We start from the raw sequence: 57,671 nt of genomic DNA, 5'->3' as shown, positions 1-57,671 counted from the left end.
GTATTTGCGATTGTTGCTGATGGCGAGGTGCATCAAAGTCAGTTTTGCCCATCACCACCATAATTTTGCAATTCTCGTTCATTGCGCCACTGGTGTACCATTTTTTACCATTGATAACATACTCATCGCCATCGCGCGTAATTGACGTTTCAATATTTGTTGCATCGCTCGACGCCACCGCAGGCTCAGTCATCGCAAACGCAGAGCGAATCTCTCCGTTTAACAAAGGCACTAACCATTCTTCTTTTTGCGCTTCGTTGCCGTATTTGGCTAATACTTCCATATTGCCTGTGTCTGGCGCGCTACAGTTGAATATTTCAGAACTGAACAACACGCGCCCCATTTCTTCACAAAGTGGTGCATATTCGGCGTTAGTCAGCCCGGCTCCGTAAGGCTTGTACTCTTCGGGTAGAAATAAATTCCACAACCCTGCCTCGCGCGCTTTTTGCTTTAATGCCTGCATCATCGCTGGGGTTTTCCAACGGTCTTTTCCATTCTCTACGGCATGAATGTACTCTTGCTCAATTGGATACACTTCTTCTTTCATGAACGCTCTTAGTTTTTCTAAAAGCGCCTGTGTTTTTTCGTTATATTCAAAATTCATCGCTGTCCCGTTTAGCTATAGGTAATGGCGTGTAACCTGTCAGTCACATCCAGGTGAGGTACGCTATTGAAGTTGTTTAAGTGAACGCCTCGCTTATTAGCAAAGCATTGTGAAAAGCTGGCATTGCGTATTTGCAAATTCATGTTGATAACCGTTGCAGAGTTGTAGCCTAAAATATGTTTCAGCATCATCGCGATAGCGCCGCCAGAACTGACCACAAGTACGCGTTTTGCATCGCTATTTTGCAAACGTGTGAGCATTGAACCTACACGCCCTTCAAATTGCGCCCATGTTTCATCGAGCAACCCGTGCTCTAATTCATCTTGTGACCACGCAAGCATGGCTTTTTTCAATAAGCGATAGAATTCAGCGGGTGATGCTCCCTCAGGTACTTTATCTTCAGGGAAACGACTAAGATACGCAGCAGCTACCGCCTGAAAGTTAAACTCGTTAAGTGCACAGTCTCGTGTAGCCTCTGGCAAATACTTCCCTCCAGCGGATAACCCTTGTGCAATACCCTCGTGAGTTTCACGGTGTCTTACCATGTCTCCCATAAAGACGCTGTCGAACTGAATGTCGCGATGGTGGAAATAGTCACCTAACCACACGGCTTGCTGTGCGCCTAGTTCGCTTAGCTTGTCGTAATTCGCCTTACCGAAAGACGCCTGTCCGTGACGAACTAAATAGATATCTGTCATTACACGCTCTTATGTTACCAATATGTTAACCATACTAAGAAAACTAGTTGCATAAGTTTAATTGATATTTTGAATGGGAGTTCATCATGTGAAGCTATTCAGACATAACTGAAATTGGCTTTAGCGGTTTACTGAAATAAATAATAAAAAACAATTTTTTAAACTATGGCAATTCTGCGGTTATCTTACCGATGAGGTTATGCTGCAACAGACGCCGATTATTTAGCTTTCTTTGTTTCTCTACTATGCTTACTAAACTTTACATTATAAAATTTGAGCAGGTATTCACGTCAGTAAGGATGGGCTTAGAAATGGGGACACATAAATGTTAAATAAGCAGTTTTTCGTTTTTGCGTTTCTAATGAGTTTACTGGCGACTCGCAGCGTTTTAGCAGAGCAAGGAAAACTTGAAGTTAGCGGGTTTGGTGCGCTGGCCACAGCAACGGCTGACACTCGCACTTATCAATTTCGCAACGACCGTTCTCAAGCAGAGATTGCTAAAAAGGATGGTTTAGCTTTCAAACCACTAAGTTTGATTGGCGTACAGCTTGACTACAGTGTTTCAAATAACCTCGATTTTGTTGGGCAATTTGTTTATCGAGCGCAAGATGAACAGAATTTAGACTCAGTGACACAAATGGCCTTTCTTAGATACGATATCACGCCGTCGTGGCAATTAAGGGCCGGAAGACTTGCAGCTGATATATTTCACTTCAGCGACACCAGAGACGTTTCAATTGCCTACCCTTGGGTAAAAGTACCTACCGAGGTTTATGGGATCGTACCTGCCAGAAGTTTTGATGGCGCTGACATTAGCTATTCAAGGCCTTACACAGATTTCAACCTATTGGTAAAAGCGTTTTGGGGCCAAGGTGAGAGTGACTTCACTAGCGACGAATACGACCCAATTACGTTTAATGACTTGCGCTCTATTGGTGTTGAGTTCGTGGCTTTTGATTGGAGCGTCGCATTAAAACACACGTTAACTGAGGCGAAAAATGATAATTCAGACTCGGCGTTTATTGCGACAACGGTTGCCCAATTACAACCTTTTTGGAGTGGCGCCACCGATTTTGCTAACTCATTAAGTTTGCGCGGTGCAACCATCCAATACACATCGTTATATATGAATAGGTACCTGGGTGATTGGGAATTATCAGGCGAGCTCTCCCATATCGATTCTGATTCACTTGCATTGAGACATTCCTTAAACGGCTTTTTAAATGTTAGCTATTTCTATGGTGCGCACACGTTTTATGGTTTGTATTCATTCGCACAGTCAGACACTTATTTTTTAAATGAGGCGCAGCCAGATTTTCCTATTAACCCCAATACTGCTGAGTTAGCCGTTTTCATTGAAGAAGTGGGAAGTACGCTGGCACACAATCAGCAATCATTTTCCATAGGGTGGCGCTGGGATTTAAAAGAAAACCTCGCCTTTAAAGTACAAGTCGAGCGAACCGATATCGAAGCAAGAGGTGGCGGTCTTAGGGCAAGAGAGGGTTTAGTTGTAAATAGTGAAGATGGCGTTGCTCATACCCTGCTACTCGCGTTAAGTTTTAGTTATTAGGGGGCAAACAGATGAATCTATATCGCCTCCGCTTTATTGCGATTGCAACGATTCTCGCACTTAAGAGTGTTCATTGTTTTGCTTATGTCGCTGAGAATGTGCCAAGTAAGATAGTGGTTGTCACAAATCACAATAATGATATTCACGTGTTGGATAAAAAAGGTCTAATTAATTTGTTTATGGGTAAATATTCTGCGTTTCCAAATGGTGAACAAGCAACGCCTATCGATGTTGAATTAGATGAAAAACTTAAATCGCAATTTTATCAAGCATTAGTGGGTTTGCCCCTTGCGCGGGTAAACGCCTACTGGTCTAGGTTAAAGTTTTCAGGACGTGTGAAGCCACCGGCAATAGAACAAACCGTTAATGATGTTAAAAGACGTTTAGAAGACGATGAGTCTGCCTTAGCTTATATTTATGAGTCGAATGTGACTGACAAAATGAAGGTTGTGTATCGCTTTGATTAATATTCATGGATTGGGCTTTCGACTGTCATTAATTTTAATTGCTGCGGCTATGGTGGTAGTGTTAACCACGGCCGAGTTTTTTTATCGCGTGACTTACGAGAATGAAATAAGTGAGGCGAACCATGACATCGAAGAGCTCTACCGTACCGTAAGTGCAACCGCTTCCATAGCCGCTTTTTTGGAAGATGAAGACCTCGCCAAAGAAGCGATTAATGGTTTGGTAAAAAGTGAAAAGATTCTTGCTGCCTCTATTAAAAGCGACGCTTTGTATTATCAGCAAAACGTAAATGAAGCCATAAACCGAGACACAGAGCCCCGTGTGTTTGCAGTGCGAAACCCCTTTATTTCGGAAGAATCCGTTGCTGAAGTCAATGTATACCCAAACTTTGACCACATTATCCAACAAGCCAAAAAAATAAGTACCGATAATAGCTATGCGCTTTACGCTGAAGCTTTGGTGGTCTGTATTGTTGCCTTGTTTATCGCTTACTACATAATTATTGCTCCCATGCTTCGCGTGGGGCGTTCGCTTCATGAGATTACACCTGGCACCGCACAGCGCATTGATGTACCTGACTACCACTCTCGCAGTGAAATTGGTACGTTGGTGAACGACACCAACCAATTGTTAAGAAAGGTTGAAGAGCAGTTTTCACAAGAAAGGCAATTAAGAGAAGAAATTGAGTTTTTAGAAAAGCGTTTTAGGATGCTGTTTGAAAATGCAAAATCGGCAACGGTGCTAATGACTGAAACTGGCACCATTGAACTTAACAATAAGGCGTTTACCGATTTAGTTGAGAGAATAGGTATAGAGGCAAAGTCGGATTACGGCGAGTTGTTGGGCGAGCTGTTTGAAAATCCTTCCGCCATGAAAGGAACGCTACTGGAGTCATTTTCTCGCAATGAGTTTGCAACGGGCGAATTCAAACTGAAGTCGGCGAATAAGAATGTCATTTGGGTTCAATTAATTGCCAGCCCATTGATCACTGAAGATGGCGAGCGTTTTTATCAATTGACCTTGAACGATATATCAAGCCGAAAACATGAATTACAGATGCTGGCTCTGCAAGCCGACTTTGACTCACTGACCGGAATTTACAATCGTAATGGCGGTGAAAAGCTGATTTCAAAGCTGATCAATAAGGACCATCACTTTGCACTTGCGTTAATAGATTTGAACGGATTTAAAGCGGTGAACGATATTTATGGGCACGACGCAGGCGATAAAGTGCTTATTTTTGTATCTGAGCAACTTAGGGATAAGATCCGCAAAAATGACATGGCAATTCGCTGGGGGGGGGATGAGTTTGTTTTGCTGTTGCAAGCCGAAGACGAAGAGTCTGTGAGAACGGCCATATCAAAAGTGAATGATGCCATTAAGAAGCCGTTTTACTTTAATAGCGAAATTACACCTACCGTTATAACTATGAGCGTTGGCGTTGCGTTTTACCCCCGTATGAGCCGAGATATCAATACACTAATAAAGCTTGCGGATATCGCGATGTACAACGCTAAGCAAAATAAAATAGCGGCGCCAGATGACTATCTTATTTTTGCTCAGCCACACTCTCAGGAAAAGGGTGATAAGGCTTAAACCCTCATTCGCTATTGACTCGCGCCGGCCGCCTCTTTGATGAAAGCGGCTAGGGTTTCGGGGTCTTGTGCGCCTGCTACGCCCTGATTGCCAATGACAAACGTCGGAACGCTTTGAATTCCGCGTTGCATCCATGCCGTTTCTAGTTGCCTCACCGAATCGCTGTAACGCTCGTCGGCAAGTACGTCTTTAATGGTTTGAACATCAAGACCAATGCTGCTGCCCTCCTGAATAAGAATATCTGTATTATTGATATCTTTTCCTTCCGTAAAATAGGCTTCAAACAAACGCATTTTCATGGGAACCGCTAAGCCCATCTCGTCGGCATAATGAATAATCTGATGGGCCTTGAAGGTATTTTGCATGGTAGCGTCATCGGCAAGATTAAACTCAAAACCAATTGTTTTACCAACATCGATGAGGCGCTGCCTGTTTTCACTGCTTTGTGCTGGAGTAATACCGTACTTTTCTATAACGTGCTCACGCAAGTTCTGCCCTTCTTCAGGCATCGCGGGATTAAGCTCGAAGGGATGAAACTTCACCTCTACATTGATGTTATCGAGTTGTTTTATTGCCTGTTGCAACCGCTTGTAGCCCACAATACACCAAGGGCACACAACGTCAGACACCATATCAATTGTAATTGTTTGCATTTTTCCTCCCTTAAAATTCACGACACTTCAATAATTCAAGGTACGGCATGTGATAACCCTCCTGCAAGTGCACAGCGCTATTTACACGTCATAGATGTGTAAATAGAATAATTATTGCTATGTAGACCAAGACGTGTAGATCACTTTACTCATTCGGCCTTTTAGTGAGCTCGCCTGTTTTCGCCCTCAACAACCCTGTTTTGCTCTTTTTTAACAAGCGTAACAATCTGGTCAGCCCACAATGCATACCCATCACTCGAAGGATGGAAACCGTCTTCAGCCATCAGTTCAGCTATCGCTTCGCCCTTCACATTAAATACATTAAGCTGAAGTAGCCTACTAAAGGGCAATATGCCTATGGAACTTGCTAATACGCGATTGAGCAATGACGCTCTTTGTCCCAGCATAAAGCGCAATGGTTGAGGGATGGCGGGAAACGCATGCATGGGTGGAACCGCAGAATAAATAACTAGGGCTTGTTGAGATTGCTTACATAAAAATTTGTGCAGCAAAAAACGATGAATTTGTCGAAGATTATTGCGCCATGTTGTTAAATTTGTGAATCTTGTTACATCATTCACCCCAATGGAAACGACAACCACCTGATACCGGCAGCTTTGCTCATGCTTAAGCAATGTAATGAGATCGCTACTCGCTAGCCCCGTGCGGGCATGAAGGGTGATAGACACTGCGAAAGACTCGCCGAGTGATTGCGATAGCGCATGGTACAGCTTACCAGTTAGCGCATCAGATTGCGTACTTACGCCAACGCCAGCTGCTGCTGAGTCACCTATCACCAGTACGTTAAAGGGTATTTGCTTACCTTTGGGCTTGTGGTCTGAAGGTTCGCTTTTAAGCTCTCGCGCACCCGATGGCTCTGGTAAGCGAAGGGTTTTCTTACGAACCCATATAGCCTGAAATATGATAATTGGCAAAATGACTAGCAAGCCAATATTAAGCGCCAAAACATTGAACCAGATCAACTCACCGCCTTCCTTGTATTGATAACATACTGTTAGTTTTCTCTCATCGGTAAAAGAAGAAATGTCATGGCCGCAAATGATGTAAGCCAAGTTGTAAGCCCGCAAGCCCTAAGCCCGAATAAAAACCAAAATATAAATCAAATTATAGGGCCAGCAAGCGAGGTAGACCTAACTACAATAGCAAAATACGCAAAACATGCACCGCGCTATACGTCTTACCCCACTGCGCTTAACTTCGCTCCAGTAAACAATGACATACTTCATATTGCAAATAAAAACACACAGGCTGAAGCTTTAAGTATTTATGTGCACATCCCATTTTGTCAGACACTTTGCTACTACTGCGGATGCAATAAAATTGTGACTAGGCACAACAGCAAAGCAGACGAATATCTCGACTACATCGAAAAAGAGCTATTAAGCAAGTCACATCTGTTAGCAGAACGACAGGCTGTGTCGCTTCACCTAGGCGGCGGCTCTCCTAGTTTTTTAAGTGAGCAACAGCAAGCCACTTTAATGACAATGTTAAAAAAGTACATTACCTTTGATGCTCAAGCAGAAATAGCCATTGAACTAGACCCGCGAAACGTGGACGTTCCCTACTTAAAGAATTTGAGAGAGCTCGGCTATAACCGCTTAAGCTTTGGATTACAGGATACCGATTACCAAGTTCAGCAAACAATAAATCGAGTTCAAAGCACGCTTCACATCGCCAACTTAGTATTTGAGGCAAGAAATTTAGGTTTTAGCTCTATTAACTTAGACCTTATCTATGGCCTACCTCATCAAAGCGAAGACACGTTTAGAACCACAATAGCAGCCACGAAAGCCATGTCACCCGACAGAATCTCGCTGTTTAGCTATGCGCATCTGCCAGAACGGTTTGCCGCGCAGCGTAAATTCGGTGAAAACAGTTTGCCAAATGCAGAACAAAAAGCAGTGCTTTACAATATTGCGGTAACTGAATTTGAAAAAATTGGCTATGAAATGATTGGCCTTGATCATTTCGCTAAAAAAGCAGACCCACTCGCTAAGGCAAAAAACGCAGGCCAACTGCATCGCAACTTTCAAGGCTACACCACAAAAGGAGATGCAGATTTAGTAGGCTTTGGCGTGTCTGCTATTAGCACTGTAGGGAACGCCTTTGCACAAAACCCAAAGCAATTAAAAGACTATTACGAGCAACTTAATAACCACAGGCCCGCTGCCGTTATCGGGTTGTCACTTTCTAACGATGACCTTATTCGAAGAGATGTAATATCAAGCCTTATGTGCAATCTATCGCTGACGAAAGACGCTATTGAGGGTAAATACGGCATTACTTTTGACGACTATTTTGCCATCGAGCTCGACGCGCTGCGACCGCTGCAAAAAGATGGCCTTGTGCTGCATATGAATAAAGGAATAGTGGTGCCAGAAAGTGCAAGAATCTTTATTCGTGCCATTTGTGCAACCTTCGATGCTTATGTAGACTCGACTAAAAATATGACCCGCTTTTCTAAAGCAATTTGAAGCGCGCAATTACGGGCATATTTTTAGCGAGTTGAAGGCGACTTGCTGATAGCGTACTGATAACCGCATACAGTACTGTTTGCTCGTTCTCGCTCATGTCATTCTGGTTGATAATACGAAGATTAAGCAACACTCGACCGCTCTTATAATTGTCGAAATGGGTAATATCTTCTATCACACAGTTAAGCGAATTCAATATGCTTGATGTGGAATTTTCAGTCATTGCTGCCGTATTTGTATCGATACTGACTTCACTTGCTTTTACCGCTAATCGCACCTGGCCGCCAGCGGATAGCGAATTATCAATCTCGTTTTTATCTGCTTGATTAGGTTCACACTCACTGAAGCTTGCGACATAAGCCCTTGCGACATTAGCCCTTGCTACACTGCATCTTGCTGCAATGAGCGATTTTTGGGAGACGTACAGCCGCTGCCCGCTAACAATGACTTGATACACCGTATTCTGATCTTTTTCTTCAACATCAGCGGCGTTTTCATTAAGCATCTCTTGCTCAGGACGGGTAGTCTTTCCAGCGTTTGTGTGAGTACTCTCTTCAGAGTGGCTGTCTAACGCTGCTTCAGCCTTACATTCAACAACGCCATTGAGTATGGACGAAGGGGCATGTATAGCCCCGCCTTGGTGCATATAGGGAACAACGCTATCTACATTGCCTACGGCTTTTATTTTCCCATCAGAAATGTAAATTATCTCGTCACTCAATAACAAAAGCTCATCAATGTCATGGGAAACAACAAAGCATATAAGTTTCGATACCGCGCACAATTGGCGTAAAAAAACGTAAATGTGCCGTCTGGTTACAGCATCTATCGCGCTGAGTGATTCGTCGAGCAGCAGAATCTGAGGCCCGTTGACTAATGCCCTTGCAATAGCCACCCGCTGGGCTTCACCGCCAGACAAGGTCGCAATGGGTTTTGACAGTAGGTGCTCGCAGTGACACCCTTTTATCGCCTCATTAATGGAAATAGCATGCTCACTGGCATGACGGGTTGCAAGCTGTAAATTGCCCTCCACATTCACATGAGGGAACAATAAGGGCTGTTGGAATACAATACCAATTTTTGGCGAAACATTGCTCCATTTAGCCTGGGTTAACGCGCCTTTTTCAAAACCTGCTATGCAGCGCAACAAGCTGCTTTTACCCGCACCGGATGGACCAGTGATGCCGATAAATGACGAGGAAGCACGCAGTTCAACCCGGCCTTCTATTCTGCTTGGAAGCAATACCTCAAACGCCACACTCATCGTTTACGCTCCAGGTCTATATTTCTAGTACCACTTGAGGGGTCTACGCCACTATTGAAGCGATAGAGTATCGCTAACACAATAAAGGAAAACACAAGTAGTACAAAGGACATCACATGGGCACGCTCATACTCTAGTGCTTCAACGTGCTCATAAAGTGCAATGGAAAGTACCTGGGTTTCACCCGGTATGTTGCCACCAATCATGAGTACCACCCCAAATTCACCTACGGTATGAGCAAAGCTAAGCCCAAATGCCACCATGATTGGTGCTTTGCAAAGAGGCAGCACGATACGATAAAAACTTTCTAGCCGTGAAAAACCAAGAGAGCTCGCTACCTCAAGATACCGTTTATCTAGCTGCACGAACCCACTGTATAAAGGCTGAAGGGCAAAGGGCAGTGAATATATTAACGAGCCAAGCACAAGCCCCTGAAAGCTAAATACCAATGTACTGCCTGTTAATGCCAACCACCACTGCCCCAGCGCACTTTGGGGTGAGAACGCGATGAGCAAATAGAAGCCAAGCACGGTGGGTGGCAGTACCAGCGGCAATGCCAACACAGACAGAACCAATGATTTTGCCTTGTGTTGCCAGTTCGCCAAAAACCAGGCAAGGGGCATAACTATAATCAACAATAAGACACTGGTGACTAACGCTAGCTTAAACGTGAGTATGACAGTATTTAACATTTCAGCATTCACCATATCGGCATCTACATACCCCATGAATTAGCAACCATTTTGCCAATGTGATGTGTAGCGCGAGCATGAGTGTGATGATGACTCATTACACCTTCATACCCCCAATCACTCAGTGATGATTGCACTGACGAAGACAGTAAATACTGCACAAAAAGACTCGCCGGTTTGATGTGGGCTAACGATTCAGTATTTATTACCTCATCCACGCCATTTATCGAATCAAAAATATTTGGGCTTAAGGCAGCGGCATCGTTGTCGTTAATGGCTAACGATTGCACTATGGGAGCGTGTAGGCTTTCATCAATAAGAGACCAGTACATTGTTTGATGCGAGCCAGTTGATCTATAAGAGCTACCTGTTCTATCGAAGTCAGCTGTTTTTTTGAAAATTGTACCTGATGTTGGCGCTGATACACTCTCAAGGCTCTCATTCTCACTGTGACTGCCACTATTACCCTCACCTTCGGCAAGCACTGTAGAGTATGCGACTAACGCACCTTTTACATTGCCTGTAATCACGTACTGATACGCTTGCAGCACATTCTTCCCTTTTACTAGCCTATCTTTAAAGGCATTCCACAATGACGTGTTGCGTAAAACTTGCTGTGCAGCCAGCCCATAAGGCGCTAATTTAGGGTTGGCAATAGCAAACTTACCGCTGGTTTCTGCGATAAAACGTTCAAGCGCTATTTTCGTCTCTGTACTGGCATTGGGTGTAATTAGGGCCAGTCGGCCCCGGGCAAAGGCTGTCACGTTATCGGGATGAATAAGGTTGTTCTTCGCTAGCATGGCGGGTCTTGCTGTGTCTGCAGAGAGAAAAACGTCAAAGCTCGCGCCGTGAAAAATTTGCGCGTAAAGGGTTCCGCTTGATGACGTTGTTATGGATACTTCGATGCCGGTAGTAGCAGTGAAATCAGATGCAATTGCCGCTAAAGGCTTCGCGAAATTTGCCGCAACCGCAATGTTAAGCCGTGGTGACTTTGCATAATGATCGTGAAAAACATTTGAAAAATTTTGCGCACTTTTCATGGTGGCCATTACGGAGCTTGAAAGTAACAAAAGTGCTGTTATCAATAATGTGAGTAAACGCGTTACTGCCCTCAACGCTCAGACATCCACTTTAGCGCAGCAGCGTCATCCGAACCCTTTGCTTCAACCCACGTGGAATTGTCGCCTTTAAACTCTTTTTTCCACAAGGGAACCGATTGTTTGAGCATGTCCATTAAAAAGCATGCGCCATCAAATGCTGCCTGCCTGTGCGCAGCGGCGCAGCCCACCCAAACAATTTGCTCGTTATTATAAATACGGCCTACTCGATGCACCGCACCGGCATTGGTAAGTGAAAAGCGCTCTATCGCTTTACCTATCAAAGTAGACAGCGCTTTTTCAGTCATGCCTGGATAATGCTCTAGCTCAATACCGTCAATATCACCACCGTTGTTAAAGTCTCTCACTAAGCCGGTAAATGTGACGATAGCGCCCGTATTACCTATCGTTTTAGCAGAAGCCTGTGATTGCAACTGAGCATATAATTCGCCCTGGTCGAAGTCTTGCTCTTGAATGTAGGCAAACATCTTCAGCCCCCGGTAACAGGAGGAAAAAAAGCAACTTCATCGCCCGGGCTCAACACGGTACTGATGTCACACAACTGCTGGTTTTTAGCCGTTAAAATGCTGCCTTCCAATGCAAGAGCCCAGTTTCTGTCTAACTCTCTTAACTGCGCTATAACGTGGGCAATTGTCGCCTCCGTATCGCTATCGACAACAACATCGATACTCAAGGTGGGCGTTTTAGAAATTTCACGGGTTTGTGCGAATGTTTTCACCGTTATCTGCATGCTGTTCCTATGCTAAATGAATGTATGCGCGCTTTACTGACGCCTATTGTGACGTTATCGGCATGTGTCACTGTTGACTTACTTCACTGCTCAATTCACTGCTCACTTCGCTGTTAGTCCAGTGGCCCGTTTTTCCGCCTTTCTTTTCAAGCACACGCACTCCTTCCATATGCATTGAAGGGTCGATGGCCTTGCACATATCAAATAAGGTGAGTAGCGCCACATTCACGCCGGTCAACGCTTCCATTTCCACACCTGTTTTACCGCTTAGCTTGCAGTAACAGGTAGCTCGTATACGCTTTTCTTCGGGCTGAACCTCAAAATTCACGTCTACTTTAGATAACGCCAGTGGATGGCAAAGGGGGATCAAATCGCTGCACCGTTTCGCGCCTTGAATACCGGCAATTCTTGCCACTGCAAATACATCACCTTTCGCTATTTTGGCTTCGCTTATTTGCTGGATAACACTGTCGCTAACATAGAGAAAGCCCTCTGCAGTTGCTTCTCTTTTTGTTACGCTTTTATCACTTACATCAACCATGTTTGCCTGACCACCGGCATCGATGTGGCTGAATTTACCCGAAAATTCGCTCATGCTGTTTTCCCGCTCAGGGCTGTTTTCCCGCCCAAGCCTGTTCCCGTATTCACAGGTTCACCAAGTGTTTAACGAAGTTACATGGTTTAAAATCCACATCTAACTGGCTAGCAATAATTCGCTCCCACCCAGTTCTACATGCACCTGTAGAGCCTGGCAAACAAAAAATCACCGTGTTGTTAGCAAAGCCAGCGACAGCTCTAGATTGAATAGTCGATGTGCCAATTTCTTCATAGCTTAGCTGGCGGAATAACTCTCCAAAACCATCAACCTCTTTGTCGAACAATACGCTAATCGCCTCTGGCGTGGAGTCTCTGTGGGTAAAGCCGGTACCGCCAGTTATGAGTATGCTATGAATGTTACTATTTGCAATCCAAGAGGACACTACGGCTCTTTGCTGGTAAATATCGTCTTTTACTAGCTCTCTAGCAGCAAGGTTGTGCCCTGCATCAGTCAATGCCTGAGTTAAATAATCTCCAGACTTGTCGTTATCAAGAGATCGGGTATCTGAAATAGTGAGTACGGCAATATTGAGCGGCTGGCTGACAGCAGACATATAAATTCCTAATTTGCTATGCGACATCGTGTCTGGCTTTGATAAAGTATAAACTTCCGTGAAACCAGCACAAATTTTTGTGAGTAGACACTGTATAAGGGTGTACCCCATGAATTCAATACTTAAGTTGACTTAACCTATGCGTAAAACACGACTCAGAGACCTGACTGACCAACAAGCGATGCGCTACAACCGCCATATTGTACTGCCAAGTGTGGATTTAGACGGGCAAGAGGCGCTGTTAAATGCAAAAGTGCTTATTGTGGGTATGGGCGGCCTTGGTAACGCCGCAGCCATGAATCTCTGTGCAAGTGGTGTTGGCACCCTCACCCTTATTGATTTCGACAGCGTAGAATTAACCAACCTTCATCGCCAAACGCTCTTTTCTGAAGTTGATGTCTCAAAAAGTAAGGTACACGCCGCGCAACAGCAACTTATGCAAATGAATACCGACTGTGAAATTCATGCCATTAATGAAGCGTTTGGCGAAGATCATAAAAGCCTAGTGACCTCCTGTGATGTGGTACTTGATTGTACCGACAACGCCACAGCTAGAGACCTAATTAACAAGCTTTGCTATTCCGAAGGTACGCCCTTAGTATCAGGCGCTGCTATTCGCTTTGAAGGACAGCTATTTGTTGCCATTCCCGGCAAGAGCCGCTGCTATGGATGTTTACGCCAGCTATTTACGGCGCCAGATTTGAGCTGTGTAGAGTCGGGAATATTTTCACCCGTCGCGAATATTGTGGGCACCTACCAGTCTTTACTTGCTATGCAGGTACTCATGCAATTTGACACAATACCATTTAACACTTTAATGACGTTTGACGCCCTAGAGCACGAGTGGCAACGCTGGCAGCTACCCGATACGACAGAATGTGACGTTTGCGGACCCGCTCACGCCAAGTAGAGCATAGAAATTGCATTAGCTGCTCATCGAAACACACTTATAAAAGGATGTTAAATGACAGCAGAATATTTTTTAGTGCTTGGCTTAATTGGTGTGGCATTTTTTGCAGTAGCAGGCGCATTGCTTGGCTACGAAAAAAATATCAGTGGCTTTGGCGTTGTAGTGGTTGCCACTGTTACCGCACTGGGTGGCGGCACACTACGAGATATTTTGCTGAGCAAGCCTATATTTTGGATTGAAACGCCGGATTATTTATACTCAACCTACGCTGCCATTATTGCTACGGTTTTGCTTATCCGCTACCTCCCCTCCGTCAACAATTACTATTTTTTGGTGGTAGATGCTATCGGCATGGCCATCTTTAATATTATGGGTATCGAAAAAGCACTCATTAGCGGTTCGGGGCTGGTGGTTGCCATTACAATGGGTATTACTACCGGAATATTTGGCAGCCTGATCCGTGATGTTATATGTCGGGAAGTGCCATCGGTAATGCGAAACGAACCTTACGCGTCAGCGTGTTTGGCGGGCGGTCTAGTCTATGCCGCCTTATTTAGCCAAGACATAAGCTACATATGGTGTATTTTAGGTTCTCTTATTACAACCATTTCTCTTAGGTTGGGCTCGCTACATTGGGGCTGGCACATCACTATCTTCAGAAAAAAAGATCGCGAAGTTTCACAAAAAGTGAAGTACAAATCAGCTAAACCACATCATTAACTAACATGTGTAGAAGATTGCTGTATCCCAAGATACTAAAAAGCCGGCACTAACAAATGATAGTGACGGCTTTGGTTAGCTTGTAAAAAACTATTTTAAAAGCGTCGGTAACCTTAAGTAAGGCTACGATCTACTCTTATGAAATGCTCTTTCAATGCGATCGGTAAGGTAGAATTTATGAACCTTACTCGCTCTATCACCCCGTGAGTTATCGACTAAATCACTAATCCTATTTAGCTCGTAGAGCGCAGCTGCTTTGGCTAAATGATCGTAGTTGCTGGCTTTTTCTAAACCACTAATTTTAATCAATTGCTCTACATATTCCGTTTGCAGGTTTCGGCGGTAGCTATTTACGTCACGCTTAATATCAGCCTCAAAAATTCCTTTTGTGAGCTCTCCCATCATTTGCTCAAGACTGTACTCGTTGCCATAAAGCGCAGTATCACTCATACGCATTTGAACAGCAGGGTGAAGTAAATGGGTAAGCACATTCTTTTGTGCCCCTAACAGCATTTTGTGTGGCTTAGGATCTTCGTTTTTCCCCATATTGTCGAAACCGCGACGCTGACGCTGGATGTAAGCAAATAGCGGCTCCATGGTTTCGATAGCATTAGGCGCAAACACAAACTCGTTTAGCGTTTGCATAGCGCGCTGCTGTAACGCCTTAGGGACTGGCGTAAAGGGCTGTTCATACCCTTCTTGCCCCACAAACGTGCGGTCTACATAGACACCGCCTACATAACGAGAAACAACACTAGCCTGGCGTGCAAACTCACCAAATACGGCGTTAACACCCACCGCGAGGTCGTTGTGCGAACGGTTGTCAGCGAGGGTTTTGTCTTTAATTTCTGTGGCGGTTGATTTAATAAGACCAAATCGGTCTCGCGCGTATTCAACTGCATCGCCCGACATATCAAAGATATTGATTCGTGGGTCGAGATGACGTCCTGGTGCTCGCATGTCATCAGCATCGTTACCGAACGCCAGCTCTGGTTCTGCGCTGCGTGACAAAATAGCCTGCAGTCGCTTCTCTTCGGCTTCTGGGTCTGCTAGCGCAGTAGAATAACCGTATTCAATTGCCCAATCATCATAAGGCCCGGGCTTTTCTGTGTAAAAGTCGCCTTGCGTAACGCCATCAGGCGCAAAGTTAACAGAAGGGTAATCCATCACTGAGCCTGCCAAAATACCTTGTGTAACCGACGCGTCATGGGCTTCATCATGCCCATGTAGCTGAGACGCTTTCATGTTGTGATTAAGCCCTAGGGTATGACCCACTTCATGCAAAATTAGGTAGTGCATGGCTTGCCTAAGAAGCTTGTCTTTTTCAATATCGCCCATCCCTTTTGCCAGTGACGCATATTCACCGAAAAGCAGTCCAGCATTGAGTTCGTGACCTAATGAACAGTATTGCGCGGCATCATCACCTAACGACGAGGGCATTTGCGATGAAAGAGAGCTAGCGCCGTCGGTAAACATTTCTCCTGCAATCCAGCGACCTTTCATAAAGCTGTATTCCAGCATGATATCCGAGGCAATAATTTGTCCCGTTAACGGGTTTGCAACGCTTGGACCGTAACCGCCAAATGGGGGTCTTGGCGATGAGGTCCAGCGCAGCACGTTGTAACGAACATCTTCTGCTTTCCAATCCGCATCATCAGGTTGAATACGCACTTCGATAGCATTACTTATACCGGCTTTCTCAAACGCCGAATTCCAACTTAATGTTGCATTACGGATAGTGTCTCGCCACTCTACTGGGGTTGTATTTTCAATCCACCATACTATGGGCTCAACGGGGTCTGATACAGCTGCGCTCGGGTCTTTCTTTTCTAAATGCCAGCGGTTTATTACATCGCGACCGATAAAGGTTTGATCGGTAGTTAAATCGTCAAATTGCTTACCAAAATAACCAATTCTTGGGTCGTCTCTACGGGATGCAAAATTGTTATCAGGCAGTTCAATAAAAGCATGTTGCAAACTAATTGTGGTGTAGCGAGGGTCGGTAATATAATTGCCGCCACGTACCTTTGGGGTGTCATTTTCAAAAACGTAATCCACTACGATGTGGGTGTTTGCGGGGAAATTATCGATGGCAGCAATTTTAGTTTTGTCATCGCTAAGCTTACCTAACTTAAAGCGTTTTTTCTCTGCTTCTGGTCTTGATGACGGCATTGGCGCTACGCGGTGAAGCTTTTGATTTTTCACCACGTCTTCTAGCTTTATGGCTATGCGACCGTCTTCCTCATTCACAATTTTAGTGGATACCAGCACGGCCTCGCTGGTATTAGCATTGGCGGCTTTGCTTATGGCGTTGTCAGGGTCGAAATAATAGCGAGGTGTCATTGCCACAATTTCAATACGGTCGAACACGCGACGCATTTCAATGAGGCGATGTTGGCGAAAGCCGCCGCGAAAATGCCCTGCATCCACCACACCTTCAACAGTATTGGCAAAGTATAAAAATGGCTTATTCAGTTTAGCTTCATCGATAATCATCAGCGCAGTGCCGTCTTCGCTGTCTTGATACACAGGCAGATAGCCATCGTAAGCAATTTTATCTTCTAGGCTTTGAGCAAGGGTTTGTTCTTCAGCGCTCTCGTCTTTAATTTCTTCCTTAATTTCTTTTTTGATTTCTTCTTTGGCCTCTGAAATCGACTCTTTATTTTCGTCTTGAGCATAGACATTATGGTTTATTGCAGACGTGCTCAATAAAGCGATTATCAGCGCTTGGTTTATTTTATTGAATTTCATAGAGTTTCCTGTCTAACTATTTTTTATCGTTACGATGTAGGCTTTGCGCACTACTTTATTAGAATTCATTTTTTTACTAACTGAAGCGTTAAGACCTAGTATGGAACATATCAAAAAGGTTGTTTTGTAAACTATCGCGTTTTGCTGCCAATAGACCGTTGAAAATGTTGCAAAATGTGTCAACGCTGACAATTTTGTCGCTTTTTCGCACTAAACTTTTATGTAACTTACTTACCGCAAAAGCCAAGGAATAGTGTGTTCTTATGGGGTTCATAAACAAAGGCGCCCTGAGCGAAGTATCTACTCAAGGCGCTTGAAGTTGGCATTGCTCTATTAGAAATTATCTATCGAAAAGCCTGTTTAAAAGCCAAGTCAAAAAGACTAATCAAAAAGACACGCATTTATCAAAGGGGCTTGCCCGCATGGCTAATTTCAGTACTCAATTGCTCTGCATCGCTTAGTTCACTGTAAAGACTGTCAATTGGCTCTCCATCGATAAGCCCTACGATACTGCCTAGCACAAAGCCTCTGTGCACATTGTCTCCGCCCACATTAGTATTAGCGAGCAGTGCTTTTTTGCTGTCATCACTATAGCGATAAGCGAAGTAAAGAATACTCGGCCACGCACCTGAGATATAGCACGCTGGTGAATAGGTATGCCCCACCACTTCCATGTCACTTTTCTTTTTCGCAACTAATTTAGGCAAAGATAACCCCATTGAGCGTGTAGCAATATCTTCGAGTATCTCCTGCGCCGATTCGCCTTCTTGGTGCAATAGTCGAAATATCAGTTCAACATAGAAATCGCACACCATGGCTAAATCATCACTAGGGTGAGTTAGCATTAAGTGTTCTCTGCATACTCTTTGTGTCGCGTTCAGTTCGTCACCACGCACAGCCGCGCTGAGCGCAAGTGGCGCAATGGTAACAAACCCACCTATTGAGGCAGTATCATGGGTTACTGCACCGCATTGATGTGCAGGCTTTCCAGCCTCTAAATTGGCAAAAAAACCGCGATGATAAGACTCAGCGTAGGTGTCAGGGTGTTGCGGCTGGCTAGCGGTTAGCATTTTTATATATTCGTCTAGAAATTCGTCGCGCTGATAGCCCTTTGATAAACACCTCAACATTACTCTGGCGCAATGGGCATTTAACGTATTCTCACCGGCCTTCATACCTTGATGGTAATGTTGATTCGCGCCAGTCCAATATTGCCGTTTACCTTTCAAAATCACATCACCAACAATCTCTTTTTTAGCCTGACGCGACGCCCTTGCCCTGCCCCCTTCACTGGTAGAGTGCAGAGACATTATTGACGAGGGATGATATGAAGGTGCATCTTCAAACTTTACAATGCCGCCGTTAAACGCTTTGAAGATATCACCCGGGTTGTAATACCAGTGAACCGGCATAGCCAAGGCATCACCAATAAACGCATTTTTTAATGCTGCCTCAAAACGCCTCTCAAGAACGCTTTGAATTGCTGAAGAAGTATTTTCCTCTTGTTGTGGTATTGAGCTTTCTGACGATGTAGTCAATGCTTTATCTCCTAATCTAAACAAACTGTTTCTACTGCCCTAGTGGCAGAACAAACTAAAAATTTGAATGCGTTGTTCTTTTCGCTCTTTTTGCAAACAGACGAGGTGCAGTGCTGCTTGCAATAAAGATATTTGGAAAAGGTGTTCATAAAAACGTTATACGCAGTGTTAGATAAGAATGATCGCATCGCCGAATCTCAAGACAATAAGAACATATACTCGATAACGCTATTCTTTTTAAAATGAGGGTCAGGCCAAGCTGACTTACAGTTGTTCTTGATTAAGCAACTGAGGGGTACCGTGAACCGGAACTTCACAGTACTCCCAAATACTGTCGATTTTTTTTACAATGTTAGTATTTTCTAAACTAGAAATTAAATACTATTAGATAAATAAACGGCGGTACTTGAACGGCTTGAAATTTGCTTTACTTTTTGAGTAAGAGAAATTTTTTATTATGGAATGACTAAAATGAAGTCCTTTTTGATTGCTTTGAGTTTAATTCTGCCTTGCGGTCTCGCTAATGCAACTCTAATAACCCATAACGGTTACACTTTAGATACAAATAAAAAAATTGTATCCAATGGCGCCCTAGAGTGGCTTCAATGGGACCAAACAACGGGAATGTCTATCTCTGAAGCTTTAACTGCATTTAAAGGTCAAAATTGGGTATTGGCAACAAACAGTCAAATTGCTGAATTATTTAATGCCTTTGAACTTTCCTACGGTCAATTTATTTGGACTTCTGAGGAGAATGCACCACAAACCTACGACGGTTCAACTGATGGTATTGCAATAGAAGACTGGGAAAATGATCCTGAACTAAAATTTGTGAGCCTATTTTCTGACACAGCCCAAGCATGGCCTTTCGAAGGGACTTGTGGTGCTGCTGATTGCTTGCAAATGTCGGCAGCTTATTTTGGTAGCGATAACGATAATGATGGTCAATACAAACTAGCTCGGGTTTACGATGATGTCCAATTTATCGGTGAAGGAAATTTCCAAGACTGGGGAAGCCTCGCAGAAATGTCAGAAGATATAATCGATATAAATACTGACAGGGCTTATTCTCGAGGTGTAGCTCTTGTTCGCACAGTGAATGTACCTGAGCCTCAACCTTTGGCAATTATTATATTAGGAATTATGGTGTTAAATTTCGGGCGAGCAACCAAGTTTAGCCCTTTATAAACTACCTGAATAGCGGCATTTGAGTTGCTCTGATGCCTTTTTTACTGACAGTTAACGTCATTCGATCTGATATCACAACTTCACCAAGCCCAACATCCGCAGTTTGTCTTGGACCGTCGTTCAAAAGCAAGGTAGTCTCCGACAAATCACTCATTGCGGCATCAACTATACAACAGACCACAATCGATTGTTTTCATCAGTTAGCCTAGCCAATATATGTCAAATGAACGACAACCGAGTTTTTTCTAGATGACAAAGCTTGTCATCACGCATTCATATAAAGTTTATATGAAACAGCCTAAGTTTCTAAAAACCAAGCCGTTAACACTCATTAAAATGCGAGCTTATTACAACTAAATAAATCCTCCTCGTCTTGTTTGAGAGCGATTTATCTTTTAGAGAACAGGGATACAAATCAATGATGTGCTACAACGCTTTTTAAGAGTATATTATTGCGTTAAACGCGTGTTTAGCTCAACAACGTGAGCATCATCAAACTTATTCCAGGCGGTGGGAATAAAATAGTGTTCGTGTAAAAACTGTAGAAAACCATTTTTAATTTCAGGCTCGCCACGGCAAGCATCAAGTTGATTTAACTTTTAAAGTAGTGCTGCTTCAGATTCGATTGATTCAAACACACCACGAATGCCGTAGCACGCTTCTAGCATTGTCATTACAGATTTTCCTAATATTAATGATTCAATGCCCACGATTAAGTTTATTGTTAGCACGGCTTGAGAATGTTCGATTAACTGCCGCGTCTAGCACTGATTGGCAAACACAATTCGAGGGTGGCGACTATGTAGTTCATTATGTCGCTTTACCTCGGACGGATACTCTCTAATAACAACATACAAATAAGGGTTGTCTGTTTTATCAATAACGTTATTCTAGGATTATTGAAGTAGATAAACGCAGTCGCCCGCTGTGATACAGTCGGCGACTTATAATAAACAGCATTTACCAACTCTCGCTCGTTGCCAGACACTCTAAAAGCATCTAGTCGCTTTACAAGCTTTACAGGCCCAATGTCTTGATTGACCATGAGCATTGACAAGCAATGCTGCCTAAATGGCCCAATGCATAGAGGTTTCGTGCTCAGACAGCATCCAAAGCTTAGTCATTACATGTTTATCTAGAACAAATGGCTCCAGCTTACCCTCGCCCACCGGCCCACCAAAATTCATAAAACCTGTAGGGCCATAATATGCTCGCTCTTTAAGGTTTTCTTCCGTTGCGCACATTACCTCGGGGTATGCGCCTTTTTCTGCGCTTTGTGCTAAACCTAGCTTCACAATGATGGCCCAAGACATTCGGGTTATCTTAGTTGCACTTTCTCGTATTAACGAGGTGTTTGAAGCACCGGGGTGACACACATACACCTTTACATTTTTCCCCGCAGCTTGAACTTTGTTTTGTAGTTGGTAAGCAAACATCATTTGCGCAAGTTTACTTTGACTGTATACCTTATTGGGGTGATAGTTTTTATCCCAATTCATATCGTCAAACTGAATAGTTCGTAAACCCATCTTATGGCCTTCGCTCGATACCACAACTATCCGTCCGTGCGAGGCATCAATCCTATTGAACAGTAAACCGCACAGTAAAAAATGGCCGTAATGGTTTACTCCTAGCTGACTTTCAAAACCATCAGCAGTCAATTGCTGTGTAGCTACCTGCGCAATAGCACCATTACAAATTAGCGCATCTATCTTCGTAACTAATTTAAGTACGTCTTCAGATGCCCGCCTTATGGACGCCATATCGGCCAAATCCATGCACACAAAATCAACATCTGCACTGTTACCAAATTCACTTTTTAATTTTGCGACTGCAGCACTAGATTTTTGTGCATTTCGGTTTAGCATCACCACCCTAGCGCCTTTTGAGAGCAGTATACGAGTAGCCTGAAACCCAGCCCCTGTATTAGCACCCGTAATGAGAAAGGTTTTACCTTCAAGTGAGCTCAAGCGCTCTGGGGTCCACCCTTGTTTACCAAACTGTGTATCTGAAGTCATCGCTTACCTTTGTTTAAAAAAGTTTTATCACATTAATTCTTTGGTGTGCCTTAACGATAAAGAAACGCCATAGACACCAAACCGAGCAAGTGACACTATAGTGACTATACACATTACTAAATAGGCCAAATTCTCTTTAAAAATTGTCTATTTGTATCAACAGAAATAAACTCAGCCTACTCTTTACAGATTGGCCAGTATTTCTATAAAAAAAGTAACATTAAGTTTTTAAGTATGAGCAAAGTCTTAATTAAACAAATCATAAATAGCAAAGCGAATGAAAACGGCCTGATAGATACGGGTATTCACGGCGTGAAATTGTTTAAGATAACAGAGTCTGTTCGCTGTGCGCCTGCGGTTTATGAACCGTCGATAACAGCAATTGTGAGTGGAGATAAAGAAGCTATATTAGATGGCAAAAAGCATTTTTATGATAGCAATGCCTACATAAGTTGCACCGTACCGCTTCCTGTTGAGGCAGGAACCCCAAGCGCGTCACCCGACAATCCGCTCATTGGTGTCTATATCACGTTAGATACTCGAATGATGACAGAGCTTGCCATTGAAATGGAAAGTACATCTACAGCTCGATATAAAACAAACGAAAATAGCCATGCCCGAGGGCTTTCCATCGCAGCGTGGGATGAAGACTTTACCGACGCACTCATCCGATTATTAGCGTTAGACGATAAACCGGAAGATATACCCATATTGGGCAAGAGCCGTTTAAGAGAGCTGTATTACGCCATATTAAAAGGTGAAGCGGGTGAGTCGGCTAGACGGGCATTTGGAGTTGGAAACGCCATACCTCGTGCCATCGACTTTTTGTCATCAAATATACAGCATAACGTTACTATCGACGACCTTGCCTGTCATGTGGGCATGAGCAGAGCGGTGTTTCATCGCAAATTTAAGCAGGCAACTAACCTATCTCCAATTCAGTTTATAAAATCGATGAGATTGAACAATGCGGCAATGAGAATAGCCGAGGGCACAAACGTAAGCGTCGCGGCTGAGGACGTAGGGTATGTTAGCTCGTCACAATTTAGCAGAGACTTCAAACGTCTTTACGGCGTAACGCCAAAGCAGTGGGGGCTAAATCAAATACGCAACCGTGTTAATGAGCAAGCAAAACCACCAATATGAATTGGTGGTGTGTTACAAACCGCGCAGCTCCTATAGATTGAGCTATCAGCATGAACTTACAGTAGTGGTTGCTAACAAGAGCTTACAACTCAAAGTAGTTAGTGAAACATTTGAACAGCTGGGTACCGCTTAATACTGAGGCTGAAGGAAAATTCAACATAGGGATAAGATCGCACGGAGCGTGCAACATCCTGCTGCCTTGGCTATTGTCCAATTCATCAATGTCGAGTATTTGTGCTAACGGCTCACCTTTTTGCACTTTTTGCCCAGGCTTGGCAATGTACTCCACCATGCCGCCAAAATCAGAATATAAGGTTTTGTAATCTTGCAGATACACACCTAATCTCGTCATTTCAGCGGGTGTAAAATCACTATCCACCAATACGCCTTTGCCATTGAGATAACTCAATATACTGTGGGCATCCACACTGCCCTCGCCAAAGTTAATCACTTCTTGGCTTCCCATCTCAAGAGTAAATGCTTCTACGTTACACTGTATGTTTCGCCCTAGATTTTGCCTAACAGAGTCTTGTAATGTCCACCAAGGGCAAAATGTCGCTTCATCAAGTGCACCGGCAAACACATTTGGTATAAAAATATTGTGAGGAATATTGAAGAGCAACGCACTGTCTTTTGCGTATTCAGGAATATAGATATGCCGCGTTGATACCGGACCGTTATGTAAATCGAGTACGAAGTCTGCATTTACCGCAAGTTGCTGCAGCTTTAAGTTTAGTTGTTGAGCCAGCCCAAGTCCCCAAGGCGCTGCAAGCTTCTTCCCAATTGATGCTAACAAGTGAGCGCGAAAACGCTGTTTAATTACATCAACAGGCTCTTCAGGTGTCACGGTTTTCGCAAACTGCTCTACCGCGGCTTGGTCGTAAAAATAGCCACGATTCCAATTAGTACCGTTGACAGGGTCAAAACGACCCAATGTGTATTCGCCCGACTTGATATTAGTGCCTACAGGGTTGCAGTTGGGTACTAAAATGATCTTTCCTCTGATATCGGTATTTTTTAGTTCCTTGATCAGATGATAAATCACCACATTACCTTGCACTTCAGCGCCGTGAATAGAAGACTGAATGTAAACAGTGGGCCCAGGTTTGCTGCCTGAAAAGGTATACACAGGCACGTTTAAGTTACGGCCTGATGCGTTTTGAGCAACAACTAAATATTCTTTTTTTAACTGCGTATTATTAGCGGACATATTCACTCTGACATCTTTAAGTTTTTGGAGCGCTGCTGGCCCTTTTTCTTCGCTTTGCAACTTAACACAAATAGAACGGCGCTATTAGAGTAAGAGCGGCTGAGAGAGGCAAAGACCGACCATGCCTGTTTTTGCAAACCATCTCTGCGAAAGCACGCAGAGTAGCACCAAGGTGGAGATTTTCAACCATTAGCGTGGCTGAACGTAGTATTTTAAAGCTCGTATCGCCTAATTAATACTGCCATGCCGCTACTGGTTTTAAGAGGTAATTACTGGCATCAAAATTTGGTTGCGGGTGATTTTTTAAGCTATGCTGAAAAAGTTCTCAACAAGGAGTTTATTATGCAGGAATTGTGGTTTTTACTACCAATGTTGATATTGGTCGCAGGTTCTCTATTTATAATTAGTAGAGCGAATCACGATGATTGATTCGCGGTTGGTAGCCTAAAAAGGGTTTTATCAGTTCTGTCATTATTCTACGTTTCAACTTGTCCAAAAAGTACGTAAACCGGTCGTTGGTTATCTATTAGTTAAAGGACCCAATGAGCTAGTTTCTGCCCAAAATATTGTCATTGTTGAGAGTTAGATGCCTGTCTCCGTATACGGTTGTAGCTGCCTTTCCCCTATATTCAGGAAAACGACCCAATCGCGCGTTTTTGTCCTTTACGTAATTAGCCCTCGTTAAGCGTAACCTCTGTACTCTTTGACTTTCAGTAAACTCTGAATGATGGCACTATGGATAAAAACGAGCACATGCTCGGAAGAAAAACGCGCAATTTGCGCACTACTAAATTGTTAGGCGTCAAGTTGCACCGCGTTGCGCAATGCGCTACACTCGTATCATGATTAAGTCATTTAAACATAAAGGCCTGAAGCTCTTTTTCGAAAAAGGGAAAACCTCAGGCATACAAACTAAGCATGCGAAAAAACTTCGTATGCAGTTAGCAGCAATTCATACCGCACAAAATATTGATGACATTAATCTACCTGGCTTTTCTCTCCATCAACTCAAGGGAGAAAGATCTAACATTTGGTCAATATCAGTTAACGGTAATTGGAGAGTAACTTTTGAGTTCACGGATGGTAATGCTTACATCTTAAATTACGAGGATTATCACTAATGAATATGCATAACCCACCACATCCAGGTGAATTTATTGAGTCTATTTACATGGAGCCACATGGTATAAGCTGCAGAACACTCGCTACCCATCTTGGTGTTGCAGCTTCAACATTAAATCGTGTCGTAAAGGGTAAAAGTGCAGTAACGCCAGAAATGGCCTTAAGGCTATCAAAAGTATTGGGACGTAGCCCAGAAAGTTGGCTTAGCATGCAAGACAATTATGAACTTTGGCAAGCGAAACAAAACATTAATTTGGATAATGTGCAGCCAATAGATCTGCATGCCGCCTAACAAAAAATAAAGTCACTCGCTGTCGCTCGTTGAGACGCTAACACGCAGGGTCGCTTCGCTATTATACCCTACGTTCCATCGCCCCTTATTTAAAAGTTAACTTTCAAGGAGGGTTATTCATGTTTAAGGTTGTCATTTTCTTTGCTTTATTAATGTCTGTAGGGATATGTACCGCAGATAGTTTAGATGAATCAAAAAAAGCAGATTTATTGGAAGCGCCGACATCTGAAAGGTGGGTGGATCTATCTTTTGACATCACTGAGCTTGGTGATGTCGCTAATATTAAGGTAATAAAATCTACTCATCAGGGAATGTTGGATAAAGCAGCTATAAGAGCTCTAGGAAAATGGAAGTATAAACCTAAGATTGTAGACGGAGTTGCAGTAGTTCAAAAAGATATGAAGGTTAGGTTGGAATTTGATATTGAAGATGAAAGTTAACAAGGAAATTTAAGCAAACATTCCCAAGAGCGGGCAACGCCGCTTAATTTGGTGTTATGTTATTGAAAGGAATCGTTAAAATGAATAGAAAATTAGCCTTATTTTGCTGCATGCTCGCGGTTACTCAGTATCTTACCGGTACGTTGATTTACAACTTTTCGGGATTAGCGATAAACTCCTTCAGCTTTACGGCTGTATCTTATTCGGCGCTTACAGTCATCTACCTTCCGTTTCTCATATACCAAGCATCTAAATTAAGTTTTGCTAGCTTTTCAGCTCTAGCGCTCACATCTACAGGTTCTATTTTTCTCGGGCACGTTGCGTCATTTATCATTACCGGAAGCTTGATGACATTAACCAATTACATGTTTGACTATGCTTTAGTCATAGTATTGAGTATCTTCGTTTTGTGGCTATATCGTGCTTTGCGTAAAATATGAAAAAAAATTATGACACTCGCTATTGAAAAGTTAATAGGTAAATTCATAGCCGCGATTTAAAAACCTTAGGAGAATATTAGAATGGATGATCTTATGAGTAAAACAGAAAAGAGTAGTCGTCAGCACCAGTATACCAACGTGAGTGTGCTAACGGAGTATTTATGCGCATAACTCCAGCTCTTCTTCTTTCTTCTTTAATGTTTTTAAATGCTTGTGGTTCAAATAGCGACCCAGAGACCCTCGTAGATGACGGCACGGAAAGCAATAATAATGGTAGTCAAACTTCCCCTGAAATAGTCGAAGTTAATGTGGATTTTGTGGATTCCTTTTGGTTGCCAGGGGGAAGAACCTATGTTTCTTACCAAGACTCTCTAGCAATAAGCCACAATGCAGGAATTAGTCTTTTGGATATCGGCAGCTCCGGATTGGTAGAGACAGAAGTGCAAATTACTGCTTCTCTTGCAAATAATTTAGCGGCGCTGACAAATGACCGACTTGGAATATTAGGTCTAAATTCTGTGAGTATTCAAAGTTTAGAGGGGAGCCTATTAGATACTGTGTATTCCACTCAACCATCACCCAATTTAAGTGCAACGATATTTGCGTCTTATGGAAATTGCGTTTATTGGGTAGACAGAGGAACTTCTGGCGAGTCTCCTGATACGCTTAAGGAATTGTGTATTAGTGAGGAAAGCGGGAGTACCGAAGTAGAAAAATATCAAACGAGCAACTACATAGATAACATCTTTCCACTTCAAAGCGGTGAATTTGTTGTATTCGAAGGATTATCAGGAAACAGATATATCAAATTGTTTAACTCTGAATTTGAACTGAAAGACGAGTATTCTTCGACTGAAGAGATTTATGGCAGTGATATCGAGTACAGAGATGGTTTCATCTTTTTTACCGGATTTTCATCTGTGTGGAAAATGAGTGTCGACTCGAATGGTTTAGGAGAACCAGTAATTTTCCAAGAACCAGCTAGTCCATCGGTAGTAAATGCAATCAACAGGATCTCTGTCCACAATGAAGGTGTTTTTATCGCTAACAGCAACTTCCTATACTTTTACCGACTTTCAAATGACGAAATCCAGAATATATATAAGATTGATGTAGTAGACACAGTAGAAGGGGTATTTGTCTATCAAGATTTGTTGATCGTATCTCATGAAGATAATGTTGGTATAAAAATTTATAAGATTAGTGATTTTTAAACTTAAACAGACACACATTGCAACTAACAGCTAAAGCTTAGAACAAAGGCGTTCAAGCATAATTTTGCGCAGTAAGATGTGCTACTTTAATGCGTAATTTCTGACATTTTTTGTATAGCTGTGAGCCAGTGAGATATTGAGAATACACAGATGTGTCTGGTTCTCTCCACCTTTCGTTTGCAGATGACTGAAGTGAGGACACTAGTGTTATAGTGGAGGGGGAGCCTGTGCTTAATAGCCGCCGGGCGCTGATTCTGCCCATGATGCGTTGCGGACCGTTATTTTGCTGATACTTGGTTAGGTGTTTTTCACTGCCTGCCTGTTATCTTCATCAGTGACAGGGAAACGTTCTTTGCAAGCCTAATCACAGGAAAGCGAAGGTCCGCAACTTGTCTCAAGAAGCCTCTAACATTGTAGAGCTGAAAAGTACGTTAAGCGGAAGTTGACGATAAGATAACTCAGGTTCTGCAATGAGCGAGTAGCAGACATCTGCGAACCGAGATACTAGTTCGCTTGACGACAGAAACCAGCGACGCAATCATCGCTGTTTTTTTTCATTTTCAGAAGCCCTCTAAGTCACTCGCCGAAGATGTTTTCACGCGCCAATCTTCCAGTATCCAAAGGATGTTTTGTTCAACAACAGCGTTTACTGAAGCAATGCCAGCGGTTTGCCGATATTCTGGATGACGGGCGATGATGTCTTGTGCCATGGCGGTGACATTAACCGTACCGTGCTCGAACAAACTCGCTGCTATACTATTTCGGTACGTTTTTAAAACATCAAGCTGGCGTGAAATGAGTTCGTTAGCACGACCTGGCTTGCCATGGCCGGGAAACAATATTGTTTCTGCTGGAAATCTGTCTTTCAACGCTTCTAGTTGTTCGATCCAGCCATCAATATTGCCCTGATAAAAGATAGGCATTGTGTCATTGTTTACCATATCGCCTGTAAACAGAGCATCATGCGACGCTATGTAAAAGAGTGTGGTTGCCACCGCCTCATTTCCTCGAAACGTAATGGTGTTGAACTCAATACCTTGAATTTGGAACGATTGATCGTCGTCTAAAACATGGTCAATTGTAACTGCCGAGGTAATGTTGTCGGTAAATTGTTTCTTACGACTGCTTAGAAACCCTTGTTCATCATGCTGAATGGAGCGTGCCGTATCAAACCCTGCGTGCACTATGGGTTTCCGAGGTGATGCGTCAATGAATGCCTGTATTCCGCCAAAATGGTCGGTATGTGGGTGCGTAATCAGAATATCAGTAATCGGTTGTGAGACGGTATCTGCAATGTGGTTAAGTACAATGTCGGCGTCAGACAACAACCATTGTGTATCAATCACAATGACGCCATCTTCACCCTCAATCCAAAAGCTATTAACTTTATGCTTACCAATCGTTGAAATGCTCACGCCGTGCACATTGGAATACACAGTGAAACGTTCAATATCAGAGTGTTTCGCATAGATAGACAAGCTGATAAAACCACAAAATAGAAATGTGAAAAAGCGCATATCTCTCTCCTTAAAGCTAAAGAGCGGCACATGGTGCCGCTTTAAAATTGATGATTAAACGTTCATCCATCCACCGTCGACAACGACGTCAGACGCTGTCATATAGGATGACTCATCGCTGGCGAGGAAACGGGCCGCGTTGGCAACCTCCTGCATGGTGCCAGGGCGCTGTAATGGTGCCTGCGAGGCCACCATGTCAATGAACCCTTCGAAGTCTTCATTTGCCAGATTTGTTCTATCAGCAAAGTTAGTGCGAACAATACCGGGGCTTAAGTTATTCACACGAATACCTTTAGGTGCCAGCTCTGCTGCCAGTGTCCGGCTTAATGAACGTACCGCCGCTTTGGTTGCAAAATACAGGCTTCCCGTTGCAATTCCTTTTTCATGTACCGCTGATCCGGTCAAGATAACGCTTGCGCCATGTTTTAGCAGTGGCAGTAAGGTTTGTACTGTAAAAAATACGCCTTTCACGTTGATGTCAAACTGCTTGTCATAGCTGGCTTCATCCACACTATCGATGGGTGCAAATACTCCTAGGCCGGCATTGGCGAACAAGACGTCAATTTGACCAAAGCGCATTTCTGTTTCCGCTTTCAACTTTTCCAGATCAGCCAGACTCGTCACATCACCCTGTATACCCACCGCTTTAGGGCCAAGCTCAGCCACTGCACTGTCGAGGGTATCCTGGTTGCGACCAAAAATTACCACTCTCGCCCCTTCTTTAATGAACGCATGTGCCGCTGCCAATCCAATACCACTGTTTCCGCCTGTAATTACTGCTATTTTGTTTTGTAACGTTGTCATGTCATTTCTCCAATTGATGAATTTACCGTTTCGGTATTGAAATAGTAGGCTAGACAATTTAATGTTTGAAATGAATAGACCATATAAGTGTTATGCACAAAATGAATTTCAATGCGCTAGATTTAAATCTTCTCCGTGTGTTTGATGCGGTAATGAAAACACGAAATGTCTCCAAAGCGGCTGACAGCTTGTACATGTCGCAACCCGCAGTGAGCCACGCATTGGGAAGACTGCGTCACGCGCTAAAAGACGATTTATTTATAAAGAATCCGGGCGGCATGAAACCAACATCACGTGCAATCGACATTGCACCCGCTATTCATCGTTCACTGCACGAGTTGTCGGATGCACTTAGTCCGGCAACATTTGATCCTGCAAGCTCAACTCACACTTTGCGTATTGCCACCCACGATTATTTTGTGTCGGTATTGATGCCACAGGTAGCGCACTTTTTGAGTTTGCATGCGCCAGGCATCTCTTTGCAACTACGCCTGATGGAGGGCCGTGCGCTGGACATGCTTGATGAACAGGAAATTGACCTCGCTATCAGCGCATTTGGCCCTCTACCAAGTCGGTTTGATGCACGCCTGCTCGTAAAAGACAGCTACGTGTGCCTAATGAGAGGTGGTCATCCACTTAATCAATACACAACATTAACTCTGGAGCGTTATGCCAAAGCAAGGCATATGCTGGTAAGCCCGCGAGGCGACAGCAAAGGTTTTATTGACGATGTGCTTGCTGACTACGGGCTGACGCGCCACGTTGCTGTAGTAATTAACCAATTTGCTGCAGCCGGACAAATATTGATTGACTCCGATCTGATACTTACCGCGCCGAAACATATTGCGAAACAAATATGTCGGCATCATGATATAACTACTAAAACCTTGCCTTTTGATCTTCGTACCAATTATGCTAAAACGCAGGCTGTCTGGCACAATAAGCTTGGCACTTCTCCTGCTCTCAACTGGTTTATAGAGGTCCTCACTGAGCTGGCAAAACCGTTGCAGGCAAGTTAGTCACATAATTTAGATTACACTAGGTGACTTTTTCGCCATCGAACATTATTTTATACGTCCGCAAATGGCACAGACTGTGTGAAAACTGGCTAAATACCTACGACTATCCCTAGTTTAAGCCGCTTTTTGATTAGCCATTGCTCACTAGCTCCGTTTTTCGAATACGGGTATATAGAAAAAGTGGTAGCCGATTTGGCTATAAAGTTGGTAATAAGTGGATTTTTGACGGTGTTAAGACTTTATTTAAGAAAAAAACGTACTTACGCCCTAATTGCTGATATCAAGTTTGATACTCCGAATATCGATATCATTCTTTTCAGATTGTATGCCAACACATGCAGGCTCATTTCTGTTTTGACGTTATCCATTCTGCGCATTAGGAAATGTGTCGACCCCATCCACATTTTGATGGTGCCAAACGGATGCTCGACCGTTTGTTTTCGCAGAACGGCTGTTTCTGGAGTCACATCTAATGTCGCTTGCATTGTGTCTATCAGTTTTTCGTGTACCCAATGCGTCTGGGGTCACGTTTCGCTTTGGTGCATTTTGCTCGAATATTACAATCTCGACAGGCAATATGATTGAAGTAAACATCTTGCTCTAGGCCACTATCAAAGACCCGCATTCGATTTTGCAATTCCTCGCCAGCAGGGCAAATATAGATGTCCTTTTCCTTGTTGTAGTTAAACAGTGCTTTATTAAAAATGCCTTTGAGCTTAGCTCCTGATGTATCACTTTGAGGGACAAGTGCAGTCACGCCTATATCGTCCAATGACTTAATATCATTGCGACTAAAATAACCTTTATCTGCAATAACAGTGATGTCCCGCTTATTAAGTGCCTTTTGCACTTGTTTAGCGACTAATGTGAGATTCCCCATATCGGTAGACTGAACAATGTCATGGCTGACAATTAGATGATGTTTGGTGTCCACAGCACTTTGCACGTTATAGCAAACTTGCCTGTTCATATGATGCAACTTCATTAATCGAGAATCAGGATCGGTAAGTGATACTTGCTTATCAGGGTGTTCTTGAACAGTTCTCTCCATTTCTTTGAGTTCTGCTAATCGCTTTCTTAGCCAATAGATTTTGGAGGATGATGCTTTTTCTTCCGCTTTCTCACTGCCTTGGTCTTGTTTATCCAATCCGTCGAGGTACTCTTGAATACTATTTTCGACGCGCGTGATGTGGAATTTCACTTTGCTTGGCGTGTAGTTCCTTGATTTATTGTTGACTGCCTTGAATTTGCTTCCGTCGATGGCAATCAGTGATTCAGAAAACATATTCATCTGACGGCATAGTTCGATAAACTGCCGGCATACGCCTTTAATTGCTTTGCCATTGTTTTTTCTAAAATCTGCGATCGTTTTAAAATCTGGCGTTAGACGCTCAAGCAGCCACATCAATTCAACATTTCGATACGACTCTTTTTCTAACCTTCGTGATGATTGAATGCGATTAAGGTAGCCGTAAATATAGAGCTTAAGCAGTGTTGAAGGATGATAGCCCGGTCGACCTGTCTGTTTTGCATGTACTCGTTCAAACTCTAATGCAACCAAATCGATTTCATCAACAAATACATCGATGACACGAACCGGGTTATCTTCAGAGACAAAGTCATCTAGCGCTTCGGGAAACAGGGTCGTTTGATGCCGTCCCTGGCCTTTAATGTGATGAGTCATAGCAGCGCACTCTATTGTTGTTCTGCTATTTATTTTACCTCAAACAGGAGTTGTTTAGGCTGAACAACTAGATTGATTGATCATATAAAAATGCCGCTTAGACCAAAAGGTGATCAAAACAGAGTTTTCACACAGTCTGTGTCTTCAGCAGACCTCCGCCTGCGCGGTGGTGACAATTTGGTAATCGCTCAAAAATGTCTGACTGCGTACATTTGCTAATGTCAGCTTAAGGTCGGCTGTCAACATTTAAAAAAAAGGCAAAAAGTCCGACGAAGCAGATATTCGAACAAAAATAGATACAAATATTTGTCCTACATTTTACGTAGCACCGTGTAATCAATTAGGTTGTTGAACTTTTACATTACCTGAGCCAATTGAAAGCGTTAGTGGTCATAGCGATTCAAGCACAAGAAGCCGAAGTTTTAGCAAATTAAGATGTTGTCGCTGCAACTGATGCAAGGCACTTTTTAGTTAGTAGGGCACCCTAAAGAAAGTCGTCATTGCCGTCCCCATTCCTTTCCACCCATTTCTACCAACCGAGACGCGGCTCGTCGAAAGGAAAAGGCGAGATCATTGGCGGCCGATAATTGTGCCAGTGACACACCAATTAGACCCGTTGCCGACCACTCAACATGCTCCCCCTCTTTGTTTCGGATCATAGTGGTCGCAAAGGAACTCGAGTTTCCCCCCTTCTCACTGACAAACAATTCTTCATCTCCATCGCTGCTTTCAACTTGCGCTTCAAAATCGACAAACAACTCGTCGAGGGGGACTTGTGCCGCCAGCACCAAGCGGGTGCGAGATTCATAACACGCATCAATGAGGATTACGAATCGTCGCGCTTCGTTGAGATGATTGGCGGTAAGTTGGGGTACGCAGTCCATGATGATGACCGGAAATCGGTTACAGAGGGATATATAATCGGCCGCGCCGAGCGGTTGGTAGCACAACTCGGCAAAGTCAAACCAGGCGCACCGGTCATTTAATCGGGTGACCTGAACCGTGCGACCGAAGAGAACGTGAATGACCTCAGCCTCAGTTGTGGATGCAGTGCCACCAAATATTTCTTCCAACTGCGCCTGTATGTTGTTATTACCATTATTATCGCCATGAGCATCCTTGTTTGACCAAAAATAGGATTGACCATCCGCTCGAGTTTCGAGTCGATAATCCTTGGGGGAATCCTCCATGGAAATAATGTCGAACGTGTGTTTTAACATGTCTATGAATGGCAAAAAGAGGGAACGGTTAATGCCTCTCTCATATAAGGCATCGGGAGAGCGATTAGAGGTGGCCACCACCACAACATTACAATCCAATAAGTATAAAAAGAGTCGCTTCAAAATCATAGCATCGCCAACGTCTGTCACTTGAAATTCATCGAAACAGAGGAGTTGGGCTTCTTGTGCCAATTGTTGCGCAATGATGGGGATCGCATCACTTTGTGGATGCTTCTCTTTGTAGACAAAGATTCGGTGATGGACGTCTAGCATGAATTCATGAAAGTGGACGCGGCGTTTGGTAATGTTTGCGTGTTTGTGGCTTTGGCTGTCATGATTACAGCAAGAATCATCATCAGCAACATTAACCGACGCGTAAAAGAGGTCCATTAAAAAGCTTTTGCCGACCCCGACCGGTCCATGAATATAAATGCCTCGCGGTGGTAGACCAAAAGACCACAAATGGAACTTCTTTCGAAGAAAGGACTGGGCGGATGCAAGGGGTCGCGCCAGTAACAGTGGACCGCTGCTTGTAAAGCTACTCTCTGTCGAATAGTTGGTGCGCACGGGTACTGGTGGGAGCGAGGCAAGAGACTCATGCAGGGCATCCAATTTTGCCGCAAGAGCGACTTGCGCCTCGTCGCGTCGCACTTCCCCCGCGTCCACCTTGAGTTCATACGCCGCTGAAACGGGGCCTGTCGAGAAGCATCGCCGAGCGACGCGTTGTTGCGCTATCATGGTTTTCTTCACCGTCTTCATCATGGAGCTGATGAGATTATAAATATAATGGATGGTACGTTAGATCCGTTTGAAATAAAAATATTGTGAGGAATATTAAAAAGTAACGCACTGTCTTTAGCGTATTCAGGAATGTAAATATGCCGCGTTGACACCGGGCAGTTGTGTAAATCGAGTACAAAGTCTGCATTTACCGCAAGCTGCTGCAGCTTTATGTTAAGTTGTTGAGCTAGCCCAAGCCCCAAAGGTTCTGCAAGCTTATTCCCAATTGATGCTAATAAATGGGCGCGGAAGCGCTGTTTAATTACATCAACAGGCACTTCAGGTGTAACGGTTTTCGCAAACTGCTCTACCGCAGCTTGGTCGTAAAAATATCCACGGTTCCAATTAGTACCGTTAACAGGGTCGAAACGACCCAGTGTGTATTAGCCCGACTTTATGTTAGTGCCTACAGGGTTGCAGTTGGGTACTAAAATAATCTTCCTTCTGATATCGGTGTTTTTTAATTCTTTTATCAGATGAAAAATCACCACGTTACCTTGCACTTCAGCGCCGTGAATAGAAGACTGAATGTAAACAGTGGGCCCCAGTTTGCTGCCCGAAAAGGTATACACAGGTACATTTAAATTACGGCCTGATGCGTTTTGAGCAACAACTAAATATTCCTTTTTTAAGTGCGTATTGTAAGAGGACATATTCACTCTGACATCGTTAAGTTTTTGGAGCGCTGTAAGTACCTTTATTCTTCGTTATGCAACTTAACACAAATAGAACGATGGTATTAGAGTAAGAGTGGCTGAGAGAGGCTTATACAGTAGTTAGTACATAGCGTTAATAATTCTTATACTCTTAATTCACTATTGATAAATATTGAAGACGACGGTCTAGGTATTCCGAAAGACAAACGTGAAAAATGGTTAGAAAAAGATACACGTTTAGACAGCTGAAAAGAAGGTCAAGGTATAGTCATGGCTGTGGTCGCAGATTTAGTCAACGCATATCAAAGCCAACTCGAAATAAAGCATTCGAGCGCAGATTAGTTCAGGCCATGGCGAGTCAACAACACCAAGAAATATTCGATTTAGCTGCCGATTTAGAACAAACCAAAGATTCAGAGTTTAACTCGTACAAAGAACGCCAATTCAATGTCAACTATGCTGCAAGTGACAACGATGAGACTGAAACTATTGTCAATATTCTTGGCGGTTCAGGTCGTAGCGGTCAATGGACAGTGCCTAGAGAGATTAATATCATTACCATTTTTGGTGGCGCCGATATCGACTTTACCGATGCTATATTCACCACACCTAATGTCACCATTAAAATTTTATGTTTGTTTGGTGGCGATAATATTTATGTGCCAGAGAATATCAATGTGGTATCAAAAGCCTTTTGTATTCTAGGTGGAATAAATAATAAGGCTCCCTCTATAGCTTCTCGTCAAGCCCCTACTCTAACCATTGAAGGTCTTGTGTAATTTGGCGGTTTGGATATCAAAATAAAACGCACCATGAAAGAAAAATTTGTCGCTTTCGCCAATCAGATGAAAACCATGTTCAATGACAAAATGTAAGAGTGTCGATTAAATATTGGCGTTTAGTCTATTAAGCGATTACCCGGCCTGAAATAATGCCAAACTGGTTGACTTGTCTACAGCGCCAAATTTAAACACGATTTAGCACTATAGCAGGGCATGTTCCGGTGACGGGGTATTCGCACCAAACAGCGGAATAATCAGGGCTTAACCGAAGTGCCTGTTATCGTCGTTTAAAAAAGTACAATTTAAACGGCTAATTTTCTGGTTTGGAGACTGTTTCCTCAGTAGGTACACATAACTTGCCCGTAATCACAAAAAGTAAAGCAGTTTGAAGTTCTAATAAATATAATTGCTTGTCTCCTATTACAAAATAAGTCCATATAGCGCTTAAGAGGTAGATTCCAGAGGCGATGTTAAAACCAATACTCGCGTATTTCCTGTTCATTTTGCTTCTCTCCAAAAAAGGGGCATTTCGCCCCTAGATACTGCATTTACCAGTGATTTCTGTTTGTATTTCCATACTGCGCATAAATGGCATCATCTGCGTTTGAAACTTGAGCGAAAAATGCGCCTAAGTCGTAAAAAAAACCAGCACCAGATACTGATTCTACTTGGGTTGCGTTTAGTTCAATCATTTTAACCTCCTTATTGTTGAGTGTTATCTTCTGTGGTCTGAATAACCTTGATAGAAATCGTATGCCGCATCTGCAACAGCTATGGCGATTGCAATTTGGCCCCAATAGCCGCCAGAAATGCTTCTCAGCTCTTCTAGTTTGATTTCGTCCATAAATCATTTTCCTTTTATTTACGACCCAAATTGGTCGAGAACAATAGTTACAGTATATTTCGCTTGATTAAACTGCCCCATGTAACTGTTTTTATGCTCAGTTGATTTAAACAGCACTTTTCAGTGAGACCACCTGTAATGAGATACGCCACCCAACACAGAATACTTCTTGTGTCTTAGACGGTAATACTTATCTTCTGTTTTCTATGACTGGTCATCGAAGGGCTTGGTGAGCACTTCGGTATGAAAGCCCATATCGGCGTGGATGCCAAAAGCGGCCTGACGCATACATTAGTAACCACTGCCACCCACGAACATGACCTGAATTAAATGAAAAAAACTACACGGCGATGAGGAATTCGTTTCCTGCGATGCCGGTTATCAGGGGGCAGAGAAGCGAGAAGAGCAGAAAGATGCAAGTGCAGAATGGCTGATTTCCGAGCGACCCGATGATCTGACAGTAGAAAGTCTCGCTCCTGACCTAAAATGCAGGACTTATTGGAAGTTTCCCTAAGGCATCTGCAAAGGCTAATTAACATCCTAAATAAAACCTTTGCAGAGCCTTCACATCACTCAAAATTTAAATTGGCGAGCCAGGTGGTAACGGCATCACGTCAAACGCCGCAGGCCATGTTCCACTAGCAAAGTAAGCATCAAAATATCCATTTAATATTTCGTACTTATCATCATCGGCTTCATCTTCTAACCACTCGTTAAACTCTAACAACGCTTCATCGGCCGCAAGTTTTACTTCAGGTGCCAGTTTGTCGTTAGTCACAGCCGCCATGATGGCGTTAAGCGCAACTAACTGAAGGCGCTTTGCAATAGCGCTGGTATCTTTATTCTTATACCAATGAACATTCAGAATTTGTTTTATCAAAAGATTAACGTCAACTTTTTTGCGTCTATCTTTGCTGCTTGTTACTTGCCACTGAAGGCGATTTAGGCGCTCGGGGTGTAACAATAGCGACAGTGAGAAGTTTGCCGCAGAGGCCGCAGCCGATGCAGGGTCTAGCATTAATCCCATTTTACCCTTGAATTGTTCCCGAGTAATATCATCGCCGTAAGCTGTGGGAGGAATTAACGACAGCACACTTTCAGGCATGCTTAGGTAATCTGCCGTCGACGCTTTAATTAACTGCTGCATTGCACGCTGCTGCACCGCAGGTGCCACAAACTGTTGGCCTTGTGGGGTAACATAATCGCCCTTACGCTCGTATTCATAGTGCAAACCACCTACCTGTTTTGCTACCGCTTCAAGCTGATAGCGATGAAGCAAGAAAATGGGCACTAAGCTGTCTTCTAGTGACGAAAGGCTGGCATTGGGCGCTAGCGTATTCATACCAAGGTTGTTTAGCGCCACATCGCGTACCTTCGAAATTTCATCAAAGGCGTCTAATGGATCTGAACCATTCTCCCACATATGTCCGTTTGCAGAGCCGTGTCTGGAACTTCGCGTATCTGAATCCGATTTAAAGGCAAGGCCGGCATTTCTTGCTTTAGTGATGACCTTCGCAAGAGCTTCCTTCTCTTCGTCTTCACTGGCAAATGTAGCGTAGCCATAGGTGACGGCATGCTTGTCCCAATCTCCTATTCCTTTGTCATACGCATTTTCTAGGCTTATCACCCCGTCTTTTAATGTAATTTGAGGGTGCGGATAATCCATCACAGAAGCTCGATTGTTTTCACTGGCCGCAAAGTTGTGCGCAATGCCCAGCGTATGGCCAACTTCATGGGCAGAAAGTTGCTTTATTCTGTCTAGCGCCATTTCTTGCTGCGCGCTAGTATCGGCTGTATTGCTGACACTGCCATCTGAAAATGGGCTGGTTAGGCCAAGGGCGATTAAATAGTCTTGGCGCACGCGTAATGACCCCAGCGTTACGTGGCCTTTTATTATCTCTCCCGTTCTTGGGTCTACAACAGAAGAGCCGTAAGACCACCCTCTCGTTGCTCTGTGAACCCAGTTGATAACGTTGTAACGCACGTCCATAGGATCTGCGCCCTCGGGCAACACTTTCACTTGGAATGCGTCTTTAAACCCTGCCGCTTCAAACGCTTGGTTCCACCAGCTAGCGCCTTCTTTAAGCGACGACATTACTGGCTCAGGTATGCCTGGGTCTAAATAATAAATAATAGGCTCTACCGCTTCGCTCATTGCAGCGTGAGGCGTCTTTTTCTCTAGCCGATGACGAGTAATAAAGCGCTGCTCTGTCGACTCAGTAATCGCCGTAGAATAATCGTAATAATTGAATTTCCAGTAGCCTGAGTACGGATGATATACACGGGGTGTATAGCCCGCCTCTGGCAACGCAACAAAGGAATGATGCAAGTGCACGCTTAAGCTTGCAGCGTCAGGCGTGACTTGCTGTACATAGCCACCTGGTTTGCTACCGCTAAACGTTACCAAGGCTTCAAGCTCAGTGTTTTTCTCAAACCCTTTGGTACGCGGTAGGTAAACACCACTGCGCATTTTGTCTACTTTATAGCTGCCTTGCTTACTGCGAGACATACGATTGCCAATGCCATGAACATCGCTTAATAGGTAATCGGTGTAGTCAACTAGGTTCGCACTGTCACTTTTTGCCACAATAGCAAAGCCTGCAATAACCGAGTCGGCAAAGGCTTCATCAATACTTTGCTTTTCTGCAACAGAGCCATGGCCGGCTCTAAACTTAGTGTTGTGCTGTTTTAGCAATAGCTTATTGCCGAAACGCTCGAAAGAAATTAATCGAGTTCTACCAAGCTGCCCTCTATCCAGGCCAATATCGTTTGAGCCCACGCCGTATGGAAGGCTACTTTGAAATAGATACTGCTCATCAGATGCGGGTACTGCCAAAAACACCTTGTCGGCAGAGTCATCATAATACATGGGGATCAGGCCGTTTTTCTTCGTCATGCCATCAGTAAACTCACTGATGCTTGGCACTGCGGCTAAGGCAAGAGAAGATGACGTGATAAATAGCGCAAACAAAACGGTTATGAAATGGCTGGTAGCACGTAGGTACTGTGTGTACCTACCAATCAAGGTAGAACGCTGCATCCGTTAATTCCTTCTGCGTACATGCGAAACAGTAAAATGTGAATAGTATCAGTTAGCCTACCCCAAGTGACTGTATTTGCCTATGATTGCGTCGGTAAAAAATACATCAACAGAAAAAACTTGAATAGTAATCGTGAGTATTTCCTAATGTGTACTCGCTTACATTGTTTTTTTATCTATCAATATTGAGGTTGGCTATTTTGAAGTTTTCGTCTCGCGCTACTGGTATCTCTGAGTTCTTGGCCATGGCCTATGGTGAAAAAGCATCGGCGCTTGTTAAAAGCGGCTTTGATGTTATTCGCCTGAATCTTGGCGAGCCTGACTTTGGTGCCCCAAGCGCTGTAATAACAGCGATGAAAGACTCGTTAGACTCACCTGATTACCCTTATACATCAGCATTGGGCACACCTGAACTTCGCGAGGCCATAGCTGGCTTTTACGAGCAAAAGCACGATGTGAAAATTCCCTCATCACGCATTGTGGTTACCGCCGGAGCAAGTGCGGCGCTTTTGTTAGCCAGTGCTGCACTGGTAGAGCCTGGCGACAATGTGATTTTAGGCGACCCTTCATACCCGTGTAATCGCCGCTTTTTAAATGCCTTTGGTGCGGATGTCACTCTGGTTCCCACCTCTAGTGAACATAACTTTCAGCTTACTGCTGACGATGTTGAAAAGCACTGGAAGCCCAATACGAGAGGCGTACTCATTGCAACCCCAGCGAACCCAACGGGCACATCTATTGATGCCGCTGAACTGTTGGCTATTGGTCAAATCTGTAAACAGCATAATGGCTTTTTAATTGTCGATGAAATTTATTTAGATTTGCTGTTAGACGCTTCTGTACAAGAAAATGCTGCGGCAAAAGATGACACTGGGCCTGCGGCAACAACCGTTCTCTCTAACACGCCTCTACACGATAATATTATTGTGATTAATAGCTTTTCCAAATACTTCGGCATGACCGGCTGGCGTTTAGGCTGGTGTGTGGTACCTGAGGAAATGACAAGTGTTGTTGAGCGTTTAGCACAAAACCTCTTTATATGCCCTTCTACCCTTTCTCAAAAAGCAGCACTTGCTTGCTTTACCCCGCAAGCCCTTAGCCAATGTGAGGAAAATAGGCAATTACTTATTAAACGGGCCACACTGGTATTTTCTGCATTGGAAAAAATGGGGCTACCTGTTGATGCAAAGCCCAACGGCGCTTTTTACGCGTATATCAATATTCAAAAAACTGGGCTTTCAGCCATCGAGTTTTGTGACACGTTATTGGATACATACTATGTTGCTCTTACTCCAGGCAACGACTTTGGTGAACATAATGCCGACAATTACGTTCGTTTGTCATTTGCCACTAGTGAGAGTGATTTACTAAAAGGACTGGAAAGACTATCTCAATTTGTGAATGAATTAGTAGGCTAACGGTTTCATGAATACACCAATATTATGCAAAAAAATAATAGCGAGCCCACGAGATAGGTATATTTAGCTAATACAAGATTAGCTATCACATGATTCGCTAACACAAAAAAAGCATATAAACGTAAATCAAAAACAGGATGCAAGTATGAGTATTGAACGAGATTTGGATGTGGTGATTTTCGGTGCCACCGGCTTCACAGGAAAATTAGTGGCAGAATACTTTCAATCGCAGTACGGCAACGACAGCAGTGTTAAATGGGCAATAGCAGGCCGTAACGAGCAAAAGCTTAACGATGTAAAACAAGAGCTAGGTATCAGTGACGCTGTTGAAATGATTGTTGCTGACGGCGATGACGACAGCGCGCTAGATACAATGACAAAACGAACTCATGTTGTACTGACTACCGTAGGCCCTTATCAAATTTACGGTGAAAAACTGCTTTCTGCTTGCGTTGACAACGGCACGGGGTATACCGATTTATGTGGTGAACCTGCGTGGATGCATCAAATGATCAATAAGTACAATGACAAAGCCAAAGAGACGGGTGCAAATATCGTCTTTTCGTGCGGCTTTGACTCTGTGCCATTCGACTTAGGTGTGCACTACCTGCAACAACACGCAAAGAAACAAACCGGCGATGCCATTGAATATGTTAAAGGTCGCGTGCGTAAAATGCAGGGGAAGTTTTCTGGCGGTACTGCAGCAAGCCTAAAAGCCACAATGGTAGCGGCGAAGAAAGACAAGTCGATCATGGCGGCATTAATTAATCCGTTTTCACTGGCGGATACAAACGTAGCGACAGAACAGCCAGATGGCAACAAACCCTATTTTGATGAGCAATTAGGAACATGGGTTGCCCCTTTCATTATGGCTGCCATTAATACTAAAAACGTGCATCGTGCTAATTACCTAAGTAACTATGCCTACGGTAAAGCATTCAAATATGATGAAATGCTAATGACCGGCCCTGGTGAAAAAGGTGAAGCCATGGCAAAACATGTGGCTAATGATAAGTCGTTAGCCAGTGATGATGGCCCTAAACCCGGCGAAGGACCAAGTAAAGAAGAGCGCGAAAATGGGTTTTATGACGTCATGTTTGTTGGCAATGCGACAAATGGCGATATGCTGGCCGTATCAGTAAAAGGTGACAAAGACCCGGGCTACGGCTCTACTAGTAAAATGATTGCAGAATCTGCGCTGTGTCTTTGCAAAGACGTCAGTTTATCTGGCGGTTTTTACACGCCTGCATCTGCGCTAGGCGATAGCTTAATTAGCAGATTAGAGGCCAATGCTGGCCTGACGTTTACCATAGAAAAATAAGCTTAAGAAAATAGGCTTGAGAAAGTAAACCTGCAAATTTGACGAACTGGTTTTATTACCTTAGCGCACACGCCGTTTTAAGAACCAGTTTTGACATTTAGGTGAATAATAACGAACCCGTGAAAAGGCACTTTCCTTTTCACGGGTTTATTTTTTGTCAATACTGGGGGCAGTTATAACGTGGAGTCATAACATGGAGCTGTAACGTCGAGCTATAACGGTGCTTTTATAGCGAAGAATTCATACCGGAATCCTACAAGCTTCACCGAGCACCTGTCGCCTTAGCGTTGCCTTTGGTAATGACAATGCGCGGTGCATCCCATAAAGAAGGTAATAAAATTAAGGACACGGGCACAGCACTTACCACAATAAATGCTTGCAGTTTATCTATACCGCCAGAGCCAATCATAATGAGAATGGCAGCCATAAGCCCCATTGCAATGCCCCAAAACACTCTCACAAATGTTGCCGGTTTATCAGAGTCTGACATAGACACTGATAATACGTACGTCATGGAGTCGCCCGTTGTGGCTACAAACGTCATGGTAAGCAATAGAAACAAGAATGAGATAATAGCGCCCATGGGCAGAGCCTGAGTGAGCGCAAGCAGCGCCGCTGGTAAATTAAAGCCTTCAAACGCAGCTGAAATAGTCCCTGGGGCGTCAAGCTCTAGTGACAGCCCAGTTCCGCCAACAATAGTAAACCAAAACATGGTGATAAGCGGCGCAATAATAGACAGCATAATGACAATTGCGCGAATAGAGCGGCCTTTGCTGATACGAGCTATAAAAATTGCCATCATAGGCCCGTAGCCAATAAACCATCCCCAAAAGAATACTGTCCACCAGCCTAACCAACCCGCCTCGCCAAACATACCCGCATCTCCGCGGTATAACGCCATTTGGAAAAAGTGCGTAATGTGTGTGCCCAACGCCTCAAAAAAATGGCTAATGACAAACATTGCACTGGTGGTCACCATTAAAAACGCCAGCAAGCAAACTGCGAGGATCATATTCAATCGGCTAAGCAGCTGAATACCTTTGGTCACCCCGGTGATGGCCGAGGCAACATATACAATGGTGAGCACGCTAATAACTGCCGTTTGAGTTGTGGCATTGTCGGCGATACCAAACAACGTATTGAGCCCGTAACTTACCTGTAAACCCAGAAATCCTATAGGCCCCACCGTGCCTGCTACAACTGCAATAATACATACAGCGTCGGTGATAGAACCAATAGGGCCTTGTATAGCGCGGCGCTTAAAAATAGGGTAAAGCAACGTTCGAGGCGCTAACGGCAAGCCCTTCTCGTAGTGATAATACATAAGCATTATCACCGTCAGGCTACCTAAAATAGCCCAGGCTAAAAAACCCCAGTGAAGATAAGATTGCGCAAGGGCGTACACCGTCGCCTCACCAGTACCTGCTTCAACGTCACCAAATACCGGCGGTACACTTAAAAAATGTGCCATGGGCTCGCCAGCTGCCCAAAATACGCCACCGCCAGCGAGAAGCGTACACATGATCATTGAGCCCCATTGAAAGTTGGAGAACTCTGGTTTGTCTATATTCCCCATCACTGCCCTAGCGCCTGGCAAACTTGCCATACCCAGGCTAATTAAAAATGTCGCTAATAACAGTACTTGCCAATACAAACCAAGATACCTTACCGACCAGTCGAAGCTGCTGTCTACCCAAGCAGCAAGCGCGTTCACATCAATTAACGCCATCAAACAAAATACACTGATAAACCCAGCGGTAATGGCAAATAGCGGGGTGTTTATCTTACGTTCTGGGTTTGTGTCTTTTGTTGATATCATTTTGAAAGCAAAGGTTCCTTAAGGAGTGTAGAGTCATCGGCGTGATTAAATGTAAGTCGATGACTAATGTTGATGACTAATATAGATCGGTAAGTCGAAATAACCGCAACGTTGTGCCTAGGTCATCATATGAAGTACATTATCTGATTAGCGGTTTGATTGCTATTTCCAGCCTTGGCGCCACAATGTCGTGTCTTTTAAATCTCGCCAGTTTATCGGGTATTCTGTTTTTGACATCACCGATTCAAGAACACAAGAGACAACAACACCCTCTTCGTCGAATGTCACGTCAGTCACTAAAAAATGCTTTTCTTTGTTTTTAGGCGACGTGGATGTCCATTTACTGCGCAGAAGTTTTTTTGGGTTTATCTGATGTTTAGACATAAACAAGGCTCTTTAACTATCTTTTTATGATGAATAACGAAGGCGACTACACTACTCAATCGCAACCGTAATTTTGCAATCAATATACTTGAGCATTTTATTCACTGCGTAGGGAATGGAAATTTCTGTGAGCGGCTCATTTGTAGGTTTGGCTTTTACCAATAGATCGCACGCACCATAACTAATCTGCTGGCGTATGACATAATCGTTAAGCTCGTCAAAAAAGCGCTCCTCTAGAGGCACAAGCCCAATAAAAAAATCAGTACTGTCTTCTTTATAGAACCACGCCCCTGTTATTTCTTTTTTCAGTGTGTAAGCCTGCATGATATCTAAACGCACAAACCGAAAATAGGCTTCTGTACTTTCAGCACGCTCATTCGTTTGGCTTTTAGTGGGTTCGTTCACAGAGTTCCTATTGATGTTTTTTATGCTAGTTAACGTCGCGGTGAAGTTTATGTATTTTTACGTTTGGTCTATTACGTTTGGTCTATTACATACGGCCGATTAGTCTAGGCTAAAGCAAGGCGAAGCGTTGATCCACATCAACGCATCTTTTCTGGTGATAAGCCACACTTCAATCATCTACACCTTTTCGTGTTAATAAGAATGCATACGTCAGAAAACACCACCGCTTTTCAAACCACCATTATCCCTATGGTGCATGGACTATACAAGCTGACATTGAAGCCAACGGTAAACTTGGCCATACAGACAAAACCTGTTTTTGGCGCAAACGTTACCTTTCATAGCGATATTATCGAGCATCCTAGCTTTGTTGCTAGCCCTCGGTGTGTTATCGGTTGGCTTGATGTTGGCGGGTTATCTTATTTAAGTATTGAAGAAGGCATACAGGTGGCTGCGGACAATAGTGCCGCGCCTCCCTTTTTACCGTCTCAATTTCTGCATTGTGATAGGGGTATTTTAAGAGTGAATATGACCACCCGCTTTTACCCCATTGCTAAAAACGCATCAGACGCTCACGAACACGGCGCATTTTTCTTTACGCCAGTGTGAGCTATAGAATTACATTTCATCAACAGCGGCGTCGCGAATGGCGTTTGCCAAGCCGGAATATCGCTTGTCTACTCTCGATACCATGTTACTAAAGGTAGGACTATTGGCGATTATCAAACATCCCTTTTTAGCTCGTGTAAGCCCGGTGTATACCAGGCCACGATGAAACAACCCTGCAGCCTTTTCTGTTTCAGGCTTAGGAAGCAGCAGCACCACGTTAGAAAACTCAGAACCTTGCGACTTATGGATGGTCATTGCGTAAACGGTTTCAAACTGGGGCACGCGAGATAAGGAAATATGCCTTAGCTCATCATTCTCAGCTTCAAACCACGCCAGTAGCTTCCCACTACTGTCTGGCCAAATAATACCAACCTCACCATTGGATAGACGCTGAGGATGATTATTTTTAACTATCATGATGGGCTGGCCTTGATAGAAGTTACCTTCTCGTCGTGTAATTTTGTGTTTAATCGCATCAAAAACCAATGAATTTAAACGCTCAACTCCCATGTTGCCTTTGCGCACCGGCGTTAACCACCTGACTTGGTTTAGTCGACGCAGCGCATCACATGAATCAGTGGCATCAAAAATAGGCATGAAACTTTGAACGGCCATTTTGCGCAGCTTTTTGTCGCTTACCCAATCTTCTGGCCATAAATGAACGCCATCGTTAAGTACTGGTATATCAGCCATTGACTCTGCGTTCTTTGCATTATTATCCGCATTATTTACCGCGTTATTTAGCGCGCTCAAGGCACCCTGCGTTTCGCCTTTTTGGATAGCGGTTGCCACTGCCGCCACTTGCCCTTTAAATCGTTGTGGTGCTCGCAGCGTATGTACCCACGTTTTCGCATCTTCATCTACGGGTAATAAAGGTAAATGAGGGCATAGGGTTGCGATATGCTGACGCAGCGCAGTGGGCACTGCGCCAAGCATTTTGTCGTCTGAATTAACTAAGTCGTCATTCGTTTCTACCAATTGCTCTAACACGTTCCCTAGCTCTACAGCCGGCAATTGCTCAGCATCTCCAATAAAATACAGGCGGGCATGTTCAGGTAGCGCTCTCATTATTCGGGTCATTAGGGCAAGGTCTACCATACTGGCCTCATCCACAATTAATACATCAAGTGAAAGCTGATTTTGCCTGTTGTATTTTGTTGATACCGTGTGTTCTCTTAGCCCTAACAACCGGTGAATAGTTACTGCTTGTGTGGGAACGCGGTCTAGCACACCGTCATCAATTTTTCCCCTCAAGCCAGCAATACTGTCGCTAATTGATTCCGTCATACGCTGCTGCGCTTTTCCTGTAGGCGCCGCCAACACTATGTTGATGTTGTTCTCGCAGGCTTGAAGGGCTAGCAACAAACGCAGTACGGTGTAGGTTTTTCCTGTTCCTGGACCACCGTTAATTACGCTAAATTTTTGTACTATACTTTTTGCAACAGCTACCTGCTGCCAGTCTTGCTCGCTGCTAAGCGCTAGCTCTTGGCTAGGCTCTTGTGAAGCCGCACTTGATGGCGCTGTAACAAACATGGCGGGCCACAAGGCTTTTACCTTTGAATATGCCTCATCAGATAAGGGAGTAAAGGCGGTTCTAGCAACGACACCCTGCGCTACTTCTTGTTCAAACTCATAATATCTGCGGCTGTAAAACATACCGTTGTTATAAACAAATAGCTGACCAATGCGTTCGTCACTTAACGCTTTTTTCACCACACCGATAAGCGGTGTAAGTGTATCAAACGTGTACCCTCTCTTTTGCGTATCGGTTTGGCCATTGTCACGTGATGGTGAGTTATGAGTGCTATTGCTCACACTTGCATTTTCACTCACATCTTCACTAAACAAGGTCTTGCCTGCTACATCGCTAAGCATCACACAGCTGTGACCATGGCGCTGCATAAACGATAACAAAACCAAAAGATGCAGCCACGTTGTATTTTCTTGCTCACTAAGCATCGAAGTGGGTGTAAATTCAGAAGCGATAAATTTATCGATGGCCTCAATACCAAATAGCTGTTCAAACAATGCATTTTTATTCATTTTCATTGCTATGTCATCTGTATCAGCACTGTCTTTTTCGTCTATGTTATCTGTGTTTATTGTGGCTGTGCTTAGTATGGTTGATTGGGCCTTATCAGTACTACCCGTATTTTTTTCACTCATGGTTTGCGTCACTCTTTTTAATAGGCACCTTCATCAATCAAATCCAAAACTTTGCTGATGACCTGCTTCGCCGTTCTCTGGGTTTTCTTTCAGTGTTTTTTTCGGCTTATACTCCGGCGAATGCTCCGGCTTGTGCTCAACAGTATGCTCCGATGTATGTTCTGGCTTGCTTCCAGTAACGGGCTCACTGCTGTTATTTGTTTGAGCCATGACCGTATCGTTGCCGTCAAATATGCTGTCTAGCGAATGCAGCACTTCTTGAGTGATAGACGTAAAGAACACCCCTTCCCCTTCTTGGTTCTCCGGGTGCATACCACGCAGATATAAGTAATATACTCCCCCAAAATGGCGTTCTGGTTGGTAATCTGCAAGTGTATTGTTTAAATACCGATGTAGCGCAAGGCAATAAATAAGATACTGCAGGTCATAAAGATGATGCTGATTATTTTCAAACAATGCACTGGGGCTGTAGCTTGCGATGTCATCGCCTAACCACGTAGACTTATAGTCGGCCACGTAGTATTTGCCTTCATGTTCAAACAATAAATCGATAAAGCCGTGCATCATTCCCGCAAGATTGGCTGTCATGAGGTGAGGCACTGTCAACGCCTGAGCGTTGTAATCAATGGCCACCTTTGCCCTGTGAGCACGTAAAACCTCGCTTAGCCCCGCCCATTTACTGTCGTTCATGGGGAAATAAAATTCAGCCTCTCTTAGAGTTTGATTTAGCGTTAAGTCGCTTAGTGTAAGGCTTATGTTGGGATAAAGCGGTGTTTGCAGTACTTCCTCTAGCCAGTCGTACAGTGAACTTACCTTGTCCTCTTCTAGCCCAAAACGACTGACCAACTCAGGCCCATGTTCATCCCATGTGGGCGCACTAAAGTCATTAAGTTCTAACAAATCATGTAAAAGATTACCGGCGCTTGCGCCTTTAGTTAACGTAAAGCGTAAGCGGTGCGCCTCTTCTATATTCGTAGTAGTAGGTTTATCCGCCGCTTCATTAGTAAATCTGTCGCCAAAGCTAGACAGCACATCTATTGAGAACTCTTCGTCACGAACAGTTTGAAGTACAGGTACCGTATGCTCTTTTTGATTGGCAACCGGTATGTTTCCTTGCGTTGTCAGCCTACTTAGGGCTGAAAACGAATATAATCGCCAGTCTTCACTGTGGGTGCCTGTAAATTGAAGTGCATAGAGTGTTTGGCTGGTTTCATCAAGGGTGAAACTGGTGTATTTAAGGTCAAATTCATCGGCGCTGATGTGACACGTATACGCGTCAGCTTCATCGCTCACATTATCGAGCACGCCTTGCCAATCACTAACGCTTTCGGCGTTATCATTATTGGCACCTAGCGCTCGCGCAAGTGCACTTTTTTCATTACCATCAAGGGGAATAACTCCCATATAACAGCGATGAGCGGCGCGAGTAACCGCTACGTAGGCCAGTCGCATATCTTCTGCGGCTCCTTCAGCACGCACTCTTGCGATAGCTTGCTTTGTTTGCCCTAACTGCAGCTGTAACCCTTGTTTGTCTTCATCATAGTAAGTCAGTATTTGCGACATCGATTTGCCATTTTTTGCTGGATCCTTGTAGCCAGTGGCAAATGGAATAAACACAATGGGATACTCTAGCCCCTTAGAGCCGTGCTGTGTCACTAAACGGATAAGCTGATTGTCACTCTCCAAACGCAGTGTCATCTCTTCATCTGACTCACTCTGGTGTATTTGTTTATGCAGCCAATCGAGCAATTGCTCGGGCCTTTGATGGGTCGTGCTTGCCTTTTCAAGGACTTCAGCAAGATGTTGATAATTGGTTAGCGCTCGCTCTACTTCCCCGCCGTATGGCGTGTAGCTTTCTTGCATTAGGTATAGCAACACACTCATACAGCCTTTTTGCAGCCACAATTCACGCAGTAACAGTACCCGCTCAAAGGCAGTATCCCACAGCGCATCATCTTCGTGATACAGCAAATCAACCAGTACTTCAGGGCTATAGCCCCACAAGGGCGATGCTAAACTTGCCGCTACTTTGCTGCTGTCGCTGGCATGCCAAACGCCATTTAACAAGCGCAAAATGTCTTTGGCTTCTGGCGTGAGGAATAAATTACTTCGATCGCTTAAGTAAACACAGGCCAAACCTTGCTGTTGCAGCACGTACTTTATTGCATTGGCTTCAGTTCTGTCTTTTACCAAAATGGCAATGTCGGCTGGAGTGACAGGGGCGGCTGGTGTAACAGGGGCAACGGGGTTGCTGTCGTTGGTGCCTGACGAGTTCGCATCGTCAGTGCTTTGTTCATTACCGCTTTTATCATTACCGCTTTCCGGCTGTGAATAATCAAAACCAGCTTCATTTAGAAGACGATAGATTTCTTGTGCAATCCACAGCGCCATTTTGCGGCGCATTGTGTTGGTATCTTGCTTATCGTCTAAGCACATACTCACGTAATTCATTGCACTGCGCTGCTCACATGGATCGATTAACGGATGCTTCGCTGCAGCGGCCTTTTTGGTAAACTCCACCTGCGTGTAATCAATATTAAAACCGAAAACATTACCAGAATGAGCTGCCGACAGCGGCGCACCATAAAACAAGCGATTGTACGCATTGACCATGCCTTTAACAGAACGCCAGTTTGTGTTCATAACCCACCGGAAATCTGCTTGTTTGCCCGCTTTTAAATAGGTGAATATATCCCCGCCTCTAAAGCGATAAATAGCCTGCTTAGGGTCGCCTATCATCAAGAGCGCGCTTGTTTTGGTGCTAGTCTCTGTGGTGCTAGTGCTTAAAGCGTTAGTATCAGAATCGCGAGGATATACTGCGTCTAAAATAGCGTATTGTTTGGCATCGGTATCTTGGAATTCATCAATTAATGCTACAGGGAATTTTTTGCGAAGCTCTGCGGCTAGCGTATTGTCAGGTTTTGCCACCTCATCAGCCAACATATTAATGAGATCGTCGAAATCAATGATCCCACGCTGCTTTTTCTGTTTTATCACTCGCTGTTTTATAAAGGAAATGGCGTCATTAACTAGCGCAAAAACAGGCAGCTGAGCCAACGTGTTATCTCTTTCCTCAATCTCGACTTCTATCGCTTTGGTAAAGTCTTTTATGGGGCTTAACAGTTCTTTAACGCCAGAGGTATTGCGAGAATAACGCCTCTTATCTAGAAACGCTTTGGCCTCGCTAGGCGCATCGGTGTACTGCCCCTGCCGCAACCACGATTTCAGGGCCTCAAGCTCACCAGGGCGTACCTTTTTGTGGGCAGCGCTCTTAATAAGCTGTTCGTGTAGCAGCGATTCATTGGCTTCTATGCCACTTAGGAAGGCCGCAAATTGAGTCTGTTGGGTATCAGGGTTACTCTCTAAATTATAGTTAAATGACTCCTCTACCGCATGTTCATCAAGCACATTAGGGGTTAACGTACTGCGAATACTTGCATTAAATTCACCTAGCAAACGCTCAGGCACATGCCACCCTTTTGATGCTAGCAGCAAGAAATCGTCTTCGGTATAACCGTCATGACCACCACTGACTTTTCTTATCCAGTCTTCACTGGCCTGCAAGTATAGGTCGCTGGTGTCTTTACTTAAATTCAGTGACATCGCGAAGCCACTATTAAAGGCAAGTTGCCCTATTACATGCTGGCAGAACCCATGTATTGTAAAAACGGATGCCTCATCAAGCTCTAGCTGCGCGGCTCTGAGTAGGCTCAAGCTTTCTTCAAGATTGCAGTGAGTCAGTAAATGACTAAATACCGGATCTATGTCTTCTGGAACAGCGCCTTCATTGTCTATTGCTTGTTGCCAAAAACTAGCAGCTTCACGCAGCGTAGCCGCTACACGACCTTTAATTTCCTCTGTGGCGGCCTTGGTAAATGTCATTACCAAAATCTCTTTTGTCGTGAGCTTCTTTTCAAGCAGTAGGCGTAGATACAACCGCGTAATATTGTACGTTTTCCCCGTTCCTGCACTTGCCTCAATAAGATGCCTACCGTGCAGGGGCATGCTAGGCACATCGAGCAATCGAGATGTCACAGTACTGTTTGAAAGAGTACTGTTTGATAGAGTGCTACTTGAAACATCACTCATAACTGTTCCTCCGCTGCACAATTCGCCACCATGGAAAACAAAATAAAGCCTTCAACATGAGGAAAGCTCTGCCATGAAATTCCATCGGGAAAAAGCCATTTCAGATACGGGTTATTTGCCATGTCTGCACTAAATTGCCCCGAGGACTGCATCCAGTTTTTAAGTACACGTTCGGCCTCTATGCTATTGAACAGACCGCTACTGCGCTCGACGATTTGTTGTGCCTTTTCTGATACGACAATAGGCGCAGTTTCGCTGTCTTTTGTATCACCCGAGCTATTATCATCCGAGCTTTTATCATAAGAGCCCTGTTCTTCAAAGCGATATGCAAAAGCAGTAGCGCTTGATTGCTGTAACGTAGCCATAATATCGTCATAATGTTCAGGCTTTATCTCACCCACTATCGCTTTGCTGTCAGAATTTCGCTTACCTGGCACTAGGTCAGAATATAAGCTGCGGTAAAGAGGCGTTGGCGCGGTGAGTATTGCCATGTAAAGCTGTTCAACAAATAACAATATGTTTTCAGCGGTGGCGGCGTCGAAAGGCGCGAAGCGACGTTTCATCAACTTTGTTTCGCCTTTTTCCCAATCGCAATAATAAATATCCAGCGGATAGCCATGATGAGTGCTGGTTTCACTGTCGGCGCAAAAAACAAGTTGAGACATAAAGTACGACAGTGCTCTTATGTCGTTAATTTTTCCGGCGCTTCGTAGCACTAAACTATCAGCAGCTTCAAAAGCGCTGGCAGTGAAGGTGATGTACTTACCAACGAAACTGACGTTTTTTGCCGCAGCATCATGAGGGCCCATTGCCTGGGTTAATGCTAGCGCTCCGTCTTTCCACATTTGTAGCTCTTCTTTTGCCACAGGGTTATTCGGAATATCACCTCGCAAAGAAGCAAATTCAACCACCTGCTGGGATGATAGTTCGTGATGCGAGCTTTCCTGTTGCCCTGACGGCACTGAAAAAATAGCGTCTAGAACTTGATAGCGCACAAGCGCATTGGTTTCAAACGGCTCGCTGTTATCTAGCAAGGTGAAAGACTGGGATAGGTTTACCCCTAAGCGCTGCAGCGAAAAGTATTCCAAAGGATCTTTAAATGCCCTCGCCACCTGCATGGTTGAAAGCCGTGTTTCATCTGCACTTTTACTGTTTTCGTTTGCGCTATGCTTATCGCCGGTCTGGGCGTTCGCTTTTGTTTTTAAAGAAGCGCTTTGAACTGAATCTAATTCTTGAGGCTCAGCCTGAGGCTGTGAAGATTGAGTTACCTGTGTCTGTGAAGCATTGGTTTTTTGCAGTGCGTTTGCTAAGCGAAGCCAACCCGTCTCATAGCTTGGAATCTTACCGGTAAATGCCGCCTCGCTAAAGGGATGTAGCGGCGCGTGCTTTACAAAGTGAGACGTATCAAGTTGATAGCCTGTTGCTAACATATCGAGAAATTCTGCTAGCACCAAACTTGGCTGACGTTCACTGTTATTTTTTACATCGTTACCTTGGTAACTTAAATACAGGCTCTCTCGGGTAGAGATGATTGCCTCTAAAAAAAGATACCTGTCTTCGAGTCTTCGTGACCTATCGCCTGTTCGTCTTTTCGGTCCCGCCATAAGGTCAAGACCAAGCGGCGTTGCTTTTCTTGGAAACTCGCTATCGTTTAACCCTAAAATACATACCTTCTTAAACGGAATGCTGCGCATGGGTAACATAGAACATACGGTTACTTGCCCCGTCATGAAGTGGTTTCCGGCATCAGGAGAGGAGAAGCGGCTTAACAATAGCTCCCGAATTTGACGTAAGCTAAGCTCATGTTCGTAGTCTGCTTCATTGCATCGCGCATATAAATCAGCGGCAACTCTAGCGATTAAATCCCAGCTTTGTTCCTGATCTTTGGTAGACACAAAGCACGCATCACGCAGCTGTAACAAATCGTGAGCCCAATCTTTCGGCGAACGCGGTGTGGTGAGCTCGTTTGCAAACCGTCCGAGTAAATCAATAACCTGTACCAGCTTGCCCAAAATAAGCGCACTTTGTCCTTCTACGTCGGGTATGGTCAGCGACCCATCAAAAATCATTTCGCTATCTGGTGCTAGCATGCCCATTAATAAGCGACGAATTCCCCACCACCAGCTGTAGGTGTTTTCTTTTGTCACGCCCTCTGAGACAGACGCCTTATGCTTTGCATTCAGCCCCCAATGAATATGAGCTTGCTCAAGCCATACCATCATCTGATCGATATCAGCCTGCGTAACATTAAAGCGCTTTTGCACAGAATCGAGCTGTAGATAATCCATTATATCAGCCACGCCAAAGCGGCTATCTGGCAATTCAAGCAGCGCCATAAAAGCGGCAATCAATGGCTCGGTATCCATTGGGCTTCTGTCGGCGATTGAACATGGCAAACGGGTGGTGCCATTGGTGTACTGGTTTTTAGTGCCTACTCGGTGAAAAACGGCGTCGACGAAAGGAGCATAATTTTCAATAGCAGGGCACATCACCAGAATATCTGAAGGCGTGCGGGTGGTATCTTGTGACAACCAATGTAATAGATGATCGTGCAGCACCTGCACCTCACGCAACGCAGAATGAGTGCACATAATAGTGACACTGTCGTCTTGCTCTGCTTCTTGAGGGTCGTTTACACGAATAGGGCTTGCAGGCAGGGCCTGTAATATATCGCTATGAATACGCTTTAGTAGGTTACGCTGGGCAAGCCCCCTGCCTAAGCTTTTCGAGCTATGGGGCTTTTCTGCTAAGCTAGTGCCTTCAAGAATCGTCTCTTCAATGTTTGTTTCTTCACTGCTTATTTCTCCGCTGCTTGTTTCTTCGCTGCTCGGTGATTCTCTGCTTGTTTCTTCACTGTTTCTTGATCGAGCAAGGGCGTCGTCAAAGGCATTAATTTCGGATTCATCAATCTCGGGGGCATCAAAAGCACTAATTTCAAAGGTGTCCAACTCGGTCAGTAAGTTAAACAACTCTCTACCTTGTTTTCCCAGGTTTCCTAACAACGAATTACTTTGCTCGCTCTCCATCCATTTATTGACGCCCTCCATGCGCAGTTGTTTCGCAAGTTCGCTGTCACTTTTAGCATCTCCCCAATAATTAACACTGGGGTTTAAATGAAAAATATGAATATCGATGTGTTCGGCCAGCGCATCAAAAAATGCAATAAGCTGGGGCGCCATGGTATTAATAGCAAAAACCACAATTCGAGAGGGAAGGTTCGTTGGCAGCTGGCCTTCACTCAGTGCTTCTATAGTCATCTTGTGAAGCCGAGCAGGATGCAAAGGCTGCTCTTTTGTCAGAATGCGCCAAATTTCGCTTTGCAATGACTCCATGTCATCAAACACTACCTGCTCATTATTTTCCCAGGCAAAGAGCCAGTCTGGTCGGTAAAGTAAGTATTGCTCATACACATCGGCAAGGGCCGTAGCCAGCTGTAAACGCTGAACGCCCTGCTCTTGCTCACTGCCTGCACTTAACCAATAGCGGCGCACTTGTTTAAAGGCTCCGGTGGTCATCAGGGCATCGTCTTGCAGAATATTATCGATACGCCAAGTAAGTACCTCCCGTCGATAAGGAGACTGGCGAGGTACCTTGTCACTGCCTAACACCACCCGGGCTGTATTCCACATAAACCTTACAGGCAAAGGAAAATCAAGGTTCATGGCAATTCCCTGTTCTCGAGCCAGCTGCATGCTTACCCAATGCTGCATACCAGGGCTTTCAACAAGGATAGTTTCAGGGGAGAATACTGAGGAGGGTTGTTGCTCAAGTAACGAGGTAAGCAGAAAACTAAGATGCTCTAATTTGTTTGATGGATATAGCGCAAGCAATCTAAAAATCCTTTATTTGACTGGCAGTTAGCCTATCATATACATACAAGGGCATGTTGACCTTTAATAAAGAATTAGTGTATCGCAATTAACTGCAGTGTTAAGTGTTTTATTTCTTATTGTGAGGGCGGCGTTAAAGGGGAAAAAAGAGAAAAAAAACCCATACAGACCTCAGGACACGAAAATTCTGTATGGGTAAGGTTTACGGACTGCGCAATTGCCGCTTAAATGCGTGTTGCCTGGCACTCATTTAAACGATGTGCTATTGCACAGCTCGGTTAACGTTATTAGCAAAGCAGGTAAGATGCCACTTTTAAAACCACATACAATCAATGACTTAAAAATTCAACCCAGGCACTAAACTAAGACTTTAGTTTAATTTTGGTGCAGGCGCACCAATGTGCGGCACGCTAAACTCTTCATAGCCCGACCTAGATGGCCTAGACTTAACGCAGCAGCTTACATGCTTTTTTCATACAGGTATTTATACCTAGGCTTGGTTCCAGTACACTTTGCGCCAATAAATAAAGATTAAAATTAGGTTATCAGGAGCCACAATGTTAAATGCACAGCAGCTAGCAACCATGCTTTCGCTTCAAGACAAGATGAATGCAAAAGTGAACCCAGACTGGCTAAATGCAGGTTATGGTTACTTGCGCGCCGCCATGGTTGAGTCGGTTGAAGCCATAGAGCATCACGGCTGGAAATGGTGGAAAGCACAACACAAAGACTTACCACAGCTGCAGATGGAGCTTGTAGACATTTGGCACTTCGCACTAAGTGCATGCATTATTGATGCTAATGGTGACATTGACGCTTCTGCAAAAAGTATTGCAGCAGAATTGGCGAATGGACAAACAGTGGTAGCCTTCGACAATCAGAACTACGATGCAACCCAACAGACTTTGCTGGATAACCTAGAACTAATGACGGGTTTATGTGCAGCGAAGCGATTTAGTGTTCCTTTATTTATGCATATTGTTGAACAATGTGACATGTCTGTTGACGAGCTATACCGTCAGTACGTTGGCAAGAATGTACTGAACTTCTTCCGTCAGGATAACGGCTATAAGGAAGGGACATATGTTAAACAATGGAGCGGTCGTGAAGACAATGAGCATCTTGTTGAAGTCATGAATGCATTAGATTTGTCGAAACCTGAGTTTAGTGACTTGGTTTACCAAGGGCTGCAAGCGCGCTATCAGAGCAAGTAATGAGTGAATAACTCGTAACCAAAAAAAGGCGCCTTTTAAATGGCG

Annotated in this window: 48 protein-coding genes and 3 pseudogenes (1 of these 51 running past the window's edge); 20 read left to right on the top strand and 31 right to left on the bottom strand. The window is 44.1% G+C overall.

The features are described from left to right. Together V7R39_RS05905 and V7R39_RS05900 are read right to left on the bottom strand one after the other, a co-directional pair. Positions 1-604: the beginning of an acyl-CoA dehydrogenase family protein gene (locus V7R39_RS05905; RefSeq protein ID WP_334029257.1), read on the bottom strand. The gene continues 611 nt to the left of window position 1, outside the view; only the first 604 of its 1,215 coding nucleotides appear in the window; its start codon is at positions 602-604; its stop codon lies off the left edge, out of view. A gap of 11 nt (positions 605-615) precedes the next feature. Then, positions 616-1,302: a histidine phosphatase family protein gene (locus tag V7R39_RS05900; protein ID WP_334029255.1), complete on the bottom strand. Its 687-nt coding sequence runs from the start codon at positions 1,300-1,302 to the stop codon at positions 616-618. A 325-nt stretch (positions 1,303-1,627) separates the two neighbouring features. On the opposite strand from V7R39_RS05900, the gene V7R39_RS05895 reads away from it, so the two are divergent. The 3 genes from V7R39_RS05895 to V7R39_RS05885 are packed head-to-tail and all read left to right on the top strand — an operon-like array spanning position 1,628 to position 4,933. Continuing rightward, positions 1,628-2,872: a hypothetical protein gene (locus V7R39_RS05895; RefSeq protein WP_334029253.1), complete on the top strand. Its 1,245-nt coding sequence runs from the start codon at positions 1,628-1,630 to the stop codon at positions 2,870-2,872. A gap of 11 nt (positions 2,873-2,883) precedes the next feature. Next, positions 2,884-3,339 carry a hypothetical protein gene (locus tag V7R39_RS05890; protein WP_334029251.1) on the top strand — a complete coding sequence of 152 codons (456 nt, stop codon included), beginning with the start codon at positions 2,884-2,886 and terminating at the stop codon, positions 3,337-3,339. Next, positions 3,332-4,933, top strand: a complete 1,602-nt coding sequence (locus tag V7R39_RS05885; protein WP_334029248.1) for a GGDEF domain-containing protein — start codon at positions 3,332-3,334, stop codon at positions 4,931-4,933. Before V7R39_RS05890 ends, V7R39_RS05885 begins: the two co-directional genes overlap by 8 nt. An 11-nt stretch (positions 4,934-4,944) precedes the next feature. On the opposite strand, the gene V7R39_RS05880 is transcribed toward V7R39_RS05885, so the two are convergent. Continuing rightward, complete coding sequence (locus V7R39_RS05880) at positions 4,945-5,586, bottom strand: DsbA family oxidoreductase (RefSeq protein ID WP_334029246.1); 642 nt, start codon at positions 5,584-5,586, stop codon at positions 4,945-4,947. Between the two features lie 161 nt (positions 5,587-5,747). Next, positions 5,748-6,659 carry an SGNH/GDSL hydrolase family protein gene (locus V7R39_RS05875; RefSeq protein WP_334029244.1) on the bottom strand — a complete coding sequence of 304 codons (912 nt, stop codon included), beginning with the start codon at positions 6,657-6,659 and terminating at the stop codon, positions 5,748-5,750. Between V7R39_RS05875 and hemN the strand changes: the two genes are divergently transcribed. Continuing rightward, entirely contained in the window at positions 6,636-8,081 is a 1,446-nt protein-coding gene (gene hemN / locus V7R39_RS05870; RefSeq protein ID WP_334029241.1) for an oxygen-independent coproporphyrinogen III oxidase, read from the top strand. The two genes, V7R39_RS05875 and hemN, sit on opposite strands and share 24 nt — an antisense overlap. Here hemN and V7R39_RS05865 read toward each other — a convergent pair. From V7R39_RS05865 to moaB, 7 genes are all read right to left on the bottom strand, one after another. Then, positions 8,068-9,345 carry an ATP-binding cassette domain-containing protein gene (locus V7R39_RS05865; protein WP_334029238.1) on the bottom strand — a complete coding sequence of 426 codons (1,278 nt, stop codon included), beginning with the start codon at positions 9,343-9,345 and terminating at the stop codon, positions 8,068-8,070. The two genes, hemN and V7R39_RS05865, sit on opposite strands and share 14 nt — an antisense overlap. After that, positions 9,342-10,073: a molybdate ABC transporter permease subunit gene (modB, locus tag V7R39_RS05860; RefSeq protein ID WP_334029235.1), complete on the bottom strand. Its 732-nt coding sequence runs from the start codon at positions 10,071-10,073 to the stop codon at positions 9,342-9,344. Before modB ends, V7R39_RS05865 begins: the two co-directional genes overlap by 4 nt. Next, a complete protein-coding gene (modA, locus tag V7R39_RS05855) occupies positions 10,061-11,086 on the bottom strand; it encodes a molybdate ABC transporter substrate-binding protein (protein ID WP_334029233.1) in 1,026 nt (341 codons plus the stop codon). The genes modB and modA overlap by 13 nt, the downstream gene beginning before the upstream one ends. A gap of 62 nt (positions 11,087-11,148) precedes the next feature. Then, positions 11,149-11,622 carry a molybdenum cofactor biosynthesis protein MoaE gene (locus tag V7R39_RS05850; RefSeq protein ID WP_334029230.1) on the bottom strand — a complete coding sequence of 158 codons (474 nt, stop codon included), beginning with the start codon at positions 11,620-11,622 and terminating at the stop codon, positions 11,149-11,151. Between the two features lie 2 nt (positions 11,623-11,624). Beyond that, positions 11,625-11,885, bottom strand: coding sequence for a MoaD/ThiS family protein (locus V7R39_RS05845; RefSeq protein ID WP_334029228.1), 261 nt, complete (start codon positions 11,883-11,885; stop codon positions 11,625-11,627). Positions 11,886-11,952: 67 nt separating this feature from the next. After that, the gene (gene moaC / locus V7R39_RS05840) at positions 11,953-12,480 is read right to left on the bottom strand and encodes a cyclic pyranopterin monophosphate synthase MoaC (protein WP_334029226.1); all 528 of its coding nucleotides are present in this window, start codon (positions 12,478-12,480) and stop codon (positions 11,953-11,955) included. Between the two features lie 49 nt (positions 12,481-12,529). Next, complete coding sequence (gene moaB, locus V7R39_RS05835; protein WP_334029224.1) at positions 12,530-13,036, bottom strand: molybdenum cofactor biosynthesis protein B; 507 nt, start codon at positions 13,034-13,036, stop codon at positions 12,530-12,532. A 139-nt stretch (positions 13,037-13,175) separates the two neighbouring features. On the opposite strand from moaB, the gene V7R39_RS05830 reads away from it, so the two are divergent. Continuing rightward, the gene (locus tag V7R39_RS05830) at positions 13,176-13,946 is read left to right on the top strand and encodes a HesA/MoeB/ThiF family protein (RefSeq protein ID WP_334029222.1); all 771 of its coding nucleotides are present in this window, start codon (positions 13,176-13,178) and stop codon (positions 13,944-13,946) included. 54 nt (positions 13,947-14,000) lie between these two features. Beyond that, positions 14,001-14,666: a trimeric intracellular cation channel family protein gene (locus V7R39_RS05825; protein ID WP_334029219.1), complete on the top strand. Its 666-nt coding sequence runs from the start codon at positions 14,001-14,003 to the stop codon at positions 14,664-14,666. Between the two features lie 123 nt (positions 14,667-14,789). Here V7R39_RS05825 and V7R39_RS05820 read toward each other — a convergent pair whose 3' ends face one another. Together V7R39_RS05820 and V7R39_RS05815 are read right to left on the bottom strand one after the other, a co-directional pair. After that, positions 14,790-17,417 (bottom strand): zinc-dependent metalloprotease, encoded by a 2,628-nt coding sequence (locus V7R39_RS05820; RefSeq protein WP_334029217.1) that lies wholly within the window; start codon positions 17,415-17,417, stop codon positions 14,790-14,792. A gap of 404 nt (positions 17,418-17,821) precedes the next feature. Then, on the bottom strand, positions 17,822-18,898 hold the full coding sequence (locus V7R39_RS05815; protein ID WP_438823524.1) for an ADP-ribosylglycohydrolase family protein: 1,077 nt from the start codon (positions 18,896-18,898) through the stop codon (positions 17,822-17,824). A gap of 528 nt (positions 18,899-19,426) precedes the next feature. Here V7R39_RS05815 and V7R39_RS05810 point away from each other — a divergent pair. Then, positions 19,427-20,143, top strand: a complete 717-nt coding sequence (locus V7R39_RS05810) for a hypothetical protein (RefSeq protein WP_334029213.1) — start codon at positions 19,427-19,429, stop codon at positions 20,141-20,143. Position 20,144: 1 nt separating this feature from the next. Here V7R39_RS05810 and V7R39_RS05805 read toward each other — a convergent pair whose 3' ends face one another. The 3 genes from V7R39_RS05805 to V7R39_RS05800 all read right to left on the bottom strand — a co-directional run bounded on the left by V7R39_RS05805 (position 20,145) and on the right by V7R39_RS05800 (position 22,161). Further along, a complete protein-coding gene (locus V7R39_RS05805) occupies positions 20,145-20,297 on the bottom strand; it encodes a hypothetical protein (protein WP_334029211.1) in 153 nt (50 codons plus the stop codon). A gap of 445 nt (positions 20,298-20,742) precedes the next feature. Then, positions 20,743-20,892, bottom strand: a complete 150-nt coding sequence (locus V7R39_RS17800; RefSeq protein WP_353681585.1) for a capsular polysaccharide export protein, LipB/KpsS family — start codon at positions 20,890-20,892, stop codon at positions 20,743-20,745. A 318-nt stretch (positions 20,893-21,210) separates the two neighbouring features. Continuing rightward, the gene (locus tag V7R39_RS05800) at positions 21,211-22,161 is read right to left on the bottom strand and encodes an SDR family oxidoreductase (protein ID WP_334029208.1); all 951 of its coding nucleotides are present in this window, start codon (positions 22,159-22,161) and stop codon (positions 21,211-21,213) included. Between the two features lie 234 nt (positions 22,162-22,395). Here V7R39_RS05800 and V7R39_RS05795 point away from each other — a divergent pair, with 234 nt between their 5' ends. Next, entirely contained in the window at positions 22,396-23,307 is a 912-nt protein-coding gene (locus V7R39_RS05795) for an AraC family transcriptional regulator (protein WP_334029206.1), read from the top strand. 82 nt (positions 23,308-23,389) lie between these two features. Here the strand turns inward: V7R39_RS05795 and V7R39_RS05790 are convergent, their stop codons facing one another. Further along, complete coding sequence (locus V7R39_RS05790; protein ID WP_334029204.1) at positions 23,390-24,517, bottom strand: succinylglutamate desuccinylase/aspartoacylase domain-containing protein; 1,128 nt, start codon at positions 24,515-24,517, stop codon at positions 23,390-23,392. 842 nt (positions 24,518-25,359) lie between these two features. On the opposite strand from V7R39_RS05790, the gene V7R39_RS05785 reads away from it, so the two are divergent. From V7R39_RS05785 to V7R39_RS05765, 5 genes are all read left to right on the top strand, one after another. Further along, positions 25,360-25,638, top strand: coding sequence for a type II toxin-antitoxin system RelE/ParE family toxin (locus tag V7R39_RS05785; RefSeq protein WP_071981396.1), 279 nt, complete (start codon positions 25,360-25,362; stop codon positions 25,636-25,638). Continuing rightward, the gene (locus tag V7R39_RS05780) at positions 25,638-25,931 is read left to right on the top strand and encodes a HigA family addiction module antitoxin (protein ID WP_032095616.1); all 294 of its coding nucleotides are present in this window, start codon (positions 25,638-25,640) and stop codon (positions 25,929-25,931) included. The genes V7R39_RS05785 and V7R39_RS05780 overlap by 1 nt, the downstream gene beginning before the upstream one ends. A 119-nt stretch (positions 25,932-26,050) precedes the next feature. Next, positions 26,051-26,371 (top strand): energy transducer TonB, encoded by a 321-nt coding sequence (locus V7R39_RS05775; protein ID WP_334029197.1) that lies wholly within the window; start codon positions 26,051-26,053, stop codon positions 26,369-26,371. An 80-nt stretch (positions 26,372-26,451) separates the two neighbouring features. Beyond that, a complete protein-coding gene (locus V7R39_RS05770; protein WP_334029194.1) occupies positions 26,452-26,811 on the top strand; it encodes a hypothetical protein in 360 nt (119 codons plus the stop codon). Positions 26,812-26,972: 161 nt separating this feature from the next. Then, positions 26,973-28,025, top strand: coding sequence for a hypothetical protein (locus V7R39_RS05765; protein ID WP_334029191.1), 1,053 nt, complete (start codon positions 26,973-26,975; stop codon positions 28,023-28,025). 560 nt (positions 28,026-28,585) lie between these two features. Here V7R39_RS05765 and V7R39_RS05760 read toward each other — a convergent pair. Together V7R39_RS05760 and V7R39_RS05755 are read right to left on the bottom strand one after the other, a co-directional pair. Beyond that, positions 28,586-29,542 carry an MBL fold metallo-hydrolase gene (locus V7R39_RS05760; RefSeq protein WP_334029188.1) on the bottom strand — a complete coding sequence of 319 codons (957 nt, stop codon included), beginning with the start codon at positions 29,540-29,542 and terminating at the stop codon, positions 28,586-28,588. A gap of 54 nt (positions 29,543-29,596) precedes the next feature. Then, positions 29,597-30,346: an SDR family oxidoreductase gene (locus tag V7R39_RS05755; RefSeq protein ID WP_334029186.1), complete on the bottom strand. Its 750-nt coding sequence runs from the start codon at positions 30,344-30,346 to the stop codon at positions 29,597-29,599. Between the two features lie 92 nt (positions 30,347-30,438). Between V7R39_RS05755 and V7R39_RS05750 the strand changes: the two genes are divergently transcribed. Then, positions 30,439-31,365, top strand: coding sequence for a LysR family transcriptional regulator (locus V7R39_RS05750; protein ID WP_334029184.1), 927 nt, complete (start codon positions 30,439-30,441; stop codon positions 31,363-31,365). Positions 31,366-31,625: 260 nt separating this feature from the next. Here the strand turns inward: V7R39_RS05750 and V7R39_RS05745 are convergent. The 3 genes and pseudogenes from V7R39_RS05745 to V7R39_RS05735 all read right to left on the bottom strand — a co-directional run. After that, positions 31,626-33,049 (bottom strand): annotated as a pseudogene (locus tag V7R39_RS05745) (IS1182 family transposase). Positions 33,050-33,546: 497 nt separating this feature from the next. Beyond that, on the bottom strand, positions 33,547-35,007 hold the full coding sequence (gene zapE / locus V7R39_RS05740) for a cell division protein ZapE (RefSeq protein ID WP_334029182.1): 1,461 nt from the start codon (positions 35,005-35,007) through the stop codon (positions 33,547-33,549). 68 nt (positions 35,008-35,075) lie between these two features. Further along, a pseudogene (locus V7R39_RS05735) lies at positions 35,076-35,702 on the bottom strand (peptidase M14); the annotation flags it as partial. Between the two features lie 353 nt (positions 35,703-36,055). Here V7R39_RS05735 and V7R39_RS05730 point away from each other — a divergent pair. Continuing rightward, on the top strand, positions 36,056-36,484 hold the full coding sequence (locus V7R39_RS05730) for a LiaF domain-containing protein (protein WP_334029179.1): 429 nt from the start codon (positions 36,056-36,058) through the stop codon (positions 36,482-36,484). A gap of 551 nt (positions 36,485-37,035) precedes the next feature. On the opposite strand, the gene V7R39_RS05725 is transcribed toward V7R39_RS05730, so the two are convergent. After that, positions 37,036-37,179: a hypothetical protein gene (locus V7R39_RS05725; protein WP_334029177.1), complete on the bottom strand. Its 144-nt coding sequence runs from the start codon at positions 37,177-37,179 to the stop codon at positions 37,036-37,038. Between the two features lie 23 nt (positions 37,180-37,202). Then, a complete protein-coding gene (locus V7R39_RS05720; RefSeq protein WP_334029174.1) occupies positions 37,203-37,331 on the bottom strand; it encodes a hypothetical protein in 129 nt (42 codons plus the stop codon). 234 nt (positions 37,332-37,565) lie between these two features. Here V7R39_RS05720 and V7R39_RS05715 point away from each other — a divergent pair. Beyond that, positions 37,566-37,779, top strand: a pseudogene (locus V7R39_RS05715) (transposase); the annotation flags it as partial. A 132-nt stretch (positions 37,780-37,911) separates the two neighbouring features. Here V7R39_RS05715 and V7R39_RS05710 read toward each other — a convergent pair. After that, positions 37,912-40,371: a zinc-dependent metalloprotease gene (locus tag V7R39_RS05710; protein ID WP_334029171.1), complete on the bottom strand. Its 2,460-nt coding sequence runs from the start codon at positions 40,369-40,371 to the stop codon at positions 37,912-37,914. A gap of 200 nt (positions 40,372-40,571) precedes the next feature. On the opposite strand from V7R39_RS05710, the gene V7R39_RS05705 reads away from it, so the two are divergent. Further along, a complete protein-coding gene (locus V7R39_RS05705; protein ID WP_334029169.1) occupies positions 40,572-41,789 on the top strand; it encodes an aminotransferase class I/II-fold pyridoxal phosphate-dependent enzyme in 1,218 nt (405 codons plus the stop codon). A gap of 145 nt (positions 41,790-41,934) precedes the next feature. Beyond that, a complete protein-coding gene (locus V7R39_RS05700) occupies positions 41,935-43,110 on the top strand; it encodes a saccharopine dehydrogenase family protein (protein ID WP_334029167.1) in 1,176 nt (391 codons plus the stop codon). A 262-nt stretch (positions 43,111-43,372) separates the two neighbouring features. On the opposite strand, the gene V7R39_RS05695 is transcribed toward V7R39_RS05700, so the two are convergent. The 3 genes from V7R39_RS05695 to V7R39_RS05685 all read right to left on the bottom strand — a co-directional run bounded on the left by V7R39_RS05695 (position 43,373) and on the right by V7R39_RS05685 (position 45,718). Further along, a complete protein-coding gene (locus V7R39_RS05695) occupies positions 43,373-44,929 on the bottom strand; it encodes a BCCT family transporter (RefSeq protein WP_334029165.1) in 1,557 nt (518 codons plus the stop codon). A gap of 162 nt (positions 44,930-45,091) precedes the next feature. Beyond that, positions 45,092-45,313: a TIGR02450 family Trp-rich protein gene (locus V7R39_RS05690; RefSeq protein WP_334029163.1), complete on the bottom strand. Its 222-nt coding sequence runs from the start codon at positions 45,311-45,313 to the stop codon at positions 45,092-45,094. A 51-nt stretch (positions 45,314-45,364) separates the two neighbouring features. Then, positions 45,365-45,718 (bottom strand): hypothetical protein, encoded by a 354-nt coding sequence (locus V7R39_RS05685; protein WP_334029161.1) that lies wholly within the window; start codon positions 45,716-45,718, stop codon positions 45,365-45,367. Between the two features lie 201 nt (positions 45,719-45,919). Here V7R39_RS05685 and V7R39_RS05680 point away from each other — a divergent pair, with 201 nt between their 5' ends. Then, positions 45,920-46,327, top strand: coding sequence for a hypothetical protein (locus V7R39_RS05680; RefSeq protein ID WP_334029158.1), 408 nt, complete (start codon positions 45,920-45,922; stop codon positions 46,325-46,327). 9 nt (positions 46,328-46,336) lie between these two features. On the opposite strand, the gene recD is transcribed toward V7R39_RS05680, so the two are convergent. From recD to recC, 3 genes are all read right to left on the bottom strand, one after another. After that, complete coding sequence (gene recD, locus V7R39_RS05675; RefSeq protein WP_438823523.1) at positions 46,337-48,376, bottom strand: exodeoxyribonuclease V subunit alpha; 2,040 nt, start codon at positions 48,374-48,376, stop codon at positions 46,337-46,339. A gap of 150 nt (positions 48,377-48,526) precedes the next feature. Beyond that, a complete protein-coding gene (gene recB / locus V7R39_RS05670; RefSeq protein ID WP_334029152.1) occupies positions 48,527-52,582 on the bottom strand; it encodes an exodeoxyribonuclease V subunit beta in 4,056 nt (1,351 codons plus the stop codon). Next, positions 52,579-56,412, bottom strand: a complete 3,834-nt coding sequence (gene recC / locus V7R39_RS05665; RefSeq protein WP_334029149.1) for an exodeoxyribonuclease V subunit gamma — start codon at positions 56,410-56,412, stop codon at positions 52,579-52,581. Before recC ends, recB begins: the two co-directional genes overlap by 4 nt. Positions 56,413-56,969: 557 nt before the next feature. Between recC and V7R39_RS05660 the strand changes: the two genes are divergently transcribed. Then, entirely contained in the window at positions 56,970-57,626 is a 657-nt protein-coding gene (locus tag V7R39_RS05660; protein WP_334029148.1) for a dUTP diphosphatase, read from the top strand. The last annotated feature ends 45 nt before the right edge of the window (positions 57,627-57,671 follow it).

Origin of the sequence: Alteromonas sp. P256 (assembly GCF_036864455.1) — a bacterium.
In the GTDB taxonomy this organism is placed as follows: domain Bacteria; phylum Pseudomonadota; class Gammaproteobacteria; order Enterobacterales; family Alteromonadaceae; genus Alteromonas.
Note: the sequence above shows the minus strand (reverse complement) of the source record. Positions and strands in the feature narration are given on the sequence as shown.

Coding starts and splice junctions, on each gene's coding strand:
- V7R39_RS05900 (WP_334029255.1), bottom strand. CDS start 1,302: ATGACAGATATCTATTTAGTTCGTCACGGACAGGCGTCTTTCGGTAAG.
- V7R39_RS05895 (WP_334029253.1), top strand. CDS start 1,628: ATGTTAAATAAGCAGTTTTTCGTTTTTGCGTTTCTAATGAGTTTACTG.
- V7R39_RS05890 (WP_334029251.1), top strand. CDS start 2,884: ATGAATCTATATCGCCTCCGCTTTATTGCGATTGCAACGATTCTCGCA.
- V7R39_RS05880 (WP_334029246.1), bottom strand. CDS start 5,586: ATGCAAACAATTACAATTGATATGGTGTCTGACGTTGTGTGCCCTTGG.
- hemN (WP_334029241.1), top strand. CDS start 6,636: ATGGCCGCAAATGATGTAAGCCAAGTTGTAAGCCCGCAAGCCCTAAGC.
- V7R39_RS05865 (WP_334029238.1), bottom strand. CDS start 9,345: ATGAGTGTGGCGTTTGAGGTATTGCTTCCAAGCAGAATAGAAGGCCGG.
- modB (WP_334029235.1), bottom strand. CDS start 10,073: ATGGGGTATGTAGATGCCGATATGGTGAATGCTGAAATGTTAAATACT.
- modA (WP_334029233.1), bottom strand. CDS start 11,086: ATGGCCACCATGAAAAGTGCGCAAAATTTTTCAAATGTTTTTCACGAT.
- V7R39_RS05850 (WP_334029230.1), bottom strand. CDS start 11,622: ATGTTTGCCTACATTCAAGAGCAAGACTTCGACCAGGGCGAATTATAT.
- V7R39_RS05845 (WP_334029228.1), bottom strand. CDS start 11,885: ATGCAGATAACGGTGAAAACATTCGCACAAACCCGTGAAATTTCTAAA.
- moaC (WP_334029226.1), bottom strand. CDS start 12,480: ATGAGCGAATTTTCGGGTAAATTCAGCCACATCGATGCCGGTGGTCAG.
- moaB (WP_334029224.1), bottom strand. CDS start 13,036: ATGTCTGCTGTCAGCCAGCCGCTCAATATTGCCGTACTCACTATTTCA.
- V7R39_RS05830 (WP_334029222.1), top strand. CDS start 13,176: ATGCGTAAAACACGACTCAGAGACCTGACTGACCAACAAGCGATGCGC.
- V7R39_RS05825 (WP_334029219.1), top strand. CDS start 14,001: ATGACAGCAGAATATTTTTTAGTGCTTGGCTTAATTGGTGTGGCATTT.
- V7R39_RS05820 (WP_334029217.1), bottom strand. CDS start 17,417: ATGAAATTCAATAAAATAAACCAAGCGCTGATAATCGCTTTATTGAGC.
- V7R39_RS05810 (WP_334029213.1), top strand. CDS start 19,427: ATGAAGTCCTTTTTGATTGCTTTGAGTTTAATTCTGCCTTGCGGTCTC.
- V7R39_RS05805 (WP_334029211.1), bottom strand. CDS start 20,297: ATGAGTGATTTGTCGGAGACTACCTTGCTTTTGAACGACGGTCCAAGA.
- V7R39_RS05800 (WP_334029208.1), bottom strand. CDS start 22,161: ATGACTTCAGATACACAGTTTGGTAAACAAGGGTGGACCCCAGAGCGC.
- V7R39_RS05795 (WP_334029206.1), top strand. CDS start 22,396: ATGAGCAAAGTCTTAATTAAACAAATCATAAATAGCAAAGCGAATGAA.
- V7R39_RS05790 (WP_334029204.1), bottom strand. CDS start 24,517: ATGTCCGCTAATAATACGCAGTTAAAAAAAGAATATTTAGTTGTTGCT.
- V7R39_RS05785 (WP_071981396.1), top strand. CDS start 25,360: ATGATTAAGTCATTTAAACATAAAGGCCTGAAGCTCTTTTTCGAAAAA.
- V7R39_RS05780 (WP_032095616.1), top strand. CDS start 25,638: ATGAATATGCATAACCCACCACATCCAGGTGAATTTATTGAGTCTATT.
- V7R39_RS05775 (WP_334029197.1), top strand. CDS start 26,051: ATGTTTAAGGTTGTCATTTTCTTTGCTTTATTAATGTCTGTAGGGATA.
- V7R39_RS05770 (WP_334029194.1), top strand. CDS start 26,452: ATGAATAGAAAATTAGCCTTATTTTGCTGCATGCTCGCGGTTACTCAG.
- V7R39_RS05765 (WP_334029191.1), top strand. CDS start 26,973: ATGCGCATAACTCCAGCTCTTCTTCTTTCTTCTTTAATGTTTTTAAAT.
- V7R39_RS05760 (WP_334029188.1), bottom strand. CDS start 29,542: ATGCGCTTTTTCACATTTCTATTTTGTGGTTTTATCAGCTTGTCTATC.
- V7R39_RS05755 (WP_334029186.1), bottom strand. CDS start 30,346: ATGACAACGTTACAAAACAAAATAGCAGTAATTACAGGCGGAAACAGT.
- V7R39_RS05750 (WP_334029184.1), top strand. CDS start 30,439: ATGCACAAAATGAATTTCAATGCGCTAGATTTAAATCTTCTCCGTGTG.
- zapE (WP_334029182.1), bottom strand. CDS start 35,007: ATGATAGCGCAACAACGCGTCGCTCGGCGATGCTTCTCGACAGGCCCC.
- V7R39_RS05730 (WP_334029179.1), top strand. CDS start 36,056: ATGGCGAGTCAACAACACCAAGAAATATTCGATTTAGCTGCCGATTTA.
- V7R39_RS05725 (WP_334029177.1), bottom strand. CDS start 37,179: ATGATTGAACTAAACGCAACCCAAGTAGAATCAGTATCTGGTGCTGGT.
- V7R39_RS05720 (WP_334029174.1), bottom strand. CDS start 37,331: ATGGACGAAATCAAACTAGAAGAGCTGAGAAGCATTTCTGGCGGCTAT.
- V7R39_RS05710 (WP_334029171.1), bottom strand. CDS start 40,371: ATGCAGCGTTCTACCTTGATTGGTAGGTACACACAGTACCTACGTGCT.
- V7R39_RS05700 (WP_334029167.1), top strand. CDS start 41,935: ATGAGTATTGAACGAGATTTGGATGTGGTGATTTTCGGTGCCACCGGC.
- V7R39_RS05695 (WP_334029165.1), bottom strand. CDS start 44,929: ATGATATCAACAAAAGACACAAACCCAGAACGTAAGATAAACACCCCG.
- V7R39_RS05690 (WP_334029163.1), bottom strand. CDS start 45,313: ATGTCTAAACATCAGATAAACCCAAAAAAACTTCTGCGCAGTAAATGG.
- V7R39_RS05680 (WP_334029158.1), top strand. CDS start 45,920: ATGCATACGTCAGAAAACACCACCGCTTTTCAAACCACCATTATCCCT.
- recD (WP_438823523.1), bottom strand. CDS start 48,376: ATGAAAATGAATAAAAATGCATTGTTTGAACAGCTATTTGGTATTGAG.
- recB (WP_334029152.1), bottom strand. CDS start 52,582: ATGAGTGATGTTTCAAGTAGCACTCTATCAAACAGTACTCTTTCAAAC.
- V7R39_RS05660 (WP_334029148.1), top strand. CDS start 56,970: ATGTTAAATGCACAGCAGCTAGCAACCATGCTTTCGCTTCAAGACAAG.